Origin of the sequence: Streptomyces viridochromogenes DSM 40736, from assembly GCF_000158955.1 — a bacterium.
Lineage (GTDB): Bacteria > Actinomycetota > Actinomycetes > Streptomycetales > Streptomycetaceae > Streptomyces > Streptomyces venetus.
The window spans coordinates 7,911,517-7,966,591 of record NZ_GG657757.1 but is presented as its reverse complement, the minus strand read 5'-3'; the positions used below and the strand labels follow the sequence as shown (position 1 = coordinate 7,966,591).

Sequence of the window (55,075 nt, the reverse complement as noted above, 5' to 3'; positions counted from 1 at the left end):
TCGGCGGGCTGCCGATCGACAACAGCTGGCTGGCCGTCTACCACGAGCAGGGTATGGCCGGTGTCGCCCTGGTGGCGGCGTTCCTGGTCGTGCTGGGCGGCGTCGCCCTGCTGCGGCCGCCGTCGCTGTCGAGGGCCTGCGCGATCTTCCTGATCAGCTACTGCGCGATCGCGTCGTACACCGAGGCCGGGCTGGGCGACGCCTCGCCGTATCTGCTGCATCTCACCGTGGCCGCCTCGCTGCTGGCGGCACCTGCCGCGGCCACTCCCCTCACGACGCCCGAAGCCTCGACGCCCGCAACCCCTCGACGTCCCGTCCCGCGATGGGCCCGGAGATCGGAGGTGACCTGAACATGCACGTCCTCGTGGTGCACAACCGCTACGCCTCGGCGCAGCCGAGCGGGGAGAACAACGTCGTCGACCAGGAGGTGGCGCTGCTGCGCGGAGCCGGCCACCGGGTCGAGGTGTTCGAGCGGCGCAGCGACGACATCGCCGCCCGGTCGCTGCTGGGCAAGGCCGCGGTGCCGCTGCTGGTGCCGTGGAACCCGGCGGTCCGCGCGGAACTCGCCGCCCGGCTGCGCGCCGAGCGGCCGGACGTGGTGCACGTCCACAACGTCTTCCCGCTCCTGTCGCCGGCGGTGCTGACCGCCTGCGCCGACGCCGGCGTGCCCGTCGTCGCCACGCTGCACAACTACACCCAGGTCTGCCCGCCCGGCACGCTCCAGCGGGACGGCCGGCCCTGCACCGAGTGCGTCGGGTCCGCGCCGCTGCCCGCCGTCCGGCACGGCTGCTACCGCAACTCCCGGCTGGCGACGGTGCCGCTCGCGGTGAGTCTGTCGGTGAACCGGCGGCGGTGGTGGTCCGGTGAAGAGCGGTTCCTCTGCATCTCCGCGGCGCAGCGCGACGTCCTGGTAGGGGCCGGTCTGCCGGCCGAGCGGCTGGCGGTGAAGCACAACTTCGTGCCCGACCCGGGCGCCTGCCGGGCGGGCTCCGGCGAGCATCTGCTCTATCTCGGCCGGCTGGCGGAGGCCAAGGGCGTACGGCTGCTCATGGCCGCGTGGGACGAGCTCGCCGCCGCCGGTGGTGTGGGCGTGCCGCTCGTGGTCGCCGGCGCGGGGCCGCTGGAGCGAGAGGTGACCGCCTGGGCGGCGGGCCGGGACGACGTGCGCTACGTCGGCCTGTACGACCCGGCGGAGTGCCGGCGGGCCGTCGCGCGGTCGGTCGCCGTGGTGGCTCCTTCGACCTGGCTGGAGGCGTTCGGCCTGGTGGTCGTGGAGGCGATGGCGGCGGGGGTCCCGGCCGTCGCCGCCGGGCACGGCGCGTTCGTCGAGCTCGTCGAGGACGGGGCGACCGGGCTGCTGCACCGGCCGGGCGATGCCGCCTCGCTCGCGTCCTGCCTGCGCCGGATCACGGCCGGGCCGGCCCGCAACCGGGAGATGGGGCAGGCGGCCCGGCGCCGTTACGAACAGGGCTTCAGCCCGGCCGTCGGGCTGGAGCGCCTGATGGAGGAGTACCGCACCGCGATCGCGGGTCGGTCGGAATTACTGGGGGGCAGTACATGACACGATGCCGACTCTGCGGCTCGGAAGCGATGGCGAGCGTCGTCGATCTCGGGGCGACGCCGCCGTGTGAGAGCTTTCTCGCCGCGGACCAACTGGATCAACCGGAGCCCGCGTACCCGCTGCACCTGCGGGTCTGCACCGACTGCTGGATGGCTCAGATCCCGCCGCTGATCACGCCGGAGGAGACGTTCGAGGAGTACGCGTACTTCTCCTCGTACTCGACCTCCTGGGTGGAGCACGCGCGCACGTTCGTCGCCGGCGCCGTGGAGCGGGTGGGTCTCGGCCCCGACGCCTTCGTGGTCGAGGTCGCGAGCAACGACGGGTACCTGCTGCGGCACGTGGTGGACCGCCAGATCCGCTGCCTCGGCATCGAGCCCTCGGTGAACGTGGGCGCGGCGGCGCGGGAGGCGGGCGTGCCCACGCTCACGGAGTTCCTGAGCCCGGACACCGGCTCGGCCGTCCGCGCCGAGCACGGCCCGGCGGACCTGGTCGTGGCCAACAACGTGTACGCGCACATCCCGGACGTCGTCGGCTTCACCCGGGGGCTGCGCGCCCTGGTCGCCGACGACGGCTGGGTCTCCGTCGAGGTGCAGCACCTGCTGACCCTGATCGAGGAGAACCAGTACGACACGATCTACCACGAGCACTTCCAGTACTACACGGTCGCGTCCGCGATCCGGGCGCTGGCGAGCGGCGGACTCACGCTCGTGGACGTCGAGTTGCTGCCCACGCACGGCGGTTCCGTCCGGCTGTGGGCCCGGCCGTCCGAGGTGGCGGGCGAGCCTTCGCAGCGGGTGGCCGACGTGCTGGCGCGGGAGAAGGCCGCCGGGCTGCAGGAGCTGTCCGGGTACGCCGAGTTCTCCGCCCGGGTGGCCAAGGTGCGCCGGGACCTGCTGCGGTTCCTCATCGAGGCGGCCGAGCGCGGTGAGACGGTCGTCGGCTACGGCGCCCCGGGCAAGGGCAACACCCTGCTCAACCACTGCGGCATCCGGCCCGACCTGCTCCCGTACACGGTCGACCGCAACCCCTACAAGCACGGCAGGTTCACCCCGGGCACCCGCGTCCCGATCCTGCCACCCGAGCAGATAGCCGCCGACAAGCCGGACTACGTCCTCGTCCTCCCGTGGAACCTGCGGGCCGAGCTGGTCGAGCAGCTGTCCTTCGTGCACGAGTGGGGCGGCCGTCTGGTCTTCCCCATCCCGGAACTGAGCATTGTCGAGGTCAAGGCATGAAGGTCGTTCTGTTCTGCGGCGGTTACGGCATGCGGATGCGCAGCGGTGCCGCGGACGACGTGCCCAAGCCGATGGCGATGGTCGGCCCGCGGCCGCTGATCTGGCACGTCATGCGCTACTACGCGCACTTCGGGCACACCGAGTTCATCCTGTGCCTCGGGTACGGGGCGCACCACATCAAGGACTTCTTCCTCAACTACGAGGAGACGACGTCCAACGACTTCGTGCTGCGGGGCGGGCGGACCGAGCTGCTGTCCACCGACATCGCCGACTGGACGATCACGTTCGCGCAGACCGGCATCGAGTCGCCGATCGGTGAGCGGCTGCGCAGGGTGCGGCACCACCTGGACGGCGACGAGATGTTCCTCGCCAACTACGCCGACGTGCTCACCGACGCCCCGCTGCCGGAGATGATCGACCGGTTCGCGCGGCGCGACGCCGGCGCGTCGATGATGGTGGTGCCGCCGCAGTCCTCGTTCCACTGCGTGGACCTGGGCGAGGACGGCCTGGTGGGGGGCATCACGGCGGTGAGCGAACTGCCGCTGTGGGAGAACGGCGGCTACTTCGTGCTCCGCCAGGAGGTCTTCGACCACATCCCGGAGGGTGGGGACCTGGTCGCCGACGGATGTGCCCAACTGGCCAAGCGGGGCAGGCTGGTGGCGCATCAGCACCGCGGCTTCTGGAAGCCGACCGACACGGTGAAGGAGCGGGCCGCGCTCGACGACGCCTACGCCCGGGGCGACCGGCCGTGGGCCGTGTGGGAACGGGACGGCGCCGGGGTGACCGCGTGATCGGGCTCGGGGCCGGACCTCTGGAGCGGATCGTCGCGGTGGGCGCGCACTGCGACGACATCGCCATCGGCGCCGGCGGCACGCTGCTGACGCTGTGCCTCGCGCGGCCGGGTGTCCGAGTCGACGCGCTGGTGCTCTCCGGCGGTGGCAGCGAGCGGGAGCAGGAGGAGCGGGCCGCGCTGGCCGCCTTCTGCCCGGGCGCCGACCTGCGTCTCACCGTGCACAAGCTGCCGGACGGCCGGCTGCCCGCGCACTGGGAGGAGGCCAAGGCCGCGGTCGAGGAACTGCGCGGACAGACCGAGCCGGATCTGATCCTGGCCCCGCGCACCGATGACGCGCACCAGGACCACCGCGGCCTGGCGCGGCTGATACCCACCGCATTCCGCGACCACCTCGTGCTCGGCTACGAGATCGTCAAGTGGGACGGCGACCTCGGCCGGCCGGCCGCCTACCAGCCGCTGTCACCGGAGATCGCCGAACAGAAGGTGCGGCTGCTGCAGGAGCACTACCCCTCGCAGCGGCACCGGCCCTGGTACGACCGGGAGGCCTTCCTCGGCCTGGCGCGGATCCGCGGCATCGAATGCCACGCGCGTTATGCCGAGGCGTTCGCCGCCACCAAACTCACACTCAATCTGGGGGGATGAAAAGTGCGCGTACTGCTGACCGGACACCAGGGATATCTGGGCACCGTGATGGCCCCGGTCCTGAAGGCCGCCGGGCACGAGGTCGTCGGCCTCGACGCCGGTCTGTTCGCCGACTGCGTGCTGGGCCCGACGCCCGCGGACCCGCCGGGGCACCGGGTGGACCTGCGCGACGTCACGGCCGACCACGTGGCCGGGGTCGACGCCGTGATCCACCTGGCCGCGCTGTCCAACGACCCGCTGGGCTCGCTGGCGCCGGAGCTCACCTACGACATCAACCACCACGCGTCCGTCCGCCTGGCCCGGCTCGCCCGCGACGCCGGGGTGCGGCGCTTCGTGTACGCGTCCACCTGCTCGGTCTACGGCGCGGCGGGCGGTGACGAGCTGGTGACCGAGGACGCCCCGCTGCGCCCGGTGACGCCCTACGCGGAGTCCAAGGTGCGGGTGGAGGACGACCTGCACGCGCTGGCCGACGGCGACTTCAGCCCGGTGTACATGCGCAACGCCACCGCCTTCGGCTACTCCCCCAGGCTGCGCGCCGACATCGTGCTGAACAACCTGGTGGGCCACGCGTTGCTGTCCGGCGAGGTGCTGGTGCTCTCCGACGGCACCCCCTGGCGTCCGCTGGTGCACGCCGCCGACATCGCCCGGGCCTTCGCGGCCGCGCTGACCGCGCCGCGCGAGGCGGTGCACGACCGGGCGTTCAACATCGGCAGCGAGGTCAACAACGTCACGGTCGCCGAGATCGCCGCGCAGGTCGCCGAGGCGGTGTCCGGCGCGAAGGTCAACATCACCGGGGAGACCGGTGCCGATCCGCGGTCGTACCGCGTGGACTTCTCCCGGTTCCGCACGGCGATACCCGGCTTCGACTGCGAGTGGACGGTGAAGCAGGGCGCGCTCGAACTCGCCGACGCCTACCGCAACCACGGGCTGACCCGGGAGGACTTCGAGCAGCGCTTCACCCGCCTCGCCGTGCTGCGCGCGGCGTCCGGCGCCGGCACCGTCGACGACACCCTGCGGCGGCGCCGATGACCGAGCCCGGCAAGGAGATGCACGCGCTGGTGGAGCGGCTGTACCCGCTGTGCCGGAGCATCACCGGCGACGGGGTGCGCGCCACCCTGGAGATCGTCGGCGAGTACATCCCGCTGCAGACGCACGAGGTGCCGACCGGGACCCAGGTCCTCGACTGGACGGTGCCGCAGGAGTGGAACATCCGGGACGCGTACATCGCCGACGCCGCCGGCAACCGGGTCGTCGACTTCGCCGAGTCGAGCCTGCACGTGCTCGGCTACAGCGTGCCGGTGGCGACGACCATGCCCCTGTCCGAGCTGCGCGCACACCTGCACACGCTGCCGGACCACCCGACCTGGGTGCCCTACCGCACCAGCTACTACAAGCCGGAGTGGGGATTCTGCCTGGCCCAGGAGACCCTGGACGCGCTTCCGGAGGGCGATTACGAGGTACGGATCGACTCCACCCTCGCCGACGGCCATCTCACCTACGCGGAGTACGTGGTTCCCGGCCAGGTCCCCGACGAGGTGATCGTGTCCTGCCACGTCTGCCACCCGTCGCTGGCCAACGACAACCTGGCCGGCATCGCGGTGGCCACGTTCCTGGCCCGGGCGCTGGCACAGGAGACGCCGTACTACACCTACCGGTTCCTGTTCGCGCCCGGCACCATCGGGGCGATCACCTGGCTGGCCCGCAACGCGGAGCGGGTGGAGCGCGTCAAGCACGGCCTGGTGCTGGCCTGCGCCGGTGACTCGGGCGCGCTGACGTACAAGCGGAGCAGGCGCGGCGACGCGGAGATCGACCGGGTGATGGGGCACGTCCTGGCCGCCTCCGAACGCCCCCACCGGGTCGACGAGTTCACGCCGTACGGCTACGACGAGCGGCAGTTCTGCTCGCCCGGGTTCAACCTCGGCGTGGGTTCGCTGAGCCGGACCCCGTACGCCGGCTACCCCGAGTACCACACCTCGGCGGACAACCCGGACTTCGTCTCCCCGCAGGCGATGGCGGACACCCTCGCGGTCTGCCGTGAGGCGTTCGCCGTCCTGGACCGCAACCGCAGGTACCTCAACCTCAGCCCCTACGGCGAACCGCAGCTCGGCCGGCGCGGGCTGTACGACGCGCTCGGCGGGCGCAGCGACACCAAGCAGGCCCAGATGGCCATGCTGTGGGTGCTCAGCCTCTCCGACGGCGAGCACAGTCTGCTGGACGTCACGGAGCGGTCCGGGCTGCCGCTCGACACCGTCGCCGCCGCGGCCGACGCCCTGCACGGCGCCGGCCTGATCAAGGCATGACGCGGATGACCACCGAGGAGGAGAAGACGAGGGCACCGGCCGGATCCGTCCGGCGGGCCTTCGTCGGACGGCTGTCCTGGGGGCTGGCCGACCAGGCGGCCTCCAGCATCAGCAACTTCGCGGTGGGGATCTATGTGGCCCGCTCGCTGGGGGTGACCGCGTTCGGCGTGTTCAGCCTCGCCTGGGTCACGTACGGCGTGGTGCTGAATGTCTCCCGCGGGCTTGCCACCGATCCGCTCGTGGTGCGCTTCAGCGGCGTGCCGGACGCGTCCTGGCGCGGGGCGGTGGCCCGGTCGTCGGGTACCGCCCTCGGCGTCGGTGCCGCCGTCGGCGCGGCCTGTCTGGTGGTCGGCCTCGCGCTCGGGGGGCGCGTGGGGCCCGCGTTCGCCTGCCTCGGCGTCATGCTGCCGGGACTGCTGCTCCAGGACGCCTGGCGGTACGCGTTCTTCGCCGCGGGCACCGGGCGCAAGGCGTTCGTCAACGACGTCGTGTGGGGCGTCGCACTCGTCCCCGCCATGGTCGTCGCGGCCCGCGTGGGCACCGTGGCCGCCTTCGTGCTCGCCTGGGGCGCGTCCGCCACGGTGGCAGCGGCGTACGGCTGCCTCCAGTCGGGCATCCTGCCCCGGGCGGCCCGGGCGCGCGCGTGGCTGCGCGAGCAACGCGACCTCGGCTACCGGTACTTGGTCGAGAACGTCAGCCTCAGCGGCGCGAGCCAACTGCGCGCGTACGGGCTCGGCGCGATCGCCGGGGTCGGCGCGGTGGGCGCGGTCCGGGGCGCCGAGCTCCTGCTCGGCCCCTTCCTCGCCGTGCTGATGGGCCTCTCGCTGGTCACCGTCGCGGAGGCGGCACGGGTGCTGCGGCGGGCCCCGAACCGCCTCTGCACGTTCTGCCTCCTGCTGGGCGGCGGGCAGGCCGTCGCCGCGCTGCTGTGGGGCGGGGCGCTGCTGCTGATGCCGGACCGGCTCGGCGAGCTCGTACTCGGCGACGTCTGGCACTCCGCCGCCCAGCTCATCGTGCCGGTCACCCTCGGCGTCGCGGGCGCCGGCCTCGGCACCGGCGCGGCGGCCGGGCTGCGCGCGCTCGCCGCTGCCCGGCACAGCCTGCGCTGCCAGCTGTTCGCCTCCGCCTGCTACGTCGCCGGCGGGCTCGGCGGCGCGGCCCTGGCCGGCACGGTCGGCTCGGCCTGGGGCGTCGCCACCGCGACCCTCGCCGGTTCGGCCGTGTGGTGGCTGCAGTTGCGGTCCGCCCTGCGCGAGCACCTGAAGGAACCCATCCCCGAAGTGAGGACGTCATGACCGCCCATCCCCGGCTGAGCATCGGCCTGCCCGTGTACAACGGCGAGGAGTACGTGGCCGAATCGCTCGACGCCCTGCTCGGCCAGACCTACGAGGACTTCGAGCTGGTCATCTCCGACAACGCCTCGACCGACGGGACCGAGGACATCTGCCGCAAGTACGCCGCGCAGGACTCACGCATCCGTTACATACGGCTGCTTCGGAACATCGGCGCCGCGCCGAACCACAACTACGTCTTCACCGCCTGCCGCGGCGAGCTGTTCAAGTGGGCCTCGCACGACGACCTGTACGCCCGGGACCTGCTGCGACGCTGCGTGGAGGCGCTGGACGAGCGGCCGGACGTGGTCCTCGCACACTCCGGCCAGGCGGTCATCGACGGCGAAGGACAGGTGAAGGTCCCCTACGAGTACGGGCTCGCCACCGCCTCGCCGCACGCGCCGGAACGCTTCCGCAGTTTCCTGTTCGAGCCCGGTGGCGACGACTTCTACGGGGTGATGCGCGCCGACATGCTGCGCCGGGTGAAGCCGCACGACAGCTATCACCACGCGGACCGGACGTTCGTCGCCCAGATCGTCCTGCAGGGGCCCTTCCACCAGGTGCCGGAGCTCTTGTACTTCCGCCGCGACCACCCCACCCGCGCCGAGCGGGCGAACCCTTCCAAGCGCTCCCGGTGCGTCAACCTGGACCCGCGCCGGGCGGGCCGGCTGCACCCGACGCCCCGGCTGCTGGCCGAGTACGTCTGGGGCTTCGCCTCGGCGATTCAGCGGGCGCCGCTGTCCGCGGCCGACCGGCGCGCCTGCTACCGCCACCTGGCCGCGTGGATGGCCAGCCGGGTCCGGCCGGGCGCCGGCGAGCGGGTCGAGGACCGCGCCGTGGTCGACCCGGCCAAGCTCGCCGTCTCCGTCGACGACCTCGTCGCAGGACGCGAGGGGCGGCGGACACGCGAGGGGCGGCGGACATGAGAACTCCCGTACGTGTCGGGGTGTTCGGCCTGCTCGGCTCCGGCAACCTCGGCAACGACGGATCACTGGAGGCCGTACTCGCCTATCTCCGCGCCGAGCATCCGGCGGCGGTCGTGGACGCGCTGTGCGGCGGGCCCGAGGTCGTCACGGCCCGGTACGGGATCCCCGCGACGCGCCTGCACTGGTACCGCGGGGAGTACCGGACCGCGTCCCGGGTGGGCTCGATCGCGGGCAAGGGACTGGGCAAGCTCGTCGACGTGGTCCGCACGGCCGCCTGGGTGCGCCGGCACGACGTGGTGATCGTGCCGGGCATGGGCGTCCTGGAGGCCACCCTGCCATTGCGGCCGTGGGGCTTCCCGTACTCCCTGTTCCTGCTCTGCGCGACCGGCCGGCTGTTCGGCACCAAGGTCGCGCTCGTCGGTGTCGGCGCCGCCGCGATCCGCGACCGGGCGACCCGGGCCCTGGTACGCCGGTCGGCGCGGTTGGCCGCCTACCGGTCGTACCGGGACACCCTGTCCCGCGACGCGATGCGGGAGATGGGCGTCGACACCGCACGCGACCCGGTCCACCCGGACCTCGCGTTCGCGCTGCCGACACCGCCGGCCGGTACGCCCTCCGGCCCGCCCGGCCTGGTCTGTGTCGGCGTCATGGACTTCCACGGAGGCAACGACGACCGTGCCCGTGCCGAGGAGATCCACCGGCGCTACCTCGACGGGACGACTCGTTTCGTCCGCGCGCTGGTCGAGGACGGCAGGCCGGTCCGGCTGCTGACCGGCGACGCGTGCGACGCGTCGGCGGTCGCCGCGATCCTCGACGCGGTGGACTCGCCGCTGGTCACAGCGGCGGAGGCGGCCTCGCTGGCCGACCTGATGAGGGAGACGGCGGCGGCCGACACCGTGGTGGCGACCCGGTACCACAACCTGGTCTGCGCGCTGAGGACCGGAACGCCGACCCTCGCCCTCACCTACGCGGCGAAGAGCGACGCCCTCATGGACCGGATGGGCCTCGGCGCCTACTGCCATCCGGCCCGCGAGGTCGACGCCGACCGGCTGCTGGAGCGGTTCCGCGCGCTGGAGAAGCGATCGGCGGAGCTGCGGCAGACCCTCGCCGAGCGGAACCGGCTCACCGCGCGGCAACTCCGCAAGCAGTTCACCGCCTTGACGGCCGCCCTGTTCCCGGCGCACGACCACCCCGACCACCCGCCCGCCCGCACCCGGCAGGAGACTCCATGAAGGCGACCCAAGTCCCGGCGATCGCCGGCGCGTACCTGTTCGAGCCGACTCCGTACGCCGACGAGCGTGGCTTCTTCTGCCGTACCTTCGACGCCGACGTGGTCCGTTCGGTGGGCCTCGCCCCGGACGCCTTCGTCCAGGACAGCGTGTCCCGCTCGGTGCGGGGCGTGCTGCGCGGCCTGCACCTGCGCTCCGGCAAGGGCGAGGCCAAGCTGGTGCGGTGCTCGTACGGACAGATCTTCGACGTCGTCGTGGACCTGCGGCCGGACTCGCCGACCTACCGCAACGTGGCCTCCTTCGAGCTGTCCGGCGAGACGCAGACGACCCTGTACATCCCGGCGGGGTGCGCACACGGCTTCCAGGCGCTGACCGAGACCGCCGACACCTCGTACCGGATCGACCGCCCCCACGACCCGGCCGAGGACGTGACGATCGCCTTCGACGACCCGGAGCTCGCGATCCCCTGGCCGCTGCCGGCCACATCGATGTCCCGGCGGGACCGGGAGGCGCCGAGCCTCGCCGAGGTCCTGAAGCACATGGAAGGGTGAAGTGAGCGTGGACACCGAAGAGTTCCTCCTCCCCCGGTCGCGGGCGGCGAACGAGCGGCTGCACGCCCTGGTCCCCGGGGGCGCGCACACCTACGCCAAGGGCGACGACCAGTACCCCGAGCACCTGGCCCCGGTCATCAGCCACGGCCAGGGCGCCCATGTCTGGGACGTCGACGGCAACCGCTACATCGAGTACGGATCCGGCCTGCGATCGGTCGGCCTCGGCCATGCCCACCCCCGGGTGACCGAAGCGGTGCGACGCGAACTCGACCGCGGCAGCAACTTCGTCCGGCCGTCCATCGTGGAGGTCGAGGCCGCGGAACGCTTCCTGGCCACGGTGCCGACCGCCGAGATGGTGAAGTTCGCGAAGAACGGCTCCGACGCCACCACCGCCGCGGTGCGCCTCGCCCGCGCCGCCACCGGGCGCCCGCGGGTGGCCCTCTGCGCCGACCATCCGTTCTTCTCCGTGGACGACTGGTTCATCGGCACCACGCCGATGTCGGCGGGTATTCCGACGGCGACCACCGACCTGACGGTGGCGTTCCCCTACGGGGACCTGGCCGCCACGGAGGAACTGCTCACCCGGTACGAGGACGAGATCGCCTGCCTGATCCTCGAACCCGCCACCCACACCGAACCGCCGCCCGGCTACCTCGCCGGCCTGCGCGAACTGGCCGACCGGCACGGCTGCGTCCTGATCTTCGACGAGATGATCACCGGCTTCCGCTGGTCCGAGGCGGGCGCCCAGGGCCTGTACGGCGTCGTCCCCGACCTCTCCACGTTCGGCAAGGCGCTGGGCAACGGGTTCGCCGTCTCGGCGCTGGCCGGGCGCCGCGAGCTGATGGAGCGGGGCGGGCTGCGTCACTCCGGCGACCGGGTGTTCCTGCTGTCCACCACGCACGGTGCGGAGACGCACTCCCTGGCAGCCGCGATGGCCGTGCAGACCACCTACGTCGAAGAGGGCGTCACCGCTCAACTGCACGCCCTCGGAGAGCGGTTGGCGGCCGGTGTCCGTGACGCCGCGGCCGCCATGGGCGTCGGCGACCACCTCGTCGTCCGGGGCCGGGCCAGCAACCTGGTCTTCGCCACCCTCGACGAGAACCTCCGACCGTCGCAGGAGTACCGCACGCTCTTCCTGCGCCGGCTCCTCGCGGGCGGGGTGCTGGCCCCGTCGTTCGTGGTGAGCAGCGCGCTCAGCGACGCCGACATCGATCACACCGTCGATGTGGTGGCCCAGGCGTGTGCGGTGTACCGCAAGGCACTGGACGCCACCGACCCCACCCCCTGGCTGGGCGGACGACCGGTGAAGCCCGTGTTCCGCCGGTTGGCATGACGTGACGTGACGTCAGCGGCGCTCCCGCCGAGGGGCGTCGGCCGTCCTGTCCGCCAACCGGTCAGCCAACCGGTCAGCCGTCCGGTCGACCAGCCACGCGGTCGCCGGTACCACCGCCAGCGCGGTGCACCAGCCGCCGAGGACGTCGGTCGGGTAGTGAGCGCCCAAGGCGACCTGCGCCCAGCCCATGGCGCAGCCGGCGACCAGCGCCGCTGCCAGCACGAGCGACATGCCGACCGTCCTGCCGAGGCCGGGCCGGCCGGTCGTGAGCAGCGCCACCACGAGGGCGAGCGCGGTGAGGAAGGCGGTGTGCCCGCTCGGATAGGACAGGTTGCCGTCGCCGTGGATGGTGCGTCCCACCACGGGTTTGAGCAGCGTCGTCGCCCCCACGGCCGTGGCGACGCCGGCAACGACGAGCACCGCCGCGCGAGGACGCCGCAGCAGCAGGCACCCCGACACGGTGACCACGACCAGCATCGCCGCCCCCACGGGCTCCCCCAGGAAGTCCGTGGCCAGAGCGACATCCCGCCACGGCGACCGCACACCCTCCACCGTCGGCTGGATCCAGGCGTCCACCGTGCCGGGCTCGCCTGCGCCCGCGTACGCGACACCGAGCACCACGACCACCAGCGCGGCGAGCGCCGCGACCAGCCCGAGCCACGTCCGCAGCGACGGGGGCAGCACCCCGGTCACGCGTTCACCTGTCACGATGCAGCGCCCCCCGAGATCGCTCTCCCCCGACGAGCCTAACCAACAGCGCGGTCGAAGCTCCACCGTCCCGCGGCACCGGAGACGCGGTGGATCGGGCCGGTGACCTGTGTGAGGGGCAGGCCGGTGGTCTGGTTGGCGTGGGCGATGATCTCGGCGGTGATGGAGACGGCCGTCTCCTCGGGGGTGCGGGCGCCGAGGTCGAGGGCGACCGGGAGCAGGGGGATGTCGAACGGAGCTGCGCTCGGGAACGGTCGATCAGCGTGAACCGGGATGCCCGTGCTTGGTGCCCTGCGCGTCGAGGCGACGCAGGAAGCGGTCACCCCGACCGCGACGGACCGTTACCGCCTGGCGACCCGGACCCTGGTTCCGGCCGAAGCGACGACCGCGACCTGGGCTGCCACGGTCGACGGGGACGAGCTGCGGGGCCGCGGTCGCGGAGATCCGCCGCAGCGCACTGGTACGGGTCGAGGCGGCGCCGCACGGACTCCGGCTACGCATGGCAGGCCGGGAAGACCGGCACTGCCGGCTGCTGTCGGAGGAGTTTCCCGACCACCCGCTGATGCTCGCATCGCTGTCCGAGTCCACGACCCGTGTGACGGTCGCGAAGGATCTCCTTCTGCAAGCCCTGGAAGAACAGCCAGGCGAGCGGATCACGCTGCGGGTGCCCCCTCACGGCCTGAACGTCCTGGAGACAGGGACAGGGACAGGGACGGGGACGGGGACGGGGAACCTCGGCGTTCCGCTCACTGCCACCATGACGGGCCAAGACCTTCAGATAGCCTTCGAGCTGACCACTCTCTATCCGGCCGTCAGCACCGCCATCGGCCCCGACGTGATGCTCGACCTGCGAGGACCGGACCAGCCCGTCACGATCCGCTCCGCCGACCGCGGCGACCTCACCACCCTGGCCATGCCCATCAAGCCCGATCACTCAGTCTGAGCAGGACGACGAGGAACACCACCATGACCGCTACTCCCGCCGGCCCCGACACGACCATGGAAGCCATCAGCCAAGCCGTCGCCGAAGGATGAGCCGGCGACCCGCTGCACCGCTGTACCCTCGCGCACTACCCGGCAGACCTCTACGAAGACGCCGCCCAGTCCCTGGCCTGGGACATCCGCGCCTTGGACGCTGCCGATGCCGTGACCGAGCAGCGCGTCCAGCGGCACCACGCCGGCCTTCACGTCGCCGGCTTCTATCCGTCCCTGCACCTCAACCTCGCTGACGACTACCGCCTTCTCGGCTCTTTCGACGCAGCCACCGCGCATTTGCCCGCGGCCGGAGAGCATGCCCCCGACCTTCCCCAGGACGCGTACGGGGCCTTCCTCCGTACTGCCCTTGATGACGTGGCAGAGGCCGTCTCCCGGCGGGACATCGCCAAGCGAACCTCCGCCCCGGGCCCCGCCGAATGACGCACGGGAACGCGCCCCTCACCGTCGAAGCGCGGTAGGCAATTCGGGTGCGTACGGAGCGGTACCGCGCACTCCCACGGTTCGGCGGGCATCTTCGGAAGAGAGCCGCGGGCACGCCGCGGCTCATGCGATCGGGGAGTGCTCATGTCAGGGCAGTTCGAAGCGACCGTCGAAATCGACCGACCAGTCGAAGCAGTCTTCGACTACCTCGCCGATGGACGCAACGATCCACAGTTCAGCCCCCGCGTGCTCACCATCGAGCGGGTCCCCGATACTCCGACCGCCGTGGGAACCGTCTTCCGCAGCACGGTCAAGGATGCTGGGATGAAAACGGCCAGGGAGTTCCGCATCACCGACCTCGAAGCCCCGGTGAGGATCCGGTGGGCCGAGGTGTCGAAGAACAGCGTAACGGCCCGCGAAGGCGGCTACGACCTGGAGCCGTTGGCCGACGACAGGACACGGGTCCGTATCTTCAACGTCCTGGAAGGCCACGGGCTTGGCAAACTCCTCGTCGGCCTGGCGCTCACCGCTGCCCGCAAGGATGCCGCCGGCTTCGGCGCCCGGATCAAGGCAGCGGCTGAAGCGGCGATCTATCCGCGCTGACGTGTCGCCTCGACTGGAACGGCCCTTTTGGCGGGTGTTAGATGGAAAGCGTCACGAGCGTGGAGACGTGCCGTAACGGCGGGCAGCCACCGAGCCGCGATTGATTTCCTGGTCGGGAAAATCGGGTGCGTGACGAGCCGGCGGCCGATGCAGCGCCGAGCGCTCTTGGCCAAGTCCATGTCCGAGACTCGCGTGAGGAGCGCTGTCATGCCTGCTGCCAGCCCCGTCGTGCTCGAGCCTGCGGCTCAGGAGGTCGCTGAGGGGTTCTCGAAGCCGCCGTTCCTGTACGAGATGGCGCCGTCCGATGCCCGGAAGGTCCTCGCAGATGCGCAGGCCGCGCCGATCAGCAAGCTCCCGGTCGACGAAGAGTGGATCACGGTTCCCGCCGAGGTGGGGGATGTACGGGTACGCCTCGTCAGGCCGCGGGGCACTACCGGCATGCTGCCGGTCATCGTGTACATGCACGGTGGAGGCTGGATCCTGGGCAACGCCGAAACCCACGACCGGCTCGTGCGCGAGCTCGCCGTCGGCGCCGGCGCGGCGCTCGCGTTCGTGGAGTACCCGAACTCGCCGGAAGCCCACTATCCGACCGCGATCGAGCAGGGTTACGCCACCGCCCAGTGGATCACCAGAAACGGGGCGTCCAAGGGCCTGGACGCCGACCGCATGGCGGTGGCCGGCGAATCTGTGGGCGGCAACATGGCGGCCGCGCTGGCGCTGATGGCCAAGCAACGCGGCGACGTCACCTTCCTGCAGCAGTCGATGTACTACCCGGTCACCGACGCGGCGATGGACACCGAGTCGTACGAGCAGTTCGCCACCGGCTACTACCTCACCCGCAAAGCGATGGAGTGGTTCTGGGACGCCTACACCACCGATCCGGCCCAGCGCGCCGAGATCACGGCATCGCCGAATCAGGCCGCCCCCGAGCAGCTCACCGGGCTGCCGCCCACCTACCTGTGCGTCGACGAGGCCGATGTGCTGCGCGACGAGGGAGAAGCCTACGCCACCAAACTCCGCTCAGCCGGCGTCCCCGTCACGACCGTGCGCTACGACGGCACCATCCACGACTTCATGCTGCTCAACGCGCTCAGCGAGACCCGAGCCACGCGAGCCGCCATCGACCAGGCCACCACGTTCCTGCGCGCCGGACTCGGAACCGGCTGAGACCGTGCCGCAGATCGAGAGCGGCTTCTGTCCCCGACGGGTGTGATCGGCAGGCTTGATCCACTTTGGGGAAACCGAAGGGGTGCCCCTCTGCCTTCCGCTCGTTACGGCAGGCTCCTGACAGGAGCGTCTTTGGAAACGCCGGGCAGGGCGAGGCGGGCTGTGATGCGCTTACCGACCGCCTCCTGATCGACGGACAGTCCCTCGCTCACCGCCTTGACGATCTCCAGGCCGTGGCCGCCGATCCTGCCGGGATCCGCTGCCCGCGCGGTCGGGACCGTGGGGGCACTGTCCCACACGACCACTTCCACGGCTTCGGCGGTGAGCCCCAGCTCCACCAGGACGGGGCCCGGAGCGTACTTGCAGGCGTTGGTGACCAGTTCGCTGACGACGAGCTGGGTGAGGTCCTTCGTGCGCGCCGGCACCAGGAGGCCGTAGTCGTCGCCGGCCTGGTCGAGGAAGGCGGCGGCGTGCTGGCGGGCGTCGGCGATGCAGCCCTCGTCTCCGCCCAGGGCGAATCCGACGCGTGCCAGATGCCCCTCCGGCGTTGTAAAGCCCCCACCCTCGGCGTCAGATTTCACTGCCTCGCCCTCACTCCCCGTTCTGCGCGCCGGTACCCCCTCTGCCGCCATCCATGCCGGACGAGTGGTGTTCGAAAACCGCCACGTGCATGCATCCGGCCGGACGGGTGGGGCAGAATCATCCGCGCGTGCCCTAAACCGGGGACAAGCCTAAATCGCAGTCGAGGAGACCGTGGCCCACATTGAACCAGCGGACCGGCCAATGCGGCTCTCCGTCGAACACCGCGTACTTTCGGGCGTCCGCGTCGTGACGCTGCGGGGCGAGATCGACCACGATGTTCAGGACGTGCTCAGCCAAGCCCTGCTGGCTGAGAACACGACGGTGCCCCTACGAATGGTGGCGGATCTCAGTGGTGTGACCTTCATGGACTCCAGCGGCATCAACGTCTTCGTCGCCGCTTACCAGCAAGCGAGCGACACCGGCGGGTGGGTGCGCATCGCCGGGGCCCAGGAATCCGTCCTGCGCGTCCTGCAACTGGTCGGCGTGGACACCCTCATCCCCTGCCACCCCACCACCGAACAGGCCCTGGCCACGTGACCGCTACCGGCCTGACTCGAGTCGTGCGCGAACGGAGCACCGGCGCAGAGCTGGAACCTCGCCGGTAGAGCGAATCGGCCAGCTCAGCGGACCCGGCCGTAGACGAGAGCCTCACGCGGCGAAGGGCTCTGTGGCGATCGCGCTCTGCGTATCGTCCGGCCGTGTCGAACGCGATATCCGACGGTCCGAAGGGCCTGCTGGCTGACGGCGCCTCGTCCACCGGTGTGGACGGCCGCCAACACCGAGGACCGTCCAGGGCTGGTTGCTCTTGTCGCGATCAGCCCCGGACGGTGCACATGCGAACCCCTTGCCAGTGGTTGTGGTGGGCGTGGCTCGGGGTCGTATGAAGAGCGGAGGCATCCCCGAGTGCCTGGCGTAGTTCGTGGAGTTGCCGCGCCGTGAGCAGACCGTCGCCCACCGACTGGAGGGTGTCGTACTGCGCCGGGTTGACGATGCTGGGGTGCCGGTAATCCTTCACCAGCCGCTCGCTCCCCGGTGGCACCCAGGGCGCGTCCTCCCCGAGCCGCCCCAGGGCTGGAGCCTGCGCACGTACCAACTCGGGGTTGCCAGATCGTCCCCGTTGCCGGGCCACCACAGCCCGCCGAGCGCATAGCGGCATATCCCCGTCGAGACCACCGAACCGGCGCTACGACAGGCCCAGCACGCGCATCGCCAGACCGGCCGTCGGCTTCGGACCGAACGAGGTGGACTTCCGGGGCAACAGCACGCCGGCGCCGGCCAGTTCCCACACCGTGTCCTGACTGATCACCGGCAACAGGAGCGCGCTGCCGCTACCAGGAGCGGACACGGCGGCCGTGGCCTGCCGGATGTCGTGGAGGTACGTCACGGCGCCGGGCAGGTCGGGCACGGACCAGGCATGGCGGAGCAGCAGGTGGTCGCTGACGGCGGCGGGGAGGTGCGCCCACTGGCTGGGGTGATCCGCCAGGGCTTCTTGCAGGGCCCGGGGGTCAGGATGTGTGATGCTCCAGGCCTCTCCCCCGCCGGTGAGTATGAGTTCACCGGGCTCGGGCGGACGCGGCCCTCCCGGCATCGGGAGCACTCGAGCCACTTCGGCCGCGTTGCGTGCGGCTTTCTCCGGTTCCAGTGCCGGCAGCAGTCGATGGATCGCGGAGAGCCGCAGGGGATACGTCACGGTGTCGACCAGGAGGGCGAGGCTGCTGGTCCACGGGCCTGCCGCGTCGCCGCTCAGCTGGAGGCAAGCGGCGTGGCGGTGGTGGCCGTCGGCGATGAGGGCCTGCCCTACGGACAGACCATTGGCCAGACGGGCGAGTTCCGCGGGGTCATCGCAATACCACAAGGTGTGGGTGATCTGTCCGGTGCGGGCAACGGCGACCGGCGTTCGGCGGGTGGTGTGATCCACGAGCTGTGCGGTCGTCGACTCTGTGCCTCGGTGGGCCAGCAGCAGTGGCTCCAATTGGGCGCGCAGCCCTGACATGTGGGCGGCGCGCTGTCGGACCAGGTGGCCCGACACGTCTTCGTGCGGCAGCAGTTGTCCCGCCTGGCGTGGCAGCAACAGGTCGCCGATAAGGCCACGTTGGAGGATCCGGGCGCCACGCTGTTGCTGGTAGACGTACAGTGCGGGCCGCTCGTCCCGGCGGAGTACACCGCGTTGCAGCCAGCGCCCCATTTCGCGGGCGGCGCCCTGCGGTGCGTCCGCGTACAGCAGTCGCGCCACGTGGTGTGGGTGGCGTCGGAGCGCGCGGGCCTGGGCTGGGTGAAGGTCGTCGTAGGGCGGGGCGAGGAAGGCAGACGGGTCGCCGACACGGTCCGCGTCGTAGCGCACCGCCCGGAAGGGGCGGAGCTGCAATGGGGTCGGCTCGGGGATGGGCACCGCAGGAGCGGGCATGGAGGACTCCTCGCAGAAGGCAGGGCCCGATGAGGGCGGGGGCACCGTGTGGTGCCCCGCCCCTGGGCCGGAGGGCCGGTGGGTCAGACGGTCGCGGCGAGCGGCTCGGAGGTCGGCGGCGCCGCCAGTCGGCCGGTGCGGTGCAGGCCGTACAGGGCGGCCGCGCAGACCAGGCCGAGCGTGCACAGGGTGATCCAGGGCAGCGCTGGCATCCCGGCCGCGCGGGCGGCGTCGAGCGCGGCGCCCGTGCCGAGGTTCCCGACGGTGATGCCGATGCCGCAGATCGTGTTGTACAGCCCGTAGTGGGTGGCGACGAGGCGGTCACCGGAGAGGCGGACGATGGTGTCCATCTCGAACGGATAGGCGATCATCGTGCCGATGGCCAGCAGCAGCGCGGCGAGCGTCGGCGGGACCGCCGCGAGCAGCCACAATCCGATCCCGGACTCCGGTACGGGCACGGCGGCGGCGACAAGCAGAGGCACGAAGGCCAGCCCCATCGCTGCCAGTCCGCGCACGAGTGCCTGTCCTGGCTCGTACCGTGCCTTGCACCACGCCGTCACCCGTGTCTGACCGAGGATCGTGGTCAGCCCGGAGACGGCGAAGAGCATCGCCACGGCCGCCGTGCCGAACTCCCCGTCGCCACCGAGCCGGCGTACCTCCAGCGGCAGCGCCAGGTAGACCTGGAAGGACAGGACGTAGGAGCCGATCATGGCGATTGAGAAGAGCAGGAACGGCCGGTTGGCGAGGATGCCGCGCCATTGGGTGAGCACACCCTGGCCGGCGTGAGCGTCCTGCCGCTTGGCGTCCTGTGACCTCCTTGCGGGCAGTGCGCGGATCTGTACGACGCTCAGCAGCGCGAAGATCCCGGCCGACACCAGGCAGGTGATGCGGAAGTCCACCCCGGTCAGCACCATGCCGGCCAGCGGGCCCAGCAGGATGCCTGCCTGGTAGAACACGTTGAACAGGGCGAACGCCTCGACCCTGCGCTCCCCCGCGTCGGCCGCGAGGTACGCCCGTACGGCCGGGTTGAACAGCGCCCCGGCCAGCCCGGTGGCCGCTGAGGCGGCGAGCAGGGCAGGCAGGGAATCGACCAGTCCGAGGGTCGCGAAGCCGAGGGTGCGCAGCACGCATCCGGCGACGATCAGCGGCTTGTAGCCGAGCCGGTCGGCGAGTGTGCCACCGACCAGGAACATGCCCTGCTGGCTGAAGTTGCGTACGCCGAGGACGAGTCCGACGATCCAGCCGGCCAGGCCGAGCGTTCCGGAGAGGTGGGCGGCCAGATAGGGCATCAGCATGTAGAAGCCGAGGTTGATGGTGAACTGGTTGACCATCAACAGCTGGACGCTGCCTTCGTATGACCGGACCTGGGTGATCAAGCCCTTCACCGGTCCTCCTCCGAAGCGTCGGGCTCTGCCTCCGATGCGCCCTGAGCGCCTTGAGCACCCTGAGCGCCCTGCAGGGTGAGGGGGTCGACGACGTCGGTGCACCGGGTCCAGCGGGTGACCTCCTTCTCGTCCAGGCGGCCGAGCAGCTCCGGTTCGAGTGCCGGTGGCGACTCCAGCAGGCCGTGGGCGGCGCAGTAGTCGTCGTCGTAGACGGTCCCCAGGTATCGCTGCGGGCCGTCGGGGAAGATCGCGACGATCCGTGCGTCCGCCGGCATCGTGCGGGCCAGCCAGCCGGCCACCAGCGCGACCGCGCCGACGCTCCAGCCACCGGTGGCGTAGTGGGAGGCGGCCAGTTGGCGGCAGGTCCACACGGCCTCGTGCGGGGCCACCCAGTGCACCTCGGAGAAGTTCTCGTAGGCGACGTTGCGGGGGTAGATGCTGGAGCCGAGGCCGCGCATCAGGCGGGGTCGGGCGGGCTGGCCGAAAATCGTGGAGCCGATGGTGTCCACACCGACGACGGTCAGCTCGGAGTAGAGCTGGCGCAGGACGCGGGAGACGCCGGCCGAGTGGCCGCCGGTGCCGACGCTGCACACCAGCACGTCGATGTGTCCCATCTCGGAGGCGAGTTCGAGAGCCAGCGGTGTGTAGGCGGCGACGTTGTCGGGGTTGTTGTACTGGTCCGGGCACCAGGAGCCGGGGTGCTGCTCCAGCAGCCGCTGTACGCGGTCGCGGCGGGCCTGCTGCCAGCCGCCGGTGGGGTGCGGCTCGGAGACGACGTTGACCTGGGCGCCGTAGGCGGTCAGCAGCCGGGTCATGGACAACTCCAGCCCCGGATCGGTGACCAGGGTGACCGGATGGCCGTACACCATCCCGGCCAGAGCCAGTCCCAGTCCCAGGGTCCCGCTGGTGGACTCGATGATCCGCCCGCCGGGCCGCAGGTCGCCACGGGCACGGGCCCGCTCCACCATGTGCAGCCCCGGACGGTCCTTGATGCCGCCGGGGTTGAAGCCTTCGAGCTTCGCCCAGAAGCCACGCCCGCTCGGGGCCAGCGGCTCCGACACCCGCAGCAGCGGGGTGTTGCCCACCAGCCCGGACAGGGCGGACCGGCCGGAGGGCGTCGCGGCCTTGGTCAATGACTGCATGTCTTTGTGTTCACTCTCGCTCGATGAAATCCGGTGCGGTTCATCTCGCGCGTCCTGGTCATGGGCGGACGATGCGTCCGCGCTCAGGCCATGGGCACGCGGCAGCCGTGAAGTCGGTCGGCTGCGAGCGAGTGGTCTAAATCCGCCACCGCGACGTACGAGCCAGCGCCAGACGGCCGGTGCGTGCGCTGCGACGTCTACGGCGGTCACGCCGTACGAGGGGCTTCCCGACCACCACGGACACGGCAAGGAGGACGACGGCCATCGCGCCGAGGGCAAGTCCCTCGGCCGGCTGGGCCACGGTGCGCACGATCCCGTCCGCCGCACACTCCTCGGCCCCGTGAGGAGCGTGGGGGCCATGCGGGACCTTGTCCGCTGCCATCGCCGAGAAGGCGGCAGGCACGGACACCGACTCGTGCCTCTCCTCGGGCACGCCGTGCAGGACGGCGCAGAGCACGAGCGCCATCACGAGGGCGCCGCGGATCGCCGACACGAATCGGCGGGACAACGATGAGCCGCGTGGGGCCCATAGGGCGTGCGCGGACATACGGGAATGGGTCGACACGGGTCCTCCGCGCTGCTGCCACGTCTCCGGCAAGCCCGGAGTGAGGCGCAGACATGGGTGGGGGCAGGACGGCTTCGACGAACGTGACGACCCATCATGAGCACGGGACAGGACGCTCGTCGCGCGGTACCAGCCGAACCGGTGACATTCGGCAGGCCGGTTGGAGGAACTGCGTACCTCTAGACCTGCCGCACCACGGAAGCTGCTCTGAGAGCCACGGAAGACTCACCATCCATGGGGCCACCAGCGGCCGGCCCTCGGACGGTTGAGGCGTCGTAGGAACTGGCCGCTTCGCGAACCGACGCTGCAAGGCAGGGCGATACCAGGGCAGAAGCCTGCTGAGGCTGTCCGGACAGGCAGTGCTCGCCAGGATGGGACGGCCCATGACCCCCGTGATGGTCTTCGGCATCAGCGGCGGACAGCACCGCCGGTTCGACGGCTGCATGGCGAACGCCGCCGTCCGACGGTGCAGCGAAGGCTGTCGCGCTGGTGGAGAGGTGTCCCGTGACGCTCTCTGCGTGCACGCCGTGCGTCACGAGGACGCCGAACAGGAGCACGGCCAAGGCCAGCACGCGCAGCAGCGGACCCGCACCAGTGCGGGCCCTGACGATGCGCCGGGGCGACCAAGCCGTAATCATGCCGTGATCCTAGCGGCTCGCTGGAAGTGATCGACCACCCGTGCCGAAACACCGGGTTAACTCGTCAGATGATTGGCTTGTTTGCTGCGGCGAGCGCCCGGCGACCTGATCGGTCACCGCGTGCGGGGGCGGCCCGCACGGGAACTGGGTGACGGCCGCGCGCCTAACTGTGCGTGCTTCGGCTTTTCCTCGGCTGACTCTGCCTGGGAGGGCTGCTCGGACCCGGCCACCCGCCGCCCACATGCACCGTGACGGGAAGGGACTCGCGCCTGACTTCGCCGCCCTTCCCTCGATGGCGGTCGCCTTCTGACCGGACTCACAAAACACATACGGCGGGATCCAGCCCGGGCGCGCCCCCGGACAGACCCCGCCTTGCGTGTTCTCGCGGCTCAGGCAGTCACTGTTGAAGCCGGGCTGCGGGCCGGTCGTGGTTCGAGAACCCGTTCGGCCAGGAAGCCGAACGTCAGCCCGAACGCCGCCCACAGCACTGCTTGAATGCCGATGGACGCCGTACGGAACTCCCACAGATCGGTGGCCGGGAAGCCCTTGGGGGCGTTGTCCCCGGAAGGCAGCACAGCCATCGCCATCGCGACCACCGCCACGAAAGCCACCCCCGCGGCAGTCGAGGCGTTCCAGTTGCCCCATACAGGGGCGAACTTGCGGCCCAGAAGGACGGCGGCGATGCCCAACAGTACGCTGAGCGCGATCATCAGCACGAACAGGATGGTGCGTTTGCCGACGGTGTCCGGACTACCGACGGCGGGCGGGTTCGGGGGGTACTTCAGGATCGGCACCAGGTAGAGGAGCAGGAACCCAGCGAGCGCGGTCAGAGCCGCCGTGGCCCGGGCGCCGAACCGTCCGATCCGCCCGAGCGCGAAGCAGAACGCCAGGGCCGCGATTCCGCCGATGGCGACTCCGAAGACGAGGAGCCCCGTGGCGAGCCCCGCCGTCGACTGCAGGGAACGGCTGACGAGTTCCTCGCCGCCGTGTTCATGGGAGTTGGCCTCTTCGAACGCGATGGCAGCGTTCACCGGGCCTTCTCCGACCAGGTATGCGAAGACGAAGGCAAGCACGCCGGCACCAAGACCGGCGAGCATGCCGCGCACCAGAAGGGTGCGAACAGTGACCGAGTTCATGGATGAGGACTCCGTCAGTGGCAGGGGAAGCCGAGGAGGTGGCGCGAGTCGTGCACCCACTCATGAACGTTCTCACCGGAAAGCACGGCGGTGGCACCCTGCTCGGCGCCGACGAAGTACAGCAGGACCAGCATCAGGACACCGAAGAAGACGGCCCAGGGTGCGAGCGTCCGCAGCGGCAGTGGCGTGACGGTCTGGGTGGTGGAGCTGGGGGCGGCAGTGGACTGCGCCATGGCGAGACCTCCTCGGGAACAACGCGTCCCGCATCGTGTGGAGCACTCGACGACAGCGTTGGGGTCTGACTCACCACCCTCACCTGGCCGGTGAGGTGGCACACAGTGGCGCGACCGTGCCGGGTTTGCACCGGACTTCCGTGGCGCCGTCGTCCTTGTCGTCCCAGAGCGTAGGGGCAAGAAGCACTTCGGCCAACATGGCGTACGCCACCTACGATGAATCGATCCTCGGGGAAGGGGCCTTTATGACCGTCAGGCTCACGCTGGTGTGTGCCCCAGCGCCCGCACAACGCCCGGTGCGCTTCGGAGTTGACGCCCCGCTCGACGAACGGGCTCTGCGGCAGACGCGGGCTCTCGCCGGAGCCCTGCCTGTCAACGCCACCCTTTACGCGGCGCCGTCACGGCGGTGCGGGCAGACGGCCGCAGCCCTGGGGTGGGAAGCCGTCGTCGAGGAAGCGGCGCTGCGGGACATCGACATGGGCAACTGGCGCGGCCGCACACTCGCCGCGGTCGCCGCCGAGGACGAGGCCGGGCTCGGCATATGGATGAAGGACCCTGACGCAGCGCCGCACGGTGGCGAGTCGGTGGCTCAGCTGTACCGTCGGGTCGCCTCCTGGCTGGGCGCACTGCCACCGGATGCGGGACAGGTTCTCGCCGTAGTCGAACAGGCCGTGGCGCGCGCGGCCGTAGTGCGCGCGCTGGACGCGCCGCTGCCCTCGTTCTGGCGCGTTGACGTTCCCCCCTTGTCCAGCGTCCAGCTCAGCGGCCGGGCAGGACGCTGGAATCTGCGAATGGGGACCGTTCTGGCTGGCCGACTCCGCGGACATGACGGAGAGGGGTCGGCATCAGGCGGCGGGCAATACCTGTGAGGGGGTGCGTGACACCCTGCGCGTCCCACCCCGGCCGGGCTCAGGATCGGCCGGGGCGGGTGTCAGAGGGGGGCGACTTCCTGCGGAGAAGGGCCGTGCGGAGGGCGGAGTGCAGGCGGGGCGTGTTCGTCCATTCGTGGTCGCGCGACGGGGAGACCCGCCAGTACAGACCGGGGCGCGTGACGCGGTGGAGCGGGGGATCGCCAAGTGCCAGCCCCGGCCCAGGACACGCACCCGCGGGAGCTCCCAGTCTCTCTCCCCCCCCCCCCGCATCGTGAACGGGCAGGACGGTCTCCGAGCACGGTCGGCGCAGGTGACGGGACGTGGCTCGGCCGGCTCAGCCGAGCACGTGCGCGCTGCTGACCGGTTCGCGCCGCTGCTGTCCATTGATGCGGTGCCGCTCGATGGACGAGCGCCGGTAGACCTCCTGCCGCACCCGCTGGATCTCGCCGATGGGCCGGTGCTCCTCTCGTGAGCGCCACGGTGTGATCGACGTGGCGTCGGCGGCCGTCACGTTGTCGTCCCCGCCGATGTCCTGACGCGGGAGGTCCACACGGGCGACGGTCACCCAGGGGGACAACTCGTCGGGCCACTTCACGGAGGTGTTGTCGACCGGCATACGAGCCAGATCGGTGTTCAGCTGCACTTGGAGCTCGAAGGAGTGGTCCCGTTCCGCGGCCTCGGCAACCAGGGTGCGGCGAAACGCCTCGTTGTCCGCGCGCACGTCCACGATCTGGTGCGTGAGAGCGGCCAGGGACTCGGCCGTCGGCACGGTGCGGATCTTGGCGATGTGATCGCCGTACCGGAAGGCGCCCATGCTGTTGTAGGTGTACGACAGCAGGTTTCTGCGCGGGACGGTGGTGAACGAGAGCATGGCGAACAGTTCGTCCCACAGCCAGCCGTCCGGGTCGGTGAGCGTGCCCCGGCGGGTCAGGAACTCCGCCATCCAGGTCTTGCGGCGGGCGGGGTTCACCAGGGCTTCGGGCAGCTCCGCGAACAGATCCTCGATAACCATGTAGTCGTAGGCCGTGTTCGCGAAGAAGACGTCGTTGTTGATCAGGTTGAGGTCGAAGGTACCGGTGTCGGGTTCGTCGGCCAGCAATGAGGGTCCGGGGACCCCGAACAGCTTGATGCCCATCCCGCACGCCGCGCCCAGCTGATGGTCGGGACGCTGGTGGCCCAGACCGTTGGAGTAACGGACGACGGCGTCGTACTCGGTGGGCCTCGCGAAGATGCCCTGCGCGTGGAAGCCGTGATTGTCACCGACCGTGACGGTGGCCTTCAGCAGGCCGTAGGTCTTTCCGTGGGCGGTGCGGACGGCGCGGCCGACGGCCTCACGCTCGACCGAGGCGCCGGTGCGCTGCGCCACCTGTGCGACCACGGCGTCCAACTCTTCCTGATAGGTCGGACGTTCGACGGGACGGTAATGCTCGTAGCGGACGGGATCCATGGTGCTGCCTCCATGTGTGGATGCTCCTGACCTCAGACGCTAGCCAGCAATTAAATTGCGCACAACATAACTGCCTGTGATGTATCCCATGCTTCCGCGCCCAGGGGATCACATCAACGCCGAAATGTGACCTACGGCGGACTTACAGGCATTCCAACCAGTCGGTATGGTGCGCCGCCTGAAGCACTCTTTCCCGTTTACCGCGGGGATCCGAGCCGTAGTGGAAGGCCAGGCGATGACATACGCCGACGAGAACCGGTACCCACCCTCAGCACAGTCCTACGGGATCCCCCCTCGACACGAGACGTACGGACAGAACCCGTGGCCGGAGTCGTACGGGCACGACGGCGCGCGATACGACTCGTACGGTCGGCAAGCCCCCTGGGACGCCCTTTACGCGCACGAGACCGCGCACGAGACCCATCGAGACGAATCCGACCTCACCGCCCTCCGCTCGGCCTACCGCCTGCTCCGCCGGATCTCCACGCTCACCGCGCTCGGCTCCTTCGTGGTGTATGTCGTGCTGTCCTGCTACGCGCCCGGTCTGATGGGATCCAAGGTCACCGGAGAGCTGAGCCTGGGCATGGCCTTGGGCATCCTCCAACTCGTCGTCACCTTCGCGGCGGTCTCCTGGTACAGGCGCAGCGCACAACGCTCCGTGGATCCGTTGGCCCGCGCCGTCCGGGAGCGGGCGGTCCCCACCGGCCGGAACGCGGGGATGGCGAGATGAACGACTTCAGCTCCGGGACGCAGTCCATCATCCTGGTTCTGTTCACCACGCTGGTCACCGTCACGCTGCTGATGTGCGTCATGGCGGGACCGGACCGCGACGACCTGGCGAACTTCTACACCGGCTACCTGTCGCTCACCCCGCTCAAGAACGGCCTGGCGATCGCGGGCGACTACATCTCCGCCGCCACGGTGCTGAGCACCACCGGCATCATCGCGCTCGCCGGATACGACGGCTACGTCCTTGCGGTCAGCACCGCCCTGTCCCTGGTGCTGCTGATGTTCCTCCTGGCCGAACCCCTGCGCAACGCAGGCAGGTTCACCATGGGCGACGTCCTGGCCCGCAACATGTCCGGACGGGCCGTGCGGATCGCCGCCTGCGTGGTGACACTCTCGGCGACCCTGCCCTTCCTGGTCGTCCAGCTCTCGGGAGCCGGGTCGCTGCTCACCTTCATCCTGGACATTCCGTACGCTGCGGGTGCCAGGACGGTGTGCATCGTCATCGTCGGCACTCTGATGATCATCTACGCGGCGATCGGCGGTATGCGGGGCACCGCGCTCATTCAGATGATCAAGATCGTGCTCCTGCTCGGCACCAGCATCGTCGTCGCCGCTCTCGTCCTCAACCGCTTCGACTGGAGCCCCGGCGACATCCTCAGGGCAGCCCAGCACGGCAGCGGCGCGGGCCCCGCCTACCTTCAGCAGGGCCTGCAGCTCGGCACGTCCACCGGTGGCCGGCTGGACTTCGTCAGTCTCCAGATCACCATCATCCTCGGGGTGGCCTGCCTGCCGCACATCACGATGCGCCTGTACTCCGCGCAGGACGTACCGGCCGTGCGTCGCTCCATGTCATGGGCGGTCGGCACGGTCACCACGTTCTGCCTGCTCGTGATCATCATGGGTACGGGCGCGGCGGCCCTGGTGGGATCGCAGCACATCACCGCGGCAGACCCGCACGGCAGGACGTCGGTGCTCATGCTGTCCCAGGTGCTCGGCGGGGCCCCCGGCTCCGCGGGCGCGGCGATCCTGTACTCGGCCGTGGCGGGCATGGTGTTCATCACCCTGCTGTCGTCGGTCGCGGGGATGACCCTGGCCGCGGCTTCGTCACTCGCCCACGACCTGTTCGCCCACGCGGTGCGGCGGGGACAGGCCGAGCCCCGTACCGAGATGTCGGTGGCGGCGTGGACGAGCGTGGCCGTGGGGGTCGTCGCCATCGGGCTCGCCACCATGGTGCAGAACTGGGACGTCGGCGTGCTGACCACTCTGGCCATCTGCATAGGGGCATCGGCGGTGGCACCCGCGCTCACCTACTCCCTGTTCTGGCGCGGGTTCACGCGCACGGGCCTGCTCACCACCCTCTACGGCGGCGCGGCCTGCGCGTTGCTGCTCATGGTCTTCTCCAGGGCCGTTTCGGGCACGCCGTCCGCCGTCTTCCCGCATGCCGACTTCGACCTGTTCCCCATGCAGTCCACCGGGCTGGTCTCCATCCCGTTCGGCTACCTCGCGGGCTGGCTGGGCAGCCGTCTGGACCACCGTCGCCGTGCCGCCGACAGCCGTGAGCAGCGGCGCCTGTACGAGGAGGGCGAGGCACGGCTTCTCGCCGCAGCCGAATGACCACCGCGGCGCGGGCGGGCCGACTTCAGGCGGCCTCCCGCGCCGCGGCCCGAGACGGTCGGACGGGCGTGCCGGTCAGCGGTTGTTGGAGATCCCGCCGTCCACGGGCATCACCGTGCCGGTCAGGTAGGCGCCCGCGCGGGAGGCGAGGAAAGATCGCGGGACCCGCGATGTCCTCGGGAGCTTTACGAGATACGTCAGGTTCGACTGGCCCAGCCCGATCCGCTCGAAGGCCAAGGGTCCGGCGAAGTCGACGCCGAGGAGGCGAACCAGTGGCCCACCGCCTCGGCGTCGATTCCGACGATGTCCGCGCTAGACACCGATTCCGGCTCCTTGCCTGAACGGGAGCGCATCACCGAGCAGTTGGCCGCCGTCGATCACCATCGTCTCGCCGGTGATCCAACTCGCGGCGTCCGAGACGAGGAAGGCGACCGCGGACGCGATGTCGGCAGGCTCCCCGATGCGGCCCAGCGCCACCGAGGCGGACACCTCCTCCTCGTGCTCCTTCCACAGAGCCTCGGCCAGCTTTGTGCGCACCACCCCCGGTGCCACGGCGTTGACGCGGACCTTCGGCGAGAGTTCCAGGGCCAGTTGCCTGGTGAGATGGATCAGCGCGGCCTTCGAGGCGTTGTACAGCCCGATGTTCGCCTCGGAGGCCATGCCGCCCACCGACGCGGTGTTGACGACCGCCCCGCCGTGCTCCCCCATCCAGGCTCGCGTGGCCAGCCCCGTCCACAGGACGGGCGCCCACAGGTTCACGTCGAAGGTCTTCGCGAACCGGCCGTGGTCCTGGTCGATGACCGGCCCGAAGGCCGGGTTGGTCCCCGCGTTGTTGACGAGGATGTCCAGACTGCCGAAGCGCTCGAGCGTCAGATCCACACAGCGCCGGGCCGCCTCTTCGTCGACCGCGTGCGCTGCCACGCCGACCGCTGTGCCCTTGACCTGGGCCGCGGCGGCCTCCGCCGCCTCTTGGGTCCGGGAGGTGAGGACGACGTTTGCGCCGGCCTCGGCGATGGACTGGGCTATCGCCAGCCCGATACCGCGCGAGGCCCCGGTGACGACGGCTGTACGACCGGTGAGGTCGAGTCCCGCCATCTCAGTTCACCGCCGCCGCGTCGCGGTACCGCCGCAGTTCCTGCTTGGCGATGGCCCGCTTGTGAACCTCGTCGGGACCGTCCGCCAGCCGCAGCGTCCGCAGATGCGCGTACATCATCGCCAAGGGGAAGTCGTCGGTCACTCCCGCTCCCCCGTGCACCTGGATCGCGCGGTCGACGATCTTCAACGCGATGTCGGGGGCGGCCACCTTGATGGCCGCGATCTCGGTGCGCGCTTCCTTGTTCCCGACCGTGTCCATCAGATACGCGGCCTTGAGCGTGAGCAGGCGGATCATCTCGATGTCGATCCGCGCTTCCGCGATCCAGTCCTGGATGTTCGACCGTTCGGCGACCGGGCTGCCGAAGGTCACCCGTGACTGTGCGCGCCGGCACATCAGTTCCAGTGCCCGCTCGGCCGCGCCGATGGCCCGCATGCAGTGGTGTATGCGGCCGGGCCCGAGCCGGGCCTGGCTGATGGCGAAACCCTCGCCCTCGCCCTTGAGGAGGTCCTTGGCCGGCACCCGGACGTTCTCGAAGATGATCTCCGCATGGCCCTCGCGGTCCGCGTACCCGAACACCGGGAGGTTGCGGACCACGGTGACGCCGGGGGCGTCCACGGGTACGACCATCATCGACTGCTGGCGATGCGGGGCCGCCGTGGGGTCGGTCTTGCCCATCACGATGAGCACCTTGCAGTTCTTGTGCATCGCGTTCGAGGCGAACCACTTGCGGCCGTTGAGCACGTACTCGTCGCCGTCGCGCTCCATCCGCAGCTCGATGTTGGTGGCATCGGAGCTGGCGACACGCGGCTCGGTCATCGCGAAGGCCGAGGCCATCGTCCCGTCGAGCAGCGGCTTGAGGTACTTCTCCTTGTGCTCGTCGGTGCCGAAGAGGGTGAGCACCTCCATGTTGCCGGTGTCGGGCGCGTTGCAGTTGCACGCCTCGGAGGCGATGTGACTGCGGCCCATGATCTCCGCCAGCGGCGCGTACTCGAGGTTCGTCAGGCCGGGGCCCCACTCCGGGTGCGGGTGGAACAGGTTCCACAGTCCGCGCCTGCGCGCCTCCGCCTTGAGCTCTTCGAGGATCGGCGGGTGGAAGTGCGGGTCGCCCGACGCGCGCATCTGCTCGTCGTACACCGCCTCGGCGGGGTAGATGTGCTCATCCATGAACTCGAGCAGATCCGCACGGTACTTCTTGGCACGGTCCGACGTCTCAAACAGGGACATCAGAACTCCTTACGGGTAGGGAGGGAAAGTCGGGCGGGCGCTTGTCCAGGTGACTGGCCACGCCCTCGACGACATCGGACCCGCGGAACGCCTGGAGCATCAGGCCCTCCGCCCGGGTCACGGAATCGGCGTAGGTGCCGTCCGCGTCGTTGCTCAGCTGGCTCTTGATGGTGGCCATGGATGCCGGGGAGCAGCGCTCCGCCAGATCGGCGGCGTACGCGACAGCGGCATCGACCACGCTGCCGGTGGGGACCAGGTGGTCGAGGAGTCCGATACGGAAGGCCTCCTCGGCATCCACCATGCGACTCGACAGCAGCAGATCCGCTGCTCGGCTGTGCCCCACCAGCCGGGGCAACAGCCAGGAGATCCCGTACTCGGCGATCAGCCCCCGTTGCGCGAATGCCGTGGTGAACCGGGCCGAGGGCGAGCCGAAGCGAAGGTCGCAGTAGAGCGCCTCCACCATGCCGAGGCCGGCGGCCACTCCGTTGACCGCTCCGATCAGCGGCTTGCGCAGGGTCCGCGGAAGGTCCCGGGGACGGCGCCCGGCCCGGCCCGCCTCGGAGACCTCGCCGACCGCCTGCAGCCGTTGCAGGTCGGCCCCGGCGCAGAATCCGCGTCCCGCGCCGGTGACCACGACGGCACGTACGTCCGGATCGTCCTCGGCGGCGTCGAGCACCGCGACATAGCGGTCCTCGAGTTCGTCGGTCCAGGCGTTCAGCTTGGCGGGCCGGTTGAACGTGACCAGCAGCACCTGCCCTCGGCGCTCGGCGAGGACGAGCTCGCCCGGCGCGCCGGTCATGCCTGCGCCAGCAGGGAGCTCTGGTAGCGGCGCATCCCGCGCACCCAGCGGTCGTAGTCCGAGCCCTTCTGCCGGTACATCTCGAGAACGTCTTCGTGCGGCAGGACGAGGAAGCGCTCGTCCTCGATGGCGGCCAGGACGGCGTCGGCGACTTCGGCCAGCTCCAGGACGTCACCAGCGGAGGTGACGGCCCGTGTCGCGGCTCTTCCCAGCGCGTCCCCGGAGTCCTCCCCGGCGGTCAGCATCCTGGTGTTCACGCCCATCGGGCACAGACAGCTGACCCGAACCCCGCGGTCGCCGTAGGTGACACTCAGCCACTCGGCGAAGGCGACGGCCGCGTGCTTGGTGACGGCGTACGTGGCGGAGCCGATCTGGGTGAGCAGTCCGGCCGCCGAGGCCGTGCTGACGAAGTAGCCCTCACCGCGCTCGAGCCACCGGGGTACCAGCAGCCTTGCCGCACGGATGTGGGCTCGCAGATTGACGTCGATCGAGCGATCCCAGTCCTGCTCGCTCACGTCGAGGCCGAGCGCGCCGCCGATGCCCGCGTTCGCGAAGTAGAAGTCGACCGGGCCGAAGGCGCTCTCCGCCAGGTCGATCAACTGCTGGATCTGCTCACTGTCCGACACGTCCGCGCCGGCGCTGACGGTGGTGCCCGGATGGTCGGCGTCGACTGTCTCCGACACCGCCCGCGCGGCCTCCGCGTCGAGGTCCGCGACTACGACCCGGGCGCCCTCGCGAGCGAGCCGTGCGACCAGCGCGCTGCCGATACCGCCGCCCCCACCGGTGACGATGGCGACTCTTTCTGCAAGGTTCACGGCAACCCTCTCCGTTGACGGGGCGTGCGGTGCGTCCGACCTGTATAATTGAATCCGACGTCAAGTTCAATAGCTGTCCGCGCGGAACCAATGAAGAAAGCCGCCCAACCCCAGGGGTATGAGCGGCTGCGAGGCGCGCGGATCAGCGGTGGCCGGGGAACCGCAGGGCGTTCGCCCACAGGCGGGTGACCGTGGACACGAGTTCCTCGAAGTCCACCGGCGTGTCTTCCTCTTGCTCTTCACTGCGTACGAAGGCGTTGTAAGCCATGACACTGACCATGCCGGACAGTGCACGGGACGCCATCATCGGATCGACGCCACGGTCTGCGACACCCCGCGCCTGCAGGTCGGCGATACCGCGGGCGTTGCGGCGGATGAACGCGTCCCCGCGCCGCCTTCGGAACTCACGGAACTCCGGTTCCACTTGGGCGACCTGCTCGAGCAGTGCCATCAGCTTCGCGTTCCGCTGGTACGCCGCGAGATAGGCGCGGTTGCTCGCCTCGAGTACCGCATAGGGATCGTCGGTGCCCTGCACCCGGCCCATGCCGGGGTGCATCATGTCCTCCTGCGCCTCCAGGAGGACGGCGGCAAGCACCTCTTCCTTGTTGGCGAAGTAGGTGTAGAAGGATCCCGCCGCGCACCGGGCCTCTTTGGAGATGTCGGTCAGGCGGGTGTCGAGGTAACCGTCCCGTTCGAACACCTTGCGCGCGGCCTTCACCAGAGCGGCCCGGGTCCGCGCTCCGCGCTGCGTCGTGGGCGGCTCGCGAAGTTGCGAGAAGGGCGCCACGGGCGGTGCCTGCTCGCCGTCGGTCTCCTCGGGCGCAGTAGTGTCCATCCCCGGAACTTTACTTGAATCCGACGTCATAGTCATAAATCCCAAAGGGCAGACGGAGCAGGTTGATGTCCTGGTTTCCCGGGGTTCAGGGGCGGCGGGCGGCAACGTCACCGAGGGCGGTGTCGCGGGTCAGAGCGCTACGGTCGATGGACCGCTTGAGGATCTTCCCCGTCGGCCCCTTGGGCAGCGCGTCGACGAACCGGACGATGCGCGGGATCTTGTAGGCGGACAGCCGCTCTCGTGCCCAGTTCGACACCTCGGCGGCACCGAGGTCCGCACCGGGCCGGGCGGCGACGAGCGCGGCGACTTCCTCACCGTAGTGGTCGTCGGGAACGCCGATCACGGCTGCCTCGACACATCAAGTCCTCGGGCGGTGTGGCCGGATGACCGACCTCCGTACGTCCGGTCGGTCAGTCGATCGATGGGTATCGGTCAGGCCGTGATCCCGAAGCGTTCGGCGAGTTGGCGGCGGGTGTCGGCGACGCTGGTGTGCAGTACGCCTCCGATTCCGATCCGTGCCGCTCCGTCGAGGTTCTGCCGCAGATCGTCGATCATGACCGCCTCCTCGGGGTCGATGCCGAGGCGTTCACACGCGATCGCGTAGATCCGCCGGGAAGGCTTGCGGATGCCGACCTCGGACGAAATGACGACCACATCGGCGACGGCCGCGAGGTCGACGCCCTCATAGGTCCCGGTGCCGAACGAATTGGACACCAGCGCAACAGGATGGCCGGCGGCTCGCACCTCAGCGAGCAGCGCGAGCATGTCCCGGTCGATCGACATTCCCGCTTGCATCCGGGCCGTGAGCCCCTCGGCCGACACCTCCGCGCCATGGACACGGAGGCGTTCGGCGAATCCCCGCTCGAACGCTGGGGCGTCGATACGGCCGCACTCGTGGTCGGCCAGCAGGGTGCGTGAGGGCTGGTCCCGGCTCAGGAGGTCCAGCGGAAGGCGCGGGTCGCCGCCGAGCGAGGCGCCGAATTCGGTGAAGGCCCGCAACACATTGGAGGTGATGACACCGCCGAAGTCCACCAGGACCGCGTTTCGGGTCTTTTCCACCGCGTTCGACAACGTGTCCATGATCAGGCGACCTCGAACAGTCCGGCTGCGCCCATTCCGCCGCCGACGCACATGGAGATCACCACATACCGAACGCCGCGGCGCTTGCCCTCGATGAGGGCATGCCCCACCAGTCGGGCGCCGGTCATGCCGTACGGGTGGCCGACCGAGATCGCGCCGCCGTCGACGTTGAACCGCTCCGGGTCGATGTGCAGTTCGTCGCGGCAGTACAGCGCCTGGGAGGCGAAGGCCTCGTTGAGTTCCCACAGGCCGATGTCGTCGATGGTGAGGTTGTGCTGCTTCAGCAGCTTCGGGATGGCGAAGACCGGGCCGATGCCCATCTCGTCCGGCGCGCACCCGGCGACGGTCATACCCCGGTAGACGCCCAGCGGTTCCAGGCCGCGGCGCTCGGCCTCCTTCGCCTCCATCAGCACCGAGGCCGACGCCCCGTCCGACAGCTGCGAGGAGTTGCCCGCCGTCACGCTGGAGTGCGCGCTCACCTGACCGTCGGGCAGCACCGGCGTCAGGCCGGCCAGGCCGTCGAGGGTGGTCGACGCGCGGTTGCCCTCGTCCCGGGTCAGGGTGACCTCCTCGTCCCGTACTTCCCCGGATTGCTTGTCGTGGACCTTCTTGACGCTGCTGAGCGCGACGATCTCCTGGTCGAACCGGCCGGCCTCCTGCGCCGCCGCGGTGCGCCGCTGCGACAGCAGCGCGAACTCGTCCTGGCGCTCCCGGCTCACGCCGTAGCGCTCGGCGACGATCTCCGCCGTCTGCAGCATCGGCAGGTAGATGGCCGGCTTGTGCTCGACGAGCCAGGGATCCGTCATGCGGTGGGTGTTCATGTGGTCGTTCTGGACCAGGGAGATCGACTCGACACCGCCGCCGACGGCGACCTGCATGCCGTCCGTGACGATCTGCTTGGCGGCCGTCGCCATGGCCATCAGACCCGACGAGCACTGCCGGTCGATCGACATCCCCGACACGGTGTCCGGAAGTCCGGCCCGCAGAGCGGCCTGACGCGCCACGTTGAACCCGGAGGACCCTTGCTGCACGGCGCAGCCGAAGATGACGTCCTCGACCTCGCCTCCCTCGAGACCGGCGCGCCGCACCGCGTGCGAAAGGGCGTGGGCGGCGAGTTCCTGCGCCTGGGTGTCGTTGAACGCGCCGCGGTAGGCCTTTCCGATCGGCGTCCGTGCCGTCGAAACGATGACTGCTTCCCTCATGTCGCCTCGCTGTTTCCTGTCGGTCCGGTGCGTCCGGGGACTCCGGGGACTCCGGGGACTCCGGGGACTCCGGGGACTCCGGGGACTCCGGGGACTCCGGGGTCGGAACTCCGACCTCCGTGAGCCGGGCTCGATTGCCGATGGACGGTGCCGTGCGCCAACTGCCGTGCGGATATGGCTCATGACCGTCTCCTCGGGTGATCCGAGGACATGTCGTGACCGCAGGGGTGACGGGTATCGGCCTTCCGACCGGTTATATTTGAATTCGACGTCAGGTTCAACCGTCGCGCCCTCTTGACAGCCCCTCCCCTTACCGCAAGGGTACCGACCAGTCGGTACGAAGGGGTGGATAGTGACTCGGCTGAGCATCTCCACGCATGCGGGCGTGTTCGACGCGATCGCGGCCGGTCCCGCCGGGGGCCGCCCGGTGCTCTTGCTGCACGGATTCCCGCAGACGGGGGTGGTGTGGCGGCGGCAGATCGAGGCGTTGGCCGCGCACGGCTACCGGGTGGTGGCACCCGACCAGCGTGGGTACTCCCCCGGAGCCCGCCCCCAGCGGCCCGAGGACTATCGGATCAGCCATCTCGTCGACGACGTCGTGGCGATCACGGAGGAACTGGGCTGGGCGACGTTCGACCTGGTCGGCCACGACTGGGGCGGCGCGGTGGCCTGGTGGACGGCTGACGCCCACCCCGGCCGCGTGCGCACTCTCACGGTCGTCTCGACCCCGCACCCCGGCGCCCTGGCCACCACCCTGCGCACGAATGAGGACCAGCGCAGTCGCTCGCACTACATGATCGACTGGCGCGAAACACCCACGACCGAAGAGCGCATGCTGGCCCACGACGCCCAAGAGCTTCGCGATTTCTACGCCGGAAAGGTCCCGCGAGACAGTGCGGACGCCTATGTGCGTCACCTGTCCCAGCCTGGCGCCCTCACCGCTGCGCTGAACTGGTACCGCGCCGGCCGCCCCGACGGCGCGATCGGCGTCATCGACGTTCCCACGCTGTACGTCTGGAGCACGGACGACAGCGCGTTCGGCCCGGCAGCCGCGCGGGAGACCGAGCGATGGGTCAACGGGCCGTACCGATTCGAGACCCTCCAAGGCGTCAGCCACTGGATCCCCGAGGAAGCGCCCGAGCAGCTGAGCCACCTGCTGCTCGACCATCTCCGAGCGCACGGCGAGTACTCAACCCGCGGCGAAAACGCTGTCGTCGACCCTCAGAAAAGGTGACCCCCATGGAGACTGCGCGTGCGGCCTGGCGCCGCCTCGAGCCCGTACACGCCATGATCTACTTCGCCCCAGAGGCGAGGCGACGGTACGCGGAGCTCGGCCTGAGCGGACGCGCCGGCTACTTCGCCTTCCGCAGCGCCGCCTTCGGCCGGGCCTCCGCCGAGCTGGTCATCTCCACCTTCTACAACTTCAACCCCGATGTCGTACGGCAGGCGGTCGACGGGGTCTGGGAGACGGCGACGCCGCAGCAGGTGCTGGACGCGCGGTACGCCGCGGCGGGCGAGGCTCTACGGCGGGCGAAAGTCCACGAACTGCCCTACCTGAGCGAGGTCCTGGCGCTGACCCGCCGGGCGGCCGAGGCGGCCCGCGAACACGCGCAGGGCCGCCCGCTGTTCGCCGCGCATGCCGCACTGCCCTGGCCGCAGGAGCCGGTGCTGCAGCTGTGGCACGCCCAGACACTGCTCCGGGAGTTCCGCGGAGACGGCCACGTGGCCTGCCTGCTGAGCGAGGGCGTCGGCGGCTTGGAAGCCCTGATCCTGCACGCCGCCACCGGTGACGTGCCCGTCGACTTCCTCAAAGCCAGCCGGGCGTGGCCCGAGGAGGAGTGGACCGCCGCCGAGGAGCGCCTGCGCGAGCGAGGTCTCCTGGACGGCGACTCCCTCAGCCCGGAAGGCGCGACCCTGCGCCAACACATCGAGGACCGCACCGACCACCTGGCCCTTCCCGCCTACGCCGCACTGGGTGAAGCCGACTGCGAGCGGCTCGCCGATCTCGCGAGCCCCTTCGGCCGCGCCGTCGTCGAAGCCGGCCTTCTCAAGGTCGGCTGACCGTCACCTCTCCCCTCCGCCTCGTGCTTCCTCGGCTGGAACTGCCGGTTCACGCCCTGAGAGAGGCTGCGTGCCACGGCCGCGGAAGGGGGATGTCGTGTGCTCAGTGCCGCCGCCGGACGACGGAACCGCCGAACGGCTCCTCAGCCTGCGGGCGCTCCATGTCGCTCCAGACCCGGTGCTTCGCTCGGCTCATCGCAGTTGCTCCTTCCACCTTTCGGTCCGCCGCGGCCTGGCCGGCCGGCCCCGCGTCGGCCGACAGCGTCCTGGCCGCGGTGCAGCAGGTGACAGATGCCTTCGCCGAGGGCTTCGAGCGAGCTCAGCGCCAGGCCGTACGGCAGGAGGAGGCCGCACGCCGCGAGTTCATCGACGACCTCCTCTACGGTCGCAGCGACCTCGGGCGCCTCGCCGAACGGGCCGAACGCTTCGGTCTGCGTCTCTCGCACGCCCATGCCGTCGCCGTCGCCGAAGGCCCGACCGCGTACGAGGAGGGCGATCCCGTACCCCGCCAGGTGGAACGCGCGCTCATCTCACGCTTCGGCGACCGCAGCATCCTGCTCACCACCAAGGACGGCCGGCTGCTGTGCATCGCCCCCGGCCCCCAGGACGAGGTCCTCGCCCACTTCGCAAAGCAGGCGCATGCCGCCACCGACGGCGGCCGGGTCGCCATCGGCCGCCCCCAGCCCGGCCCCGGCGGCGTCGTCCACTCCTACGAGGAGGCGCTCAACGCCCTGGAACTCGCCGAGCGCCTGGAACTGGAGGACCCGGTCCTGCGCGCCGCCGACCTGCTCGTCTACCCCGTGCTCACCCGCGACCGGCAGGCCATGGCCGAACTCGTCCTCGCCACCCTCGGCCCGCTCACCACGGCCCGCGGCGGCCCCCAGCCCCTCCTGGACACCCTCACCGCCTACTTCGACTCCGGCTGCGTCGCCGCCGAGGCGGCCCGCCGTCTCACCCTCAGTGTGCGGGCCCTGACCTACCGGCTGGAACGCATCCACAAGCTCACCGGCGCCAATCCCGCCGATCCGGCCCACCGCTACATGCTGCAGACCGCGGTGATCGGCGCACGCCTGCTGGACTGGCCCACCGAGGAACTCTGACGCTCCGCGCCGGAGCACCGCCATGGCCATCGGCCTGCTCGGCGTGACTTCCTTCTCGATTCGACACCACAGCGCGGAGCGGTCGGCATGCTCCGGCAGCAAGGCCCGGGTGATCACTGTCCGCATCCAAGGACAGCCCCCACCCCGGCGTCGCCGATCGGGCAACGGCGCTCGTTCAGGGACCGCACATCAACCGGCGGCACTTCCCCGTGTCCCCGGGCTCGCACCATCGAGGTAGCCACTGTGTCACTCGACTCCGTCCCAGAACGTCGACGCAGCCGTCAGCCCGGTCGTCAAGCGCGAGCTCGGCTCCTTCCTGGAGTGCGTCCGCGCCCGCAAGGCCGGCGAGATCAGCGACGCCGATGACGACGGCGACGGCGGCGACGACGAAGACCAGGAGCCGGTGAAGACCACCGTCTGACCGCCCCGGCGGCCCGGCTCCTGTACGGGCCCGTGCTCACCTCGCGCCTTGGTGGGTACGGGCCCGTACGTCTGCCGCCTACGACCGACCGCCGAGCTCCGCCCTCTCGCGCCGCCGGTCCAGGTAACCGATGGCCGGAGTCGCCATGACCCCGTGCAGCACCACCGAGATCACCACGGTGAGGGCCACGACCGCCCACAGCTCCCGTTCCAGCCCGCCGAAGGAGTCCTGCCCCAGCGCGTAGGACAGGTAGAACAGCGAACCGATGCCGCGGATCCCGAACAGGGCGACCACGACGCGCTCCTTCTTCCCCGTGGCGGCCCCCACCTGGGCCAGCCACCCGGTCAGCGGCCGTACCACCAGCAGCACCAGGATCCCGACCAACGCCCCCGCCCAGGTCAGGGCGGACAAGGCGCCGGCCACCAGGTAACCGCCGAGCAGGAACAGCAGCACGGCCGTGAGCAGCCGCTCGACCTGCTCGGTGAACTCGTGCAGCACCTTGTGATAGCCGTGGCTGCGCTCGGCGGCCCGGATGACGCAGGCCGTCACGAACACGGACAGGAAGCCGTAGCCGTGGAGCACCTCGGCGATGCCGTACGACACGAAGGTGGCGCCCAGCGCCACGAAGCCCTCCATGTGTTCGGACAGCCGCAGCGCCGAGGTGCGCACCCGGAAGAACATCCACCCCAGCAGCCAGCCGACACCACCCCCGACGGCCAGCCCCACAGCGCACTTGCCCAGCAGGTCGGTCAGCGCCCACGAACCGATCCAGTCCGCCGACCACCCCGTCCCGGCCGCAGCGGCGAGGGCGATGGCCGCGTAGACGAACGGAAAGGCGAGTCCGTCGTTGAGCCCCGCCTCACTGGTCAGGGAGAACCGCACCTCGTCCTCGTCGCGCTCGGTACCGAGCGGCTCGCCCACGCGCACCTCACCGGCCAGCACGGGGTCCGTCGGCGCGAGCACGGCCCCCAGCAGCAGAGCGGCGGCGGGCGGCCAGTCGAGCAGCCCCCAGACCAGCAGGGCGACGACCGCCACGGTCAGCGGCATCGTGATGCCGAGCAACCGCCACGTGCTCGACCAGCGGCGCCAGCCGAAGGGCCGGTCGATGGCGAGCCCCGCGCCCATCAGCGACACGATCACACACACCTCGGTGGTGTGCTCGACCCACAGACGATCACGAACGGGATCCACGGCCGGCACGCCCACCGGCAGCAACTCGATCAGAACCCCCGCGGCAAGGAAGACCATGGGCAGGGACAACGGCCGCTTGGACACCACCCGGGGCAGCACAGCAGCCCCCAGCGCACCCAGGCCCAGACAGACGTAGACCACGTCCGAAAGCGTCACTGCGACCTCCTGCCCGACGCGATCACTCCCAGGTCACGTGTGTACCCCGTCCGCACCGGTGCCTCGCCCGAGTACATCACCGAGTCCGCTGCTGGACGTCCGACGGACTGCTGACCGTCTTCTTCCTGGTCGCCGGGATCGAGCTGAAGCGGGAACTGGTCGTCGGCTCGCTGCGCACCCGACGGCGGCACTGCCCGCATCGCCGCAGTGTGCGGCATGGCCGTACCCGCAGCCTTCTACGCCGTCACGGTCACAGCCGGCGGCGGCAGCATGGACGGCTGGGCGGTGCCGACGGCCGCCGACATCGCCTTCGCCCTGGCCGTCCTGGCGGTCATGTCCACCCACCTGCCCGGCCGAGCAGGTGCTGCATGCCATGCGGACTGGCCCGCCCGGCCCACTTGGCGATGCTCCAGCAGTTCTTGCGCGACAGGCCCGACAGCAGCCCCAGCACCAACCTCCCGCACCGACGCCGAGTTCAACCCGCGGGAAAGGATTCATGTGACATAGCCCAAGCTGGGATATATGCCAAGATTCCGGCGCGCCCACCGCATGATCTTCACTCTTCACACACCGATGATCAACGGTGGCCGCGCCCGTCTTCACCGCCCCTCGGTCACGACGTGCGAAGACGGGCTGCATCCCTTCCGTGTCCCGCACGGGGCACGCAGCGTTCGCCCGCCGTCTCGTGCCAGGAGGACACATGCAACGCGGTGAAGTCTGGTGGGTCGACTTCGATGAGCGACGCCCGGTCGTGCTGCTCTCGGACGAGGAGTCATCCGGGTTTCAGGCGATGCAGGTCGTTGCGCCAGCGGGCGTCGACATCAGCGGCCTGGGCGTTGAAGTGGCCGTAGGAGCCCCGGAAGGACTGCCCTTCGAAGGCGTGCTGCGGTTCGCGTTCCCGCGTCCAGGCTTTACTCCGTGCACATGGCTGACCACCGTGGCCCGGGACGACCTGATCGAGCGGGCGGGCGTGTTGTCCTCCGTGAAGCTCAGCGAGGTTGGAGAAGCCCTCCGTGCCGCTGGGCAGAGGAGGGAGTGGACCCCGATGACGGCTGCCAGGATCAGCGAGATCAAAGAGGCCCGCCGTCTCGAAGGACTCGAATAGCGGACGCCTGCGCTGCCCGGCTCGATCTCGTCGACGACTGACCGTTGCCCCCTCTCCACCGCACTCCAGCAACAGGATCACGATCTACGGCTGGAGTACTGGGCGCACAAGGCCAGAGGGAGCACCGCGTCGAAGTCCGTCGTCGCGGTCACTGCTCGGCGGCCTCTCGGGCGATCTGCTCGAACTGGGCGCCCATGGCCTCGGAGAGTGCCTGGGCGGCGGAGAGCGGGCGCACCATGACCGTGAACTCGTCGATCTTCCCGTTGTCGTCGAAGTGCAGGAAGTCGCAACCCTGAAGATGCTTGCCGGCGACGGTGGCGGTGAAGACGAAGGCGTGGTCGCGGCCGTCGGGGTTGGCTATCTCGCGGACGTAGGTGAAGTCCTGGAAGACCCGGGACACGCCGCGCAGGATCGCGGCGGTGATGGCCTTGCCCGGGTACGGCTTGAAGGCGACGGGGCTGGTGAAGACGACGTCGTCGGCCAGCAGCGCGGCCACGGCGTCCAGGTCGCCGCTCTCGACAGCTTTACGGAAGGGATGCACAGGAGCCCACCTCTCATAATCAATAAATTGAATAGATGTACGTGAGGTTAGCGGCCTCACCAGGGCTTGTCTATAAGGATTGAGTGGACCATCACTCACTTCGTTGAGTAATCACAGCGGTGCTAGCGTGTGTCCATGGCTTTGCGGAACGCGGTGATGGCCGCGCTGTTGGAGGGCGAGGCGTCCGGGTACGACCTCGCGAAGGCGTTCGACGCGACGGTCGCCAACTTCTGGATGTCGACGCCCCAGCAGCTCTACCGGGAGCTGGAGCGCATGGAGGCCGAAGGACTCGTCACGGCCCGCGTCGTCGAGCAGGAGCGACGCCCCAACAAGCGCCTGTTCTCCTTGACGGAGGCCGGGCGGAAGGCCGTCCGCGCCTACACCGCCGAGCCCTTGGGTAAACCGGCGGTCATCCGGGACGAGCTGATGGTCAAGGTGCAGTGCCTGGACGCGGGCGACATGGAAGCGGTCCGGACCGCCATCGCCGAACGCATGGAGTGGGCCACCGCCAAGCTGGCCCGCTACGAACGGCTCCGGCAACGTCTGCTCGAGGGGCGCTCCGAGGAGGCGTACTTCGCCGAGGCCGAGCGCATCGGCCCGTACCTCACCCTGCTACGCGGAATGTCCTTCGAGCGGGAGAACCTCCAGTGGGGGGACATGGCACTGCGCAGGCTCGAACAGCGCACGGCCACGCTCCGGGCCGACAACTGACCTGCGGCGGCCCCACCTGGAGTCAGCAAGAGAAGGCACTCAGGCCCGGGCCGCTTCGCGAGTCGAGCGGATGCCCGTCCCCGACCTACGCCACAGCCGGGTCGGCCGACACCATGAGCACGGCAACGGGCAGCTCGGCCCGCGTGACTTGCACTCTGTCCAACTACCGTCCGACGAAGAAGGTTCAGCACGAGGAGCCACCGGCAGCGCCGCAAGCCAGAGCATCACACCGTTGGGGAGGTGTCCCCAACCGACACCGCCACCGGAAGCAGCGCCGGCCGCTTGGCCTGACGGCCGTCGCCGGAGGAGCGACCACGCAGGCGGCGGCCGATCCAGGGGCCGAGGAAGGTGCCGGCCCAGCGCAGTTCGGCACCCACCGCCCTCCAGGCGGAGATGTCCGTCCCCGCGACCGGAAGGGGAAGGGCCCACGTGTCGTCGCTGCCCGGCAGACCGAGCGCCTGGGCCACGGCAGCCGCAATGCGCGCGTGTCCCAGCGGGCCTGCATGCAGCCGGTCAGCACTCCACAACCGCGGATCGGTCGCCGCCGCGTGCGCGGCCGTCTCCGCGACCACTACGCCGTGGCGGTCGGCGGCCTCCCGAACGCGCGCGTTGAGAGCGAGAACACGGTGACCGATCGGGCGGGCCAACGGCGTGATACGCCCGACGTCGGGAAACATGAGGGTCGCGACGGTGGCGCCCTGCGCGGTGAGGGCGGCGAACATCGCCTCGACATGACCGGCCACCTCGTCGAGGTCGCAGGACGGACGCAACACGTCATTGACCCCGGCCACCACGGTGGCGAGGTCGGGCCTCAGCGCGAGAGCCGGACCGAGCTGCTCGGCGCGTACCTGACCGGCCTTACGGCCGCGCACCGCGAGGTTGGCGTAGTGCAAGCCGGGACTGTGGCGGGCGACCTGTTCAGCGAGCCGGTCCGCCCAGCCCCGAAGACCACGGGCATCGTCGCCGTCCCCGAGCCCCTCTGTGTGACTGTCACCCAAGGCGACATAGCGCAGATACGCACTGCTCGACACGGGGCTGACCGCCTCTCGTCAACGCTGGAAGTGGCACACGATCACCGCTGTGCAACTATGCACCTAATCGCATTGTTGAATAGGATGTTAGCTACCGGATCATCTTCCTGCAAAGTGACACCGCTGCGAGAGGAGCCCAGGCCGTCGAGAGCGGCCACCGCCCCGGTCCACCGCGCACTCGGCACTCGGGTGCAAGCAGCAGCGCGCCCGTGCTGTAGCCGTACGGGTCTCCGTCTGCGGGCAGATGCCGGCCCCAGCACGTGGAGTGGCGCCAACTCCGGTTCAGCGTCCGTGACCTGGTGGAAGTCCACGCCGACAGCGCGTCTGCGGAAAGCCTCGGCAGTGCGCCCCTGAGGCGTGCCACTTGCGCTCAGCGCGGCGTCTGCAACCCCGGGAGCCGGGCTCGGCATGATAGATGATCAGCAGCTGGGTGGGATCGCTGCAGAGGGCCATGGGCTGGGAGAACGAGGTCGGACTCGCCCATCAGCGGGTGCCGCTTGCACAGGCGGCCGGGGCTGCCGCAGCCCACGCCCGTACTACCTGACGCCAACATGGGTTGATGCCAGGCAGCCCGGCTGGGCGACGGCCAGTTGATCGGCGCGAGGGTGGCCTGTTCAGCCAGTACGTGCACCGCGTCCGCCACCAGCTGGGCCGACGGGGTGTCGGTGCGCTCACCGAGCCGTGCCAAGGCGTCGCGCAGGTCGGCGTCGACTTCGTCCAGCATGTCGTGCTGGATGGCGTGGACCAGGCCGTCCTTGTCGGTGAAAGCGTCCGTGGACCGAGCCGACCGACACCCTGGCCGCCGCCACCCGGGCGACGGCCAGCCCCTCCCAGCCGTCCTCGGCCAGAGCCTGCCGCGCCGCCGCCAGGATCTTGCGCTCCGTGATCCTGCTGGTCGGTGACCGACCAGCGGTGCAAGGTGGCGTAGTCGGAGCCGGGCATCCCGACGTGGCGGGCGAAGTCCGCGATGTAGCTGTCCGCGACGGCCTGCGGATCAGGCGTCAGGAAAGGGTCGGGCAGGCTCATCGTGTGATGCTCCTCAGCAGGCTGTTGTCGACGGTCCGGGAGGAAGGCTGGGAGCCGCGCGTGGTGTGCAGGAGGGACGCCCAGGCGGAGGTGTCCGTGAAGTCGGGGCCGCCGGCCGGGACGATGTCCATGACGATGCGGTCGGGACGCAGCAGTACGGCGTCCGCCCGCCCCGCGCTCAGCCAGGCGGCGAGGGTGCCGTCGTCGCCGAAGTCCGTGACGGGGATCGCGCGGATGCCGAGTCCGTGGGCAAGGGCGTTCAGCGAGGGCCCGGGTTCGGCGGCGGTCAGGAGGGCGAAGGAGTCGCCGAGCAGCTCATCGAGGCGGGTACGCCGCCCGTCGGCCGTGATCCACGGTTGCGGGCAGTAGGTGCCCACCAGGCCCCTGCGAGTACGGCGTCGGACGAGGGGCCCGGTGGTCAGGGGCGGGCTCAGGTCGCGGCCGGCCGCCGTGGCGAGCCCGGGTATGCGGCAGGCTACGGCGAGCAGCCTCCGGCGCGCCGTGGCGGCGCCGTCCTGGCCGCCGGTCATGGCCCAGCCCATGGCGACCGCGAGCCGGATGACATGGCGGGCATGCGGTTTGCGCTCGCTCTCGTACGTGGCCAACAGGCGTTCTTCGCCGCCCTGTTGGAGGACATGGGCGAGTTTCCAGGTGAGGTTGTAGGCGTCCCGCAGGCCCGCGCACAGGCCCTGCCCGATGAAGGGCGGGGTGAGGTGGGCGGCGTCGCCGAGGAGGAAGACCCGTCCGCTGCGCCAGCGGTCGGCGACACGCGCCCGGAAGGTGTACTGCGTCTCACGCACGACCTCGAAGTCCCCGTCGTAGGACTGCGGCAGCCACGGGGCGATCAGCTCGCGGACCGGCTCGTGGCCGTCCCGCAGCCGGAACTCCCAGCGGTAGCGGTCCTCACCGACGCGCATGAAGGTGGCCGGCCGGTCCGGGTCGCAGACCTGGTCGACGCCCTCCCAGCAGCGGACGTCGGCCGTCGTGCGGACATCGACGACGGTCCACTGCTCCTCGAAGCGCAGGTCCTCCCATACGGCGCCGATGGCCTCGCGGGTGAGGCTGCCCGCGCCGTCGCAGCCGAGGACCGCCTCGGCCCACAGCTGGTGCTCGCCGTCGTCGTCGCGGTAGGTCACGCGCACGGGGCCGGCCGTGTCCGGTCCGACGGCGGTGACCTCCACGCCGCCCCGCAGTTCGCACTCCGGGCGCCGGGCCAGGGCGGCGCGCAACAGTTGTTCCAGCTCGGGCTGGTCGAACATGCTGGTCTGCGGGTAGCCGTGCAGGCCGTGCTCGGTGCGGCGGAACTCGGCCATCACCCGGTGCCGGGCGTCCAGCAGCCGCAGCCCGTTGGCCGGTCGGGCGATCGCGGCGAACTCCTCCCCCACGCCCGCGGCCTGGAGGATCCTGCGTACCTCGTCGTCGGTGGCGACGGCGCGAGGAAGCGGGTAGACGTCCTGGTGGCGTTCGAGGACGACGCTGCGGATTCCGCGCCGGGCGAGGAGGAGGGCGGCGGTCACGCCCACGGGTCCGGCCCCGATGATCACCACGGGTACGGCTGCCGGGTTGTGCTCGACGGTCATGTGCGGCTCACCTCCGCCCTACTGCGCGTCCGTGACGGGCGTACGCTGCTCGCCGAGGTCGATGCGGCCGTCCGAGGTCGCGATCGTCGCCGTGATCACGTCGCCCGCGTGCAGGTAGTGCGGGTTCTTCGCCTGGCTCTTGAAGAACGCCTTCCACTTCACGGCGGGCGGCAGCAGCGCGCCGATCTTCTCGACCGGCTTCGGCGGCGCCTTGAGCGCCGTACCGCCTGGGGTGCCGGTGAGCAGCAGGTCACCGGCGTCGAGGGTCTGGAAGCGGGCCAGCAGGGTGAGAGCCTGGGCCGGGCGGACGATCATGTCGGCGAGGGTGCGGTCCTGGCGCAGTTCACCGTTGACGGACAGCTTCAGTCGCAGGTCGAGGAGGTGGGCGAAATCCTCCGGCTCCAGCAGGGTGAGGTACGGCCCGGTCGGTGTGAAGGTCGGGTACGACTTGCTCTCGTAGAACTGCGTCTTGGTCAGCTGGATGTCCCGTGCGCTGACATCGTTGGTGATCACCAGCCCGGCGACGTACGACGGCAGGTCCGGCTCGTCGACTCGGGTGCCGAGGGGCAGTGGCGCCCCCATGACGAGGCCGAGTTCGATCTCGTAGTCGAGGAACTTCACATGCGGGGGCCGGATGACGGCGTCGCCCGGGCCGCTGACCGAGCCGGACGCCTTGCGGAAGAAGGCGGGCGGGATGTCGCCGGTGAAGCCCGAATCGCGGGCGTGACTACGGTAGTTGACCATCTGCGCGACCACCCTGCAGGGGGTGGTGAGCGGCGAGAGGGCGGCCAGGTCGGCGACGGGCGTGCCGGGCTCGCCGGAGAGCGCGGCCTCTCGTACGGCGGCCCGGTCGGCGATCAGTTCGGCGGTGGTGACGGCCTTGGTGTCGACCGGGACGGCCCGGTCGTTGGGGGTCCCCCCTGCTCGAGCGGAGTCGAGAGCTTGGGGGAGAACCACCCACCACCCGTCGGCGGTGCGCAGGACGTTGGTGCTCATGTCAGTACTTTCGTGAGGGAGTTGAGGATTCAGGACTTGGCGGCCTTGAGCAGACCCAGCAGACGCGCCATGTCCATCTCGTTGTCACCGCGCAGGGCCTCGATGACGTGGCGGACCCGCTCCGGGGTGGGGCTCGCACCGAGGAAGTCACGCGTGGCCGGCGGACCCCACTGGGCCAGCCCGCTGGTCGAGAAGGCCGCCCAGCCGGGCTCGATGTCGCAGGAGAACAGGTCGCCGTCGGCGAAGTGCTCCAGCATGAAGTGGTCGGGATCGCGCCAGTAGTCGAAGAGCTGGCTGCCCTGGATGTGCCGTCCGATGCCCCAACTGCGCTGGTAACCGCGCTCCTTGAGGTATTCGCCGCCGGCCGCGATCGAGTCCAGGTCGGTGACCTGGTAGGCGGAGTGGACGTAGCCGGTGCCCGGCCCCAGGTGCATGGCCAGCGTGTGGTGGTCGGCCGGCACGCTGCCGAGGTCGCAGCGGATGAACGCCATGACCGGGCCGCGCTCGCGCTGCCCGTCCAGGAACAGGAAGTCGGACACGATCATGCCGAGGGTGTCCAAGTACCAGTCCAGCGCCCGCTCGAACACCCGCGTCTCCAGCACCAGATGTCCCAGCCGCTGGATCCGGGACGGCTCGCGCGGCGGGCGCTGCGTGGTGTTCGTACGACGGTGAGCAGTGCCGAAGTTGAGCAGCAGCGGCTGCTGCTCGGGCAGCGCGGAAAGCTGCTCGCCGCAGTGCACCACCCGTACCGGGGAGCCGGACGGGTCGAGCAGGCCGACCACCTTGCCACCGCCGGGCACATCCGCGTCCCGCACGTCGGAGCCGGTGGCCCGCGCCAGCCGGTCCAGGTCGGCCCGCTCCGCCGCGCGGAACGCCGGGCCGATGAAGCGCGAGCTCCGCCCGCGCCGGATCACCATGCAGGGCGAGCCCGGGAAGGTGCCGCGCAGCCACAGCTCCCGCTCCGTGCGGGCGGCGATGCCGAACCCGAAGTCGCGGGCGAAGACCTCCGCCCGGTCCAGGTCGGGCTTCTCGAACTCCAGCCAGGCCAGGTCCGCCACCTTGATGACGGGATTGCGGGAGCGGCCGGGGTGCTCGCCGCGCAGGGCGCCCTGGTCGCTGTGCAGGTCCTGGTGGGCCGTCTTGACATCGGTCCCGTGGACGCGGGGTTCAGACATGGTGCCCTCCGAGCAGCATTGCCGTGATGAGGGAATCATCAAGTTTGACAGTCTCGTCGTCAAGGTCTCCCCGACAGGAAATGATGATTTCATCAGAGATGCTGTTGTCATCGCCCTCGCGATTAGACTCTGCGTATGCCTACGTCAGCCCCGCCCAGCAACCGGTTCGAGCGGCGCCGCGCCGAGACCCGTCGCGCGCTCCTTCGCGCCGCCCGGCAGATACTCGCCGAAACCGGGGACACCAGCGCCAGCATCCAGGCGATCGCCGAGCGCGCCGACGTCGGCTTCGGCTCCTTCTACAACCACTTCGAGTCCAAGACGGAGCTGTTCGAGGCAGCCGTGGTGGACGCCCTCGAGGAGTTCGGCCGGAACTTCGACGAGCGCCTTGCGGGAATCGACGACCCCGCGGAACTCGTCGCGGCGGGCTTCCGGCTCAGCGCCCGCATGGCCGACTCCCACCCCGAGCTGATGCAGGTCCTGCGCCGCCGCGGGATGGGCCACCTCCACTCGGACAACGGCCTGGCACGGCGGGCACTGCGTGACCTCGAGGCCGGCCTCGCCTCCGGCCGCTTCACCCCCGTCGACCCAGCGGTCGCCCTGTCCGCACTGGGCGGAACGCTGCTCTCCCTGGTGGAGCTGAGATTCGCCCGCCCCGACCTGGACGGCGACGAGGCCGCGGCGAACGTCGCCGAGATGGTCCTGCGCATGCTGGGCGTGACACCGGCCGAAGCCCACGAGGTCGCCCGACGCCCCCTGCCCGACCCCGCCTCACCGGCCACTCCTGCGCGGTGAGCGACGAGCTCGGCCGGAAGGTGGCCGAGCGGCCGGCGAAGTCGGCGCCGATCGCGTCCCGCCGGGGGGTGACGGCGCGTAGGTGCGGCCCTCGAGGACGTTCCGCAGCGGGAGGTGGTCTGCTAAGGCGTGATCCACCCCGTTCATCACCGCCTTCAGCGAAGGGAGCAGCTCACCCTGGACGCTGCCTACACCGCGATCGGCCTGATCGTGGTCGAACTCGGCGGACTGATCGTCAGGTCCCGTGACTCGCAGGCCCGCCTGATACACGGAGGCGGGCCAGGTCACCTGACCCGGCTCGCAGCCGAGTGACCCCCTGCGGCGAGGTCAGCGAGGTCGCGTCCACGATCAAACCCTCACCACCCAGCTTGCCGAAACCCCGATGGGGCCGACCCGTCCACCTGACCACCGAAAGCGGCACGCCTCGCCCGATCGTCACCGAAGCCGACGCGTTTTCCCAGTTCAGCGCACCCTGCCCCGCGGTTTCAACGGCACCGCCGGCAGTTCCGGTGCGGGCAGTGGAGCCCCGTCGTACCCCTTCACCTCTCCGAACCGGGAGCCTTCCATCCAGTCCCGCCGCGCCTGCGCGATCTCCTCCTGGGTCCGGCCGATCCAGTTCCAGAACATGATCAGTTCTTCCTCGAACGGTTCGCCGCCGAGGAGCATCAGGCCCGCGTCCGACTCCGCCCGGAGGGGGAGTTCGGTGCGGCCGCAGCCGAGGTAGAGCATCGAGCCGGGCAGGACCGGGACGCCGTCCACGTGGGCCTCGCCGGACATGGACAGGACCGCGTACTCGAAGTCCGGTTCCAGGGGGAGACGTACGTCCGCGCCCCGGGCGAGGGCGAGGTCGGCTCCGACGATCGGGGTGTACGCCGTGCCGGGCGAGGTCGCGCCGTCGAGGTCGCCGAGGATCAGGGTGGCCTTGAGTCCGGGTGCCGTGACGGTCGGCAGGTCGGCGTGGTGTTCGAAGCGCGGCTCGGTGTGGCGGTGACCGTCCGGGAGGGCGACCCACAGTTGCGCGCCGTGCAGGAAACGGGCGTGCGAGCGCGGGCTCTCCTCGGAGTGGCTGATCGCCCGGCCGGAGGTCATCAGGCCCAGTTCGCGCGGACGGATCATCTGGAGGCTGCCGGTGGAGTCGCGGTGCAGCACCTCCCCCTCGTGCAGCCAGCTCACCGTCTGCAGACCCATGTGGGGGTGCGGCGGTACCTGCATGCCGGGCTCGTCGGCGATGTCGTCGGGCCCGTAGTGGTCGACGAAGCACCAGGCCCCGACCATACGGCGGCCCAGGTTGGGCAGCAGCCTGCGGACCTCGCTGGACTCGCCCAGTTTGACCTGGCGAGGGCTGAGGAGTTCACGCACCGGCTCCGCCACGACGAACCCGCGGCCACCGCACAGGGCGGGTGCCGCCTCGCGCTCAAGATTGCTCATGGCGCACAACCTAGCCCGGCGGAAGGCCTCGCGTCAGTGCGTCATTCGGGCCGTGCGCAGGCGTCCTCACCCCCACCAAAACAGTAGCCATGTATATAGTAGCCATGTACTGTATCGGGCATGAGCAGAGGTTCCGAAGGGCCGACGCCCGGATTCCTGGTGTGGCGGCTGTCGATGAAGTGGCGGGTGGCGGTCGACCGGGCCGTCGCCCCACTGGGGCTGACCCACGCGCAGTACTCACTCGTGGCCTCGCTGCACGGCATGCGGCGCTCCGGCGAACGACCGAGTCAGCGTCGCCTCGCCGACCACACCGGACTCGAGCCGCTCTACGTGTCGAAACTCGCCCGCGCTCTGGAGTCCGCCGGCCTTCTGGAGCGCACCCGGGACCCCCGCGACCCGCGCGCGGTGCAGCTCGCACTGACCGAGCAGGGCCGCGAGGTCACCGAGCGGGCGATCAAGGTCGTCCGAGGGCTCCTCCAGCAACTCATGGAGCCGCTCGGCGGTCTCGACGGCGCGCGGGCGCAGGAGTTCACCCGCGATCTGACGGCCCTGCTCGACGCACCTCTTGATCCTTCCAGCGAGAACGAGACGGAGCAGTCATGACCACCACCACTCCCCTGGTCGACCCCCGCGTGATCGCCCTGGCCCACTACGCCGGCCGGGCGGTCCTGGAGAACGTACTGGCCCGGCACGGCGTCACCTTCCAGCAGTCCGTCACCCTCCGGCTCGCCGCGACGGCCGACGGGCCGGTCGAGCGCGAGCAGATCGTCGACGGTGTCGTCGGGGCACTGAAGATCGACGCGGTCGAGGCGCACGAGGTGATCGGCCGGCTGATCGCCGCGGAACTGCTGGCACCGGACGGCGTGTCGGGCGTGCGGATCACGGACGCCGGGCGGGAGCTGTACGCGCGGACGGCCGGTGAGACGGCACCCTTCACCGCCCGGATCTACGCCGGCATCCCGGAGGAGGACCTGGCCGTCGCCGGACGGGTGCTGGGCCTGATCACCGAGCGGGCGAACGCCGAGCTGACCACCCTGACCAAGTAGTGGAATATTGAACCAACGGGTTCGGTTGTCGGCCTCGAAGGAGGCCCCGAGTGAACACGATCTACGACACGGCCCACGACACGAACTACTACGCGCACGGCACGCCGGCGGAGCGCTGGGAGCGCGCGCAGATGTTCTTCGACGCCAAGGACTACGCCGCCGCCGCGCGCGTCCTGGTCGCGCTGGTCGAGGAGGTGCCCGAGCAGACCGGACCGCGGCTGCTGCTGGCCCGCTCCTACTACCACTCCGCCCAACTGCGGCGCGCGGAGACCGAGTTGCGGACGATCGTCGAGCGGGACCCGGTCGAGCACTACGCGCGGCTGATGCTGGGCCGCACGCTCCAGCGGCAGAACCGGCACGACGAGGCCGAGTCGCATCTGCGGATCGCCTCCGCGCTCGCGGGTGACTTCGAGCAGCGCTGACCGCCCTACCAAGAGGTGCCCGGCTCCGTGGGGAGCCGGGCACCTGTGCGTCGGGTCCGCTACTTGGCCGGAGTTCCGGCTCCGTACGACCGTTTCCCCCGCCGGTAGGCGATCTCGCCCAGCAGGATGTCGACCGCCAGGAAGGCCGCCAGCGGGATGCCGAACAGGGGCAGGAAGTAGCCGAGTACGGCGACGCCCGCCAGCAGCGGTACCAGGATCTGCGGCGGCACCTGCTGCCAGGCACCGCGCGGAATCGGCCGGCCGAAGGCGGTGCCCCGGCCGCGCTGCCACCACATGCGGTAGCCCCACACGATCAGCAGCACGAGGCCGATCGCGAGCAGCATCAGGGCGATCTGGTTGGCCAGGCCGAACAGAACACCGGTGTGCAGGTCGATGCCCCAGCGGGTGAGCTTGGCGAGCACGGGGTAGTCGGCGAACCGCAGGACGTCGGTGACCTCGCCGTCGGCCGGGTCGATCGCGACGGAGTCCTGCTTCTCGGGCCAGCCGCGCTGCACCTGCTTGACGACGTACGCGGACTCCGCGTCGGCGGGCGGCACGATCTCCACCGGGTCGCCGAGGCCCTCCGCGCGTGCCGCCGCCAGCACCTGGTCGAGGCCCACACCGTGCGCGGCGTCTCCCGCCTCCCCGGCGGCGGAGCCGTGGCCGGCGTGCTCACCGCCCGCCGCCGCCGACACCGACGGGGTGGCCTGACCCAGCGAGGTCCGCAGCTCGTCGATGCTGGCCCCGGCGTAGGCCGACCAGGTCAGGCCGGTCGCCGAGAGGAAGAGAAACCCGGCCGCCGTCCACACGCCGACCGTGCCGTGCAGTCCGAGCGTGCGGCGACGCCCGCTCGTCCCCCGCACCTTGCGCAGCGCACGGCGGCGGGAGAACCACAGCACCAGGCCACCCGCCGAGATCACCCACAGCCAACTGGCCGCCAGTTCGCTGTACCACCGCCCCGATTCGCCCAGGTGCAGGTCCCGGTGGAACTCGTCGATCCAGGTGCGCAGCGGCAGCGCGCCGGTCGAGCCGTACTGTTCGAGGGAGCCGCGCACCTTCGCGGTGTACGGATCGACGAAGACCGCGAGGGTGTGGCCCTCGCCGACGCCGGGGACGCCGGACAGCATCACGCGCGTCGTCGCGTCGGCCTCGGGTGAGGGGCGTACGGCCGAGACCGTGCCCTCGGGGTGGGCCTTGCGGGCGGCGGCCACCTGCTCACTGATCGGCAGCTTCCGCTCACCGGCGGGGACGGTCAGTTCGTGGTCGTACACGACCTTCTCGGCCTGGAAGGAAGCGGCGTAGAGCATGCCGGTGACGGCGGCGACGAGGAGGAAGGGCGCGACCAGTACCCCGGCGTAGAAGTGCAGGCGGAGGACCAGCGGACGCAGCGGGGCCCAGCTGTTCTTCGACGGTGCCGGGGCGGGGTCTTGCGGGGCCTCGTCCGTCGTGGTCGAGGGAGCGGTGGTCATCGGCGGGTTTCTCCCGGGGGGACGTCTCCGTGGCCGCCGCACTTGGGTCGCGGCCGTTGCGGTGCAGTAGTCGGGGCGGTGGGGCGTCCAGTTCCCGGCACGCATGTGTGATGCGCGTCACGCTGGGGGTGGGGGTGCCGTGTCATCCTGACGCGATGGGAACTTCGAGCGAGCGCGCGCCCCTGGCCGAGCGGGTCGAGCAACTCCTGGCCGTCGGGGGCCCGTTGCCCATCGTCGCGGCCGGCGATCCGGTGCTGCGACGCGGCACCGAGCCCTATGACGGGCAGCTGGCGCCCGAGTTGCTGGCCCGGTTCGTCGAGGCCCTGCGGGTCACCATGCGGGCGGCGCCCGGCGTGGGGCTGGCGGCGCCGCAGGTGGGTGTGCCGCTCAGGATCGCGGTGATCGAGGACCCGGCACCAGTGCCGGAGGAGGTGCGGCTCGCGCGCGGGCGGGTGCCGTTGCCGTTCCGGGTGCTGGTCAATCCCGCCTACGCGCCCGTCGGCGGTGCGCGGGCCGCGTTCTTCGAGGGCTGTCTCAGCGTGCCGGGCTGGCAGGCGGTGGTGGCACGGCCTGCCGAGGTGCGGCTGACCGGGCAGGACGAGCACGGGCGCGCGCTGGACGAGGTGTTCACGGGCTGGCCGGCACGGATCGTGCAGCACGAGACGGATCACCTCGACGGCGTGCTGTATCTGGACCGGGCCGAGTCGCGTTCGCTCTCGTCCAACCTTGCGGTGACGGAGCGCTGGGCCCAGCCGACGCCGGAGGAGGCCGCGCGGGCACTCGGCTTCGAGATGCCCTGAGGCACGGAAGAACCCCAGGCGCCGGGTGCGGCGCCTCCATCACCGTGACGTCTATGTCTACGCCCCGAATTCCCTACGGGCGCCAACGTCCTGCTCCGCGACGAGCCCACCGACAACCTCGACCCGGCCTCCCGCGCCGAGGTCCTGGCCGCGGTGGGCACGTACCCGGGCGCGGTCGTCATGGTCACCCACGACGAGGGCGCCGTCGACGCGCTGCGACCGGACCGGGTGCTGCTGCCGGAGGCGGAGGAGGACCTGTGGAGCGACGACTACCGGGAGTCGGTGGTGCCCGCGCACGCGCGACCTCGTGGCCGCGTGGTGTGGCCGGATGAAGCGCAGGTCAGGAATCCCGGTACGCCTCCAGCAGCCGCAGCCACACCTCGCTGATCGTGGGGAACGAGGGGACCGCGTGCCACAGGCGGCTGACCGGGACC

The 55,075-nt window shown here is 70.4% G+C and carries 58 protein-coding genes and 5 pseudogenes (2 of these 63 running past the window's edge); 33 read left to right on the top strand and 30 right to left on the bottom strand.

The window, feature by feature from the left end; translation table 11 throughout:
* The 12 genes in view from SSQG_RS34935 to SSQG_RS34880 are tightly spaced (at most 7 nt apart) and all read left to right on the top strand, a layout consistent with a single transcriptional unit that may run on beyond the window.
* On the top strand, positions 1-350 hold the final stretch of the coding sequence (locus SSQG_RS34935) for a hypothetical protein (RefSeq protein ID WP_003994715.1). The gene continues 910 nt to the left of window position 1, outside the view; 350 of the gene's 1,260 nt are visible here — the last part of the coding sequence; its start codon lies beyond the left edge, outside the window; its stop codon occupies positions 348-350.
* A gap of 2 nt (positions 351-352) precedes the next feature.
* Positions 353-1,561: a glycosyltransferase gene (locus SSQG_RS34930; RefSeq protein ID WP_039935657.1), complete on the top strand. Its 1,209-nt coding sequence runs from the start codon at positions 353-355 to the stop codon at positions 1,559-1,561.
* Positions 1,558-2,793, top strand: coding sequence for a class I SAM-dependent methyltransferase (locus SSQG_RS34925; RefSeq protein WP_003994713.1), 1,236 nt, complete (start codon positions 1,558-1,560; stop codon positions 2,791-2,793). The genes SSQG_RS34930 and SSQG_RS34925 overlap by 4 nt, the downstream gene beginning before the upstream one ends.
* Complete coding sequence (locus tag SSQG_RS34920; RefSeq protein WP_003994712.1) at positions 2,790-3,584, top strand: hypothetical protein; 795 nt, start codon at positions 2,790-2,792, stop codon at positions 3,582-3,584. Before SSQG_RS34925 ends, SSQG_RS34920 begins: the two co-directional genes overlap by 4 nt.
* A complete protein-coding gene (locus tag SSQG_RS34915; RefSeq protein WP_003994711.1) occupies positions 3,581-4,228 on the top strand; it encodes a PIG-L deacetylase family protein in 648 nt (215 codons plus the stop codon). The genes SSQG_RS34920 and SSQG_RS34915 overlap by 4 nt, the downstream gene beginning before the upstream one ends.
* Before the next feature lie 3 nt (positions 4,229-4,231).
* Positions 4,232-5,257, top strand: coding sequence for an NAD-dependent epimerase/dehydratase family protein (locus tag SSQG_RS34910; RefSeq protein ID WP_003994710.1), 1,026 nt, complete (start codon positions 4,232-4,234; stop codon positions 5,255-5,257).
* A complete protein-coding gene (locus SSQG_RS34905; RefSeq protein WP_003994709.1) occupies positions 5,254-6,528 on the top strand; it encodes a DUF4910 domain-containing protein in 1,275 nt (424 codons plus the stop codon). Before SSQG_RS34910 ends, SSQG_RS34905 begins: the two co-directional genes overlap by 4 nt.
* A 5-nt stretch (positions 6,529-6,533) precedes the next feature.
* On the top strand, positions 6,534-7,823 hold the full coding sequence (locus SSQG_RS34900) for a hypothetical protein (protein WP_003994708.1): 1,290 nt from the start codon (positions 6,534-6,536) through the stop codon (positions 7,821-7,823).
* Entirely contained in the window at positions 7,820-8,785 is a 966-nt protein-coding gene (locus tag SSQG_RS34895) for a glycosyltransferase family 2 protein (RefSeq protein WP_003994707.1), read from the top strand. Before SSQG_RS34900 ends, SSQG_RS34895 begins: the two co-directional genes overlap by 4 nt.
* Complete coding sequence (locus SSQG_RS34890; RefSeq protein ID WP_039934276.1) at positions 8,782-10,017, top strand: polysaccharide pyruvyl transferase family protein; 1,236 nt, start codon at positions 8,782-8,784, stop codon at positions 10,015-10,017. Before SSQG_RS34895 ends, SSQG_RS34890 begins: the two co-directional genes overlap by 4 nt.
* Positions 10,014-10,565, top strand: a complete 552-nt coding sequence (gene rfbC / locus SSQG_RS34885; RefSeq protein WP_003994704.1) for a dTDP-4-dehydrorhamnose 3,5-epimerase — start codon at positions 10,014-10,016, stop codon at positions 10,563-10,565. Before SSQG_RS34890 ends, rfbC begins: the two co-directional genes overlap by 4 nt.
* 7 nt (positions 10,566-10,572) lie before the next feature.
* Positions 10,573-11,898 carry a glutamate-1-semialdehyde 2,1-aminomutase gene (locus tag SSQG_RS34880; RefSeq protein ID WP_003994703.1) on the top strand — a complete coding sequence of 442 codons (1,326 nt, stop codon included), beginning with the start codon at positions 10,573-10,575 and terminating at the stop codon, positions 11,896-11,898.
* Between the two features lie 12 nt (positions 11,899-11,910).
* On the opposite strand, the gene SSQG_RS34875 is transcribed toward SSQG_RS34880, so the two are convergent.
* Together SSQG_RS34875 and SSQG_RS41175 are read right to left on the bottom strand one after the other, a co-directional pair.
* A complete protein-coding gene (locus tag SSQG_RS34875; protein ID WP_039934274.1) occupies positions 11,911-12,606 on the bottom strand; it encodes a phosphatase PAP2 family protein in 696 nt (231 codons plus the stop codon).
* Positions 12,607-12,644: 38 nt separating this feature from the next.
* Entirely contained in the window at positions 12,645-12,929 is a 285-nt protein-coding gene (locus tag SSQG_RS41175; protein ID WP_003994700.1) for a hypothetical protein, read from the bottom strand.
* Between SSQG_RS41175 and SSQG_RS34870 the strand changes: the two are divergent.
* From SSQG_RS34870 to SSQG_RS34855, 4 genes and pseudogenes are all read left to right on the top strand, one after another.
* Positions 12,877-13,549: pseudogene (locus SSQG_RS34870) on the top strand (MerR family transcriptional regulator); the annotation flags it as partial. The gene SSQG_RS41175 and the pseudogene SSQG_RS34870 overlap by 53 nt on opposite strands.
* 23 nt (positions 13,550-13,572) lie before the next feature.
* Positions 13,573-14,022 (top strand): annotated as a pseudogene (locus tag SSQG_RS34865) (hypothetical protein).
* Positions 14,023-14,166: 144 nt separating this feature from the next.
* Complete coding sequence (locus SSQG_RS34860) at positions 14,167-14,625, top strand: SRPBCC family protein (RefSeq protein ID WP_003994698.1); 459 nt, start codon at positions 14,167-14,169, stop codon at positions 14,623-14,625.
* 207 nt (positions 14,626-14,832) lie between these two features.
* A complete protein-coding gene (locus SSQG_RS34855) occupies positions 14,833-15,792 on the top strand; it encodes an alpha/beta hydrolase (RefSeq protein WP_003994697.1) in 960 nt (319 codons plus the stop codon).
* Between the two features lie 104 nt (positions 15,793-15,896).
* On the opposite strand, the gene SSQG_RS34850 is transcribed toward SSQG_RS34855, so the two are convergent.
* Positions 15,897-16,373, bottom strand: a complete 477-nt coding sequence (locus tag SSQG_RS34850; protein ID WP_003994696.1) for an ATP-binding protein — start codon at positions 16,371-16,373, stop codon at positions 15,897-15,899.
* Between the two features lie 202 nt (positions 16,374-16,575).
* Here SSQG_RS34850 and SSQG_RS34845 point away from each other — a divergent pair, with 202 nt between their 5' ends.
* A complete protein-coding gene (locus tag SSQG_RS34845; RefSeq protein WP_039934272.1) occupies positions 16,576-16,911 on the top strand; it encodes an STAS domain-containing protein in 336 nt (111 codons plus the stop codon).
* A 277-nt stretch (positions 16,912-17,188) separates the two neighbouring features.
* Here the strand turns inward: SSQG_RS34845 and SSQG_RS34840 are convergent, their stop codons facing one another.
* From SSQG_RS34840 to SSQG_RS34810, 7 genes are all read right to left on the bottom strand, one after another.
* Positions 17,189-17,389, bottom strand: a complete 201-nt coding sequence (locus tag SSQG_RS34840; RefSeq protein ID WP_039934270.1) for a hypothetical protein — start codon at positions 17,387-17,389, stop codon at positions 17,189-17,191.
* A gap of 168 nt (positions 17,390-17,557) precedes the next feature.
* On the bottom strand, positions 17,558-18,778 hold the full coding sequence (locus SSQG_RS34835; RefSeq protein WP_003994693.1) for a DUF1015 family protein: 1,221 nt from the start codon (positions 18,776-18,778) through the stop codon (positions 17,558-17,560).
* An 83-nt stretch (positions 18,779-18,861) separates the two neighbouring features.
* A complete protein-coding gene (locus tag SSQG_RS34830; protein WP_039934268.1) occupies positions 18,862-20,163 on the bottom strand; it encodes an MFS transporter in 1,302 nt (433 codons plus the stop codon).
* Complete coding sequence (locus SSQG_RS34825; protein ID WP_039934266.1) at positions 20,160-21,305, bottom strand: PLP-dependent cysteine synthase family protein; 1,146 nt, start codon at positions 21,303-21,305, stop codon at positions 20,160-20,162. Before SSQG_RS34825 ends, SSQG_RS34830 begins: the two co-directional genes overlap by 4 nt.
* Before the next feature lie 136 nt (positions 21,306-21,441).
* Positions 21,442-21,798 carry a hypothetical protein gene (locus SSQG_RS34820; RefSeq protein ID WP_003994690.1) on the bottom strand — a complete coding sequence of 119 codons (357 nt, stop codon included), beginning with the start codon at positions 21,796-21,798 and terminating at the stop codon, positions 21,442-21,444.
* Positions 21,799-22,897: 1,099 nt separating this feature from the next.
* Positions 22,898-23,644 (bottom strand): CbtA family protein, encoded by a 747-nt coding sequence (locus SSQG_RS34815; RefSeq protein WP_003994688.1) that lies wholly within the window; start codon positions 23,642-23,644, stop codon positions 22,898-22,900.
* Between the two features lie 14 nt (positions 23,645-23,658).
* Positions 23,659-23,877, bottom strand: coding sequence for a CbtB domain-containing protein (locus SSQG_RS34810; RefSeq protein WP_003994687.1), 219 nt, complete (start codon positions 23,875-23,877; stop codon positions 23,659-23,661).
* Between the two features lie 197 nt (positions 23,878-24,074).
* Here SSQG_RS34810 and SSQG_RS34805 point away from each other — a divergent pair, with 197 nt between their 5' ends.
* Positions 24,075-24,746, top strand: a complete 672-nt coding sequence (locus SSQG_RS34805) for a histidine phosphatase family protein (protein WP_244299360.1) — start codon at positions 24,075-24,077, stop codon at positions 24,744-24,746.
* 337 nt (positions 24,747-25,083) lie between these two features.
* Here SSQG_RS34805 and SSQG_RS34800 read toward each other — a convergent pair whose 3' ends face one another.
* Entirely contained in the window at positions 25,084-26,196 is a 1,113-nt protein-coding gene (locus tag SSQG_RS34800) for a catalase family protein (protein WP_003994685.1), read from the bottom strand.
* Between the two features lie 235 nt (positions 26,197-26,431).
* Here SSQG_RS34800 and SSQG_RS34795 point away from each other — a divergent pair, with 235 nt between their 5' ends.
* Positions 26,432-26,926 (top strand): DUF485 domain-containing protein, encoded by a 495-nt coding sequence (locus tag SSQG_RS34795; protein WP_003994684.1) that lies wholly within the window; start codon positions 26,432-26,434, stop codon positions 26,924-26,926.
* Complete coding sequence (locus SSQG_RS34790) at positions 26,923-28,539, top strand: cation acetate symporter (RefSeq protein ID WP_003994681.1); 1,617 nt, start codon at positions 26,923-26,925, stop codon at positions 28,537-28,539. Before SSQG_RS34795 ends, SSQG_RS34790 begins: the two co-directional genes overlap by 4 nt.
* A gap of 75 nt (positions 28,540-28,614) precedes the next feature.
* Here SSQG_RS34790 and SSQG_RS44160 read toward each other — a convergent pair.
* The 9 genes and pseudogenes from SSQG_RS44160 to SSQG_RS34750 form a co-directional block, all read right to left on the bottom strand.
* A pseudogene (locus SSQG_RS44160) lies at positions 28,615-28,714 on the bottom strand (3-oxoacyl-ACP reductase); the annotation flags it as partial.
* Positions 28,715-28,851: 137 nt separating this feature from the next.
* Positions 28,852-29,634 carry an SDR family oxidoreductase gene (locus SSQG_RS34785; RefSeq protein WP_003994680.1) on the bottom strand — a complete coding sequence of 261 codons (783 nt, stop codon included), beginning with the start codon at positions 29,632-29,634 and terminating at the stop codon, positions 28,852-28,854.
* 1 nt (position 29,635) lies between these two features.
* Positions 29,636-30,859: an acyl-CoA dehydrogenase family protein gene (locus SSQG_RS34780; RefSeq protein WP_003994679.1), complete on the bottom strand. Its 1,224-nt coding sequence runs from the start codon at positions 30,857-30,859 to the stop codon at positions 29,636-29,638.
* Positions 30,846-31,658, bottom strand: a complete 813-nt coding sequence (locus SSQG_RS34775) for an enoyl-CoA hydratase-related protein (RefSeq protein ID WP_003994678.1) — start codon at positions 31,656-31,658, stop codon at positions 30,846-30,848. The genes SSQG_RS34780 and SSQG_RS34775 overlap by 14 nt, the downstream gene beginning before the upstream one ends.
* Positions 31,655-32,473, bottom strand: coding sequence for an SDR family oxidoreductase (locus SSQG_RS34770; protein ID WP_003994677.1), 819 nt, complete (start codon positions 32,471-32,473; stop codon positions 31,655-31,657). The genes SSQG_RS34775 and SSQG_RS34770 overlap by 4 nt, the downstream gene beginning before the upstream one ends.
* Positions 32,474-32,615: 142 nt before the next feature.
* On the bottom strand, positions 32,616-33,308 hold the full coding sequence (locus tag SSQG_RS34765; protein ID WP_003994676.1) for a TetR/AcrR family transcriptional regulator: 693 nt from the start codon (positions 33,306-33,308) through the stop codon (positions 32,616-32,618).
* 85 nt (positions 33,309-33,393) lie between these two features.
* Positions 33,394-33,651 (bottom strand): AMP-binding enzyme, encoded by a 258-nt coding sequence (locus SSQG_RS34760; RefSeq protein WP_003994675.1) that lies wholly within the window; start codon positions 33,649-33,651, stop codon positions 33,394-33,396.
* A gap of 89 nt (positions 33,652-33,740) precedes the next feature.
* Positions 33,741-34,439, bottom strand: coding sequence for an HAD family hydrolase (locus SSQG_RS34755; RefSeq protein WP_244299355.1), 699 nt, complete (start codon positions 34,437-34,439; stop codon positions 33,741-33,743).
* Complete coding sequence (locus tag SSQG_RS34750) at positions 34,391-35,590, bottom strand: acetyl-CoA C-acyltransferase (protein ID WP_003994673.1); 1,200 nt, start codon at positions 35,588-35,590, stop codon at positions 34,391-34,393. Before SSQG_RS34750 ends, SSQG_RS34755 begins: the two co-directional genes overlap by 49 nt.
* Positions 35,591-35,939: 349 nt before the next feature.
* Between SSQG_RS34750 and SSQG_RS34745 the strand changes: the two genes are divergently transcribed.
* The 3 genes from SSQG_RS34745 to SSQG_RS34735 are packed head-to-tail and all read left to right on the top strand — an operon-like array spanning position 35,940 to position 38,751.
* Positions 35,940-36,824 carry an alpha/beta fold hydrolase gene (locus tag SSQG_RS34745; protein WP_052310387.1) on the top strand — a complete coding sequence of 295 codons (885 nt, stop codon included), beginning with the start codon at positions 35,940-35,942 and terminating at the stop codon, positions 36,822-36,824.
* Positions 36,825-36,829: 5 nt separating this feature from the next.
* Positions 36,830-37,651 carry an SCO6745 family protein gene (locus SSQG_RS34740; RefSeq protein ID WP_003994671.1) on the top strand — a complete coding sequence of 274 codons (822 nt, stop codon included), beginning with the start codon at positions 36,830-36,832 and terminating at the stop codon, positions 37,649-37,651.
* A 23-nt stretch (positions 37,652-37,674) separates the two neighbouring features.
* A complete protein-coding gene (locus SSQG_RS34735) occupies positions 37,675-38,751 on the top strand; it encodes a PucR family transcriptional regulator (protein ID WP_003994670.1) in 1,077 nt (358 codons plus the stop codon).
* 499 nt (positions 38,752-39,250) lie between these two features.
* On the opposite strand, the gene SSQG_RS34730 is transcribed toward SSQG_RS34735, so the two are convergent.
* Positions 39,251-40,519 (bottom strand): cation:proton antiporter, encoded by a 1,269-nt coding sequence (locus SSQG_RS34730; RefSeq protein WP_003994668.1) that lies wholly within the window; start codon positions 40,517-40,519, stop codon positions 39,251-39,253.
* Positions 40,520-40,611: 92 nt separating this feature from the next.
* Between SSQG_RS34730 and SSQG_RS40045 the strand changes: the two are divergent.
* Together SSQG_RS40045 and SSQG_RS34725 are read left to right on the top strand one after the other, a co-directional pair.
* Positions 40,612-40,870 (top strand): annotated as a pseudogene (locus SSQG_RS40045) (Na+/H+ antiporter NhaA); the annotation flags it as partial.
* A gap of 349 nt (positions 40,871-41,219) precedes the next feature.
* Positions 41,220-41,624, top strand: coding sequence for a type II toxin-antitoxin system PemK/MazF family toxin (locus SSQG_RS34725; protein WP_003994667.1), 405 nt, complete (start codon positions 41,220-41,222; stop codon positions 41,622-41,624).
* Positions 41,625-41,772: 148 nt separating this feature from the next.
* Here the strand turns inward: SSQG_RS34725 and SSQG_RS34720 are convergent, their stop codons facing one another.
* Entirely contained in the window at positions 41,773-42,165 is a 393-nt protein-coding gene (locus SSQG_RS34720; RefSeq protein ID WP_003994666.1) for a nuclear transport factor 2 family protein, read from the bottom strand.
* A gap of 135 nt (positions 42,166-42,300) precedes the next feature.
* Here SSQG_RS34720 and SSQG_RS34715 point away from each other — a divergent pair, with 135 nt between their 5' ends.
* Positions 42,301-42,876 carry a PadR family transcriptional regulator gene (locus SSQG_RS34715; protein ID WP_003994665.1) on the top strand — a complete coding sequence of 192 codons (576 nt, stop codon included), beginning with the start codon at positions 42,301-42,303 and terminating at the stop codon, positions 42,874-42,876.
* Positions 42,877-43,100: 224 nt separating this feature from the next.
* Here the strand turns inward: SSQG_RS34715 and SSQG_RS34710 are convergent, their stop codons facing one another.
* From SSQG_RS34710 to SSQG_RS34695, 5 genes are all read right to left on the bottom strand, one after another.
* Positions 43,101-43,907, bottom strand: coding sequence for an SGNH/GDSL hydrolase family protein (locus SSQG_RS34710; protein WP_003994664.1), 807 nt, complete (start codon positions 43,905-43,907; stop codon positions 43,101-43,103).
* Between the two features lie 370 nt (positions 43,908-44,277).
* Positions 44,278-44,631, bottom strand: a complete 354-nt coding sequence (locus SSQG_RS41595) for a hypothetical protein (RefSeq protein ID WP_003994663.1) — start codon at positions 44,629-44,631, stop codon at positions 44,278-44,280.
* 298 nt (positions 44,632-44,929) lie between these two features.
* Positions 44,930-46,513, bottom strand: a complete 1,584-nt coding sequence (locus SSQG_RS34705) for a bifunctional 3-(3-hydroxy-phenyl)propionate/3-hydroxycinnamic acid hydroxylase (RefSeq protein ID WP_003994662.1) — start codon at positions 46,511-46,513, stop codon at positions 44,930-44,932.
* 18 nt (positions 46,514-46,531) lie between these two features.
* Positions 46,532-47,509 carry a fumarylacetoacetate hydrolase family protein gene (locus tag SSQG_RS34700; RefSeq protein ID WP_003994661.1) on the bottom strand — a complete coding sequence of 326 codons (978 nt, stop codon included), beginning with the start codon at positions 47,507-47,509 and terminating at the stop codon, positions 46,532-46,534.
* 29 nt (positions 47,510-47,538) lie between these two features.
* Entirely contained in the window at positions 47,539-48,684 is a 1,146-nt protein-coding gene (locus SSQG_RS34695; protein ID WP_003994660.1) for a VOC family protein, read from the bottom strand.
* Between the two features lie 135 nt (positions 48,685-48,819).
* Between SSQG_RS34695 and SSQG_RS34690 the strand changes: the two genes are divergently transcribed.
* On the top strand, positions 48,820-49,476 hold the full coding sequence (locus SSQG_RS34690) for a TetR/AcrR family transcriptional regulator (RefSeq protein ID WP_003994658.1): 657 nt from the start codon (positions 48,820-48,822) through the stop codon (positions 49,474-49,476).
* A 129-nt stretch (positions 49,477-49,605) separates the two neighbouring features.
* Positions 49,606-49,788, top strand: coding sequence for a hypothetical protein (locus tag SSQG_RS34685; protein WP_003994657.1), 183 nt, complete (start codon positions 49,606-49,608; stop codon positions 49,786-49,788).
* 150 nt (positions 49,789-49,938) lie between these two features.
* On the opposite strand, the gene SSQG_RS34680 is transcribed toward SSQG_RS34685, so the two are convergent.
* Positions 49,939-50,904, bottom strand: coding sequence for a pirin family protein (locus tag SSQG_RS34680; protein WP_003994656.1), 966 nt, complete (start codon positions 50,902-50,904; stop codon positions 49,939-49,941).
* Between the two features lie 120 nt (positions 50,905-51,024).
* Between SSQG_RS34680 and SSQG_RS34675 the strand changes: the two genes are divergently transcribed.
* The 3 genes from SSQG_RS34675 (at position 51,025) to SSQG_RS34665 (ending at position 52,372) form a co-directional block, all read left to right on the top strand.
* Complete coding sequence (locus tag SSQG_RS34675; protein ID WP_003994655.1) at positions 51,025-51,507, top strand: MarR family winged helix-turn-helix transcriptional regulator; 483 nt, start codon at positions 51,025-51,027, stop codon at positions 51,505-51,507.
* A complete protein-coding gene (locus tag SSQG_RS34670) occupies positions 51,504-51,950 on the top strand; it encodes a winged helix DNA-binding protein (protein ID WP_003994654.1) in 447 nt (148 codons plus the stop codon). The genes SSQG_RS34675 and SSQG_RS34670 overlap by 4 nt, the downstream gene beginning before the upstream one ends.
* 131 nt (positions 51,951-52,081) lie before the next feature.
* Positions 52,082-52,372 carry a tetratricopeptide repeat protein gene (locus SSQG_RS34665; RefSeq protein ID WP_052310494.1) on the top strand — a complete coding sequence of 97 codons (291 nt, stop codon included), beginning with the start codon at positions 52,082-52,084 and terminating at the stop codon, positions 52,370-52,372.
* A 59-nt stretch (positions 52,373-52,431) separates the two neighbouring features.
* Here the strand turns inward: SSQG_RS34665 and SSQG_RS34660 are convergent, their stop codons facing one another.
* Positions 52,432-53,841, bottom strand: a complete 1,410-nt coding sequence (locus tag SSQG_RS34660) for a PepSY-associated TM helix domain-containing protein (RefSeq protein WP_003994652.1) — start codon at positions 53,839-53,841, stop codon at positions 52,432-52,434.
* Positions 53,842-53,996: 155 nt separating this feature from the next.
* Between SSQG_RS34660 and SSQG_RS34655 the strand changes: the two genes are divergently transcribed.
* Together SSQG_RS34655 and SSQG_RS40035 are read left to right on the top strand one after the other, a co-directional pair.
* Entirely contained in the window at positions 53,997-54,641 is a 645-nt protein-coding gene (locus SSQG_RS34655) for a peptide deformylase (protein WP_003994651.1), read from the top strand.
* 75 nt (positions 54,642-54,716) lie between these two features.
* Positions 54,717-54,935 (top strand): annotated as a pseudogene (locus SSQG_RS40035) (ABC transporter ATP-binding protein); the annotation flags it as partial.
* A gap of 46 nt (positions 54,936-54,981) precedes the next feature.
* Here SSQG_RS40035 and SSQG_RS34645 read toward each other — a convergent pair.
* Positions 54,982-55,075 carry the 3' end of a dihydrolipoyl dehydrogenase family protein gene (locus tag SSQG_RS34645; protein ID WP_003994649.1) on the bottom strand. The gene runs 1,337 nt beyond the window's last position, so only the last 94 of its 1,431 coding nucleotides appear in the window; its start codon lies off the right edge, out of view — the gene reads right to left on this strand; it ends in the stop codon at positions 54,982-54,984.

Excerpts from the sequence above, each read along its gene's own strand:
- SSQG_RS34660 (WP_003994652.1), bottom strand. The coding sequence starts at position 53,841 with ATGACCACCGCTCCCTCGACCACGACGGACGAGGCCCCGCAAGACCCC.
- SSQG_RS34860 (WP_003994698.1), top strand. The coding sequence starts at position 14,167 with ATGTCAGGGCAGTTCGAAGCGACCGTCGAAATCGACCGACCAGTCGAA.
- SSQG_RS34800 (WP_003994685.1), bottom strand. The coding sequence starts at position 26,196 with ATGGATCCCGTCCGCTACGAGCATTACCGTCCCGTCGAACGTCCGACC.
- SSQG_RS34670 (WP_003994654.1), top strand. The coding sequence starts at position 51,504 with ATGACCACCACCACTCCCCTGGTCGACCCCCGCGTGATCGCCCTGGCC.
- SSQG_RS34695 (WP_003994660.1), bottom strand. The coding sequence starts at position 48,684 with ATGTCTGAACCCCGCGTCCACGGGACCGATGTCAAGACGGCCCACCAG.
- SSQG_RS34655 (WP_003994651.1), top strand. The coding sequence starts at position 53,997 with ATGGGAACTTCGAGCGAGCGCGCGCCCCTGGCCGAGCGGGTCGAGCAA.
- SSQG_RS34665 (WP_052310494.1), top strand. The coding sequence starts at position 52,082 with ATGTTCTTCGACGCCAAGGACTACGCCGCCGCCGCGCGCGTCCTGGTC.
- SSQG_RS34920 (WP_003994712.1), top strand. The coding sequence starts at position 2,790 with ATGAAGGTCGTTCTGTTCTGCGGCGGTTACGGCATGCGGATGCGCAGC.
- SSQG_RS34675 (WP_003994655.1), top strand. The coding sequence starts at position 51,025 with ATGAGCAGAGGTTCCGAAGGGCCGACGCCCGGATTCCTGGTGTGGCGG.
- SSQG_RS34845 (WP_039934272.1), top strand. The coding sequence starts at position 16,576 with ATGCGGCTCTCCGTCGAACACCGCGTACTTTCGGGCGTCCGCGTCGTG.
- SSQG_RS34785 (WP_003994680.1), bottom strand. The coding sequence starts at position 29,634 with ATGGCGGGACTCGACCTCACCGGTCGTACAGCCGTCGTCACCGGGGCC.
- SSQG_RS34825 (WP_039934266.1), bottom strand. The coding sequence starts at position 21,305 with ATGCAGTCATTGACCAAGGCCGCGACGCCCTCCGGCCGGTCCGCCCTG.
- SSQG_RS34740 (WP_003994671.1), top strand. The coding sequence starts at position 36,830 with ATGGAGACTGCGCGTGCGGCCTGGCGCCGCCTCGAGCCCGTACACGCC.
- SSQG_RS34835 (WP_003994693.1), bottom strand. The coding sequence starts at position 18,778 with ATGCCCGCTCCTGCGGTGCCCATCCCCGAGCCGACCCCATTGCAGCTC.
- SSQG_RS34795 (WP_003994684.1), top strand. The coding sequence starts at position 26,432 with ATGACATACGCCGACGAGAACCGGTACCCACCCTCAGCACAGTCCTAC.
- SSQG_RS34775 (WP_003994678.1), bottom strand. The coding sequence starts at position 31,658 with ATGACCGGCGCGCCGGGCGAGCTCGTCCTCGCCGAGCGCCGAGGGCAG.
- SSQG_RS34805 (WP_244299360.1), top strand. The coding sequence starts at position 24,075 with ATGGCGTACGCCACCTACGATGAATCGATCCTCGGGGAAGGGGCCTTT.
- SSQG_RS34705 (WP_003994662.1), bottom strand. The coding sequence starts at position 46,513 with ATGACCGTCGAGCACAACCCGGCAGCCGTACCCGTGGTGATCATCGGG.
- SSQG_RS34680 (WP_003994656.1), bottom strand. The coding sequence starts at position 50,904 with ATGAGCAATCTTGAGCGCGAGGCGGCACCCGCCCTGTGCGGTGGCCGC.
- SSQG_RS34790 (WP_003994681.1), top strand. The coding sequence starts at position 26,923 with ATGAACGACTTCAGCTCCGGGACGCAGTCCATCATCCTGGTTCTGTTC.
- rfbC (WP_003994704.1), top strand. The coding sequence starts at position 10,014 with ATGAAGGCGACCCAAGTCCCGGCGATCGCCGGCGCGTACCTGTTCGAG.
- SSQG_RS34715 (WP_003994665.1), top strand. The coding sequence starts at position 42,301 with ATGGCTTTGCGGAACGCGGTGATGGCCGCGCTGTTGGAGGGCGAGGCG.
- SSQG_RS41595 (WP_003994663.1), bottom strand. The coding sequence starts at position 44,631 with ATGCTGGACGAAGTCGACGCCGACCTGCGCGACGCCTTGGCACGGCTC.
- SSQG_RS34900 (WP_003994708.1), top strand. The coding sequence starts at position 6,534 with ATGACCACCGAGGAGGAGAAGACGAGGGCACCGGCCGGATCCGTCCGG.
- SSQG_RS34890 (WP_039934276.1), top strand. The coding sequence starts at position 8,782 with ATGAGAACTCCCGTACGTGTCGGGGTGTTCGGCCTGCTCGGCTCCGGC.
- SSQG_RS34765 (WP_003994676.1), bottom strand. The coding sequence starts at position 33,308 with ATGGACACTACTGCGCCCGAGGAGACCGACGGCGAGCAGGCACCGCCC.
- SSQG_RS34690 (WP_003994658.1), top strand. The coding sequence starts at position 48,820 with ATGCCTACGTCAGCCCCGCCCAGCAACCGGTTCGAGCGGCGCCGCGCC.
- SSQG_RS34750 (WP_003994673.1), bottom strand. The coding sequence starts at position 35,590 with ATGAGGGAAGCAGTCATCGTTTCGACGGCACGGACGCCGATCGGAAAG.
- SSQG_RS34905 (WP_003994709.1), top strand. The coding sequence starts at position 5,254 with ATGACCGAGCCCGGCAAGGAGATGCACGCGCTGGTGGAGCGGCTGTAC.
- SSQG_RS34930 (WP_039935657.1), top strand. The coding sequence starts at position 353 with ATGCACGTCCTCGTGGTGCACAACCGCTACGCCTCGGCGCAGCCGAGC.
- SSQG_RS34895 (WP_003994707.1), top strand. The coding sequence starts at position 7,820 with ATGACCGCCCATCCCCGGCTGAGCATCGGCCTGCCCGTGTACAACGGC.
- SSQG_RS34810 (WP_003994687.1), bottom strand. The coding sequence starts at position 23,877 with ATGGCGCAGTCCACTGCCGCCCCCAGCTCCACCACCCAGACCGTCACG.
- SSQG_RS34700 (WP_003994661.1), bottom strand. The coding sequence starts at position 47,509 with ATGAGCACCAACGTCCTGCGCACCGCCGACGGGTGGTGGGTGGTTCTC.
- SSQG_RS34780 (WP_003994679.1), bottom strand. The coding sequence starts at position 30,859 with ATGTCCCTGTTTGAGACGTCGGACCGTGCCAAGAAGTACCGTGCGGAT.
- SSQG_RS34725 (WP_003994667.1), top strand. The coding sequence starts at position 41,220 with ATGCAACGCGGTGAAGTCTGGTGGGTCGACTTCGATGAGCGACGCCCG.
- SSQG_RS34815 (WP_003994688.1), bottom strand. The coding sequence starts at position 23,644 with ATGAACTCGGTCACTGTTCGCACCCTTCTGGTGCGCGGCATGCTCGCC.
- SSQG_RS34925 (WP_003994713.1), top strand. The coding sequence starts at position 1,558 with ATGACACGATGCCGACTCTGCGGCTCGGAAGCGATGGCGAGCGTCGTC.
- SSQG_RS34855 (WP_003994697.1), top strand. The coding sequence starts at position 14,833 with ATGCCTGCTGCCAGCCCCGTCGTGCTCGAGCCTGCGGCTCAGGAGGTC.